We start from the raw sequence: 56,901 nt of genomic DNA on the forward strand, positions 1-56,901 counted from the left end.
AAGTAATGGGAATTGCGTCACGGCCGCAGTGAACAAATGATGACTTTCCGTGGATTGGCGGTCCATTCCAAACAAGAAAACCTACATATTTCTTCGAAGAGTTCAACGATTGGGCATTCTCACGATAAATTTGAAGGCGTGTTGTATTCAGATGGTGACATTCGTCGAGAAATAGCGTCCGGGGAGATTGGGCTTGAGCCCTTTGAACCGAATATGGTCCAGCCCGCATCAGTGGACGTTCGTATTGACCGGTTCTTCCGGCTCTTCGACAACCACAAATATGCGCACATCGATCCATCGGTGGAACAAGATGAGCTCACCCGATTGGTCGAGGTTGACCCGGACGAGCCTTTCATTCTGCACCCCGGCGAATTTGTGCTCGGCTCGACCTACGAAGTAGTGACCCTCGGACACTCCATCGCAGCGCGGTTGGAAGGCAAGAGCTCGCTCGGGCGTCTCGGATTGCTGACCCACTCCACAGCAGGCTTCATCGATCCTGGCTTCTCGGGCCACGTGACCTTGGAACTTTCCAACATGGCCACCTTGCCAATCAAGCTCTGGCCGGGATCGAAGATCGGCCAGCTGTGCTTCTTCAAGCTGACCTCAGCCACCGAGCACCCTTATGGTTCTGGCCCCTATGGAAACCGGTACCAGGGCCAGCGTGGCCCCACGGCCTCGCGCAGCCACCTGAACTTCCATCGCACGAACATCGAAAGCTGAACACAATAATGGATCGGCCCCGCGGGGCCGATCCATTGTGCTATCTGCCTCAAGGCAGCACTTGCCTAGGCATCTGGATTCCGCGGCGATCGAATCGGCAACAACAGAAGCAAGCCGAGAGCCAGCACCACGAGGATGCCCAGGATGCCAAAACGCTGGGCGCTCCCCGAAGCGACAAACGGGGTGGCCAAGGCAATGGACAACCCGAAAAGCCCGGGTGCCAAGAACGACACCGCTCGCCCGGTCGTAGCGTAGAGGCCGAAGAGCTCACCTTCGCGTCCGGCGGGGACCAGCCGGGAAAGGTAGGACCGCGAAGCGGACTGGGCGGGACCGACGAACAGGCACAACAGCAATCCGAAGATCCAGAAGCCGCTGGCCCCGGGAGAGAGGAAGACCCCGGCGCCGGCAACCAGCAGTCCCGCCAGCGAACCACAGATGACCTTTTTCGGTCCTAGCGTGTCGTCGAGCCGGCCGCCCAATACTGCGCCGAGGGCTGCGACCAGATTGCCGGCAATGGCGAAGATGATGACTTCCGAGGGGGCGAAGCCGAACGTTCCGGCAGCGATGACGCCGCCAAAGGTGAAGATCGCGGCGAGGCCATCGCGGAAGACTGCGGATGAGCAGAGGAAGAAGAGCAGGTTGCGGTCGCTGCTCCACAAGTTCCTGATGGTCGCAAACAGCACCTTGTAGGAATCCTTGAGCGGGATTTTGACTGCACTGGCCGGTGGGGATTCGGGGATGATGAAAAACAGCGGCAGGGCAAAGACCAGGCACCAGCCCGCCGAGAAGAGAGCGATCAATCGCAGATTCAGCGAGTTCTCGCTGGAAGCCCCCGGCCACTGGACGATCGGTTCAACGAATCCGAAGAGCACGAGTGCCAAGGCGAGAATTCCGCCAACGTAGCCCATGCCCCAGCCGAATCCTGACACCTTGCCGACGGTGGCCTTGGTGGAGATCTGGTTGAGCACGGCGTTGTAGTTCACCCCGGCAAACTCGCTGACCACCGACATCAACGCGATAAGAATGGCCCCGAACCACAAGAACGCCGGATTCGGGTAGACAAAGAAACAGGCGGCGCAAATTGCAACGAGGATCAGCGTATTGACCACAATCCATAGTTTGCGCCTGCCAGCAGCATCAGCGCGCAACCCGGTGACGGGCACCAAAAAGGCGATGGCCAGGCCGCCGACGGTCAGCGCCTGGGAGAGCACCAGGGAGGCATGGTCCTTGTCGCCAAAAAGATCGCTGGTCAGGTACACCGTGAATACAAAGGTGATCATGACAGCGTTGATGGCGGCCTGGCCCCAGTCCCAGCTTGCCCATGCCAAGGTGTACTTGTTGAGCCATTTTTCGCTCACTGGCCCCGACATCGGCTGATTGATTGACATGGTCGAATCGTACCCGTTGCATGAGAACCATTGGTGAGCCCCACACAGAAATTAGGCGTTCCTGCGTAAAAGCCCAAAATCAGCTGATCGCGGAAACAGCAGAAAATATGCAGCCAGCGGCGCATTCCACGGAATCAGGCAGCGGCCGGCTGATAAAATTACAGGTGCAGACTATTTTTTCGTGGTCATCGCACTCTGCCCATCCGCCAGACGACAGAGGAGACACGTGCTAGTAATTCTCGCTGCGTTGTTTGTGACCGCTTTTTTGTGCCCGATGCTCTTCCGGGCGCTGAAACGAAACGCCTTTTATGTGGTGGCGGTCGTCCCGGCAGCGGGATTCGCCTGGCTCTTGACTCAGCTTCCGGTGGTGCTCGCCGCCGATGATTCCTTGGCCAACGGTGCGCCGAACGCACCACCATCCATTGGCATTCAGTGGATTCCCGGACTGAATATCGGATTGAACTTCCGGCTGGATTCGCTAGCGGCCACGATCCTGCTGCTGATTCTCGGCGTCGGCGCGCTGGTGCTGTTCTACTGCGCCCGCTATTTCAAGAACGATGACCCGCAAATCGGTGGATTCGCCGCCAAGATGGTCGCCTTCGCCGGAGCAATGACCGGCCTGGTCACCGCGGACGACGTGATCATCATGTTCATCTTCTGGGAAATCACCAGTGTCCTGTCGTACCTGCTGATTGGTTTTAACCAGGCCCTGATCACGGCCCGCCGTTCGGCGATGAATGCGCTGATTGTGACGACCCTGGGCGGGCTGGTGATGCTCGCCGGCATCTTGATGATCGGTGCCAAGGCCGGAAGCTACCAGCTTTCCGAGATCATCGCTTCTTCAGATCAGCTGGTCGCCTTGGGCGGCTACACTGACGTGGCAGTGGCCCTGATCATTGTGGGCGCCATTTCCAAGTCGGCGCTGGTGCCCTTCCACTTCTGGCTGCCCGGCGCCATGGCCGCGCCAACCCCGGTCTCCGCCTATCTGCACGCTGCCGCGATGGTCAAGGCCGGCGTCTACCTCATCGCCCGGCTGGCACCGGGCTTCGCCGACACCAACCTGTGGGCGCCGATGACGGTGGGCATCGGCATTGCGACCATGCTGATCGGCGGCTTCCGTGCGCTCAAGCAGTACGACCTCAAACTGATCCTGGCCTTTGGCACCGTCTCGCAGCTCGGATTCATCATCGCGATATTCGGCTTCGGCACCCCGGAAGCCGCCTTCGCCGCGCTGGCCATGACATTGGCGCACGGGCTGTTCAAGGCGACGCTGTTCCTCAGCGTGGGCATCATCGACCACAACACCGGCACCCGCGATATTCGAAAGCTCAGCGGGCTGCGCCGTGCCATGCCAATCCTCACAGCCACCGCCGGGATCGCGGCGGCTTCGATGGCCGGAATCCCGCTGCTCTTCGGGTTCGTCGCCAAGGAAGCAGTCTACGAGTCAGCGTTGCACCTTGACACCCCGTGGGGCATGATCGCGCTGATCGGTCTGGTGCTGGGCGCCGGATTGACCATGGGCTATTCGCTGCGGTTCTTCTTCGGGGCTTTCGGGGTGAAGAAGCATTCGGTGCCTGCGCTGATCTGCAAGGCGCCCACCCTCATTTTCCTGGCACCGCTGCTGGTGCTTTCGGCGCTGACGCTCGTCCTTGGCGTCTACCCTCAGCTGGTGGAACCGCTGATGCTGCAGTGGTCTGAGGCCCAGGGCGGACCAGGCAAGATGCACCTGCTGCCGTTTGCCGGTTTTAATGCGGCCCTCGGGCTGAGCGCGCTGTCGGCGAGCTTGGGCCTGGCCTTCTACTGGATCCGCCGGCGAACCGATACCGGGGCACCGCTGCGCCGGATGACGGTCTCGGCCGAAGAAATCTACCGCATGTCGGTGAACGCCTTGGACATGGCGGCGATTTGGATCACCGGTCGCACCCAGCGTGGTTCGCTGTCCTTCTACCTGGGAGTGATCCTGGGCGTAGTGCTGGTGCTTCCGCTGGGCATCGCCCTGACCGTGTCTACGCCATGGCCACAGAACTGGATTGTTGCCGATCATCCTGCCCAGCTGCTGATCGGCGCGATTATTATCGCCGGCGCCGTGGTGGCAATCATCGCCCCGAAGCGCTTCATGGCGGTGCTGATGGTCTCGGTTACCGGCTATGGCATGGTGGCAATTTTTGCGCTGCAGGGGGCACCGGATCTGGCACTGACCCAGCTGCTGGTCGAAACCATCGTGCTGGTTTCCTTCGTGCTCGCCCTGCGCGCCCTGCCCAAGCGCTTGTGGGGCGGTGTGGTCCGGATCAAGTGGGGCCGCGCCCTGATGGCGATTGCCTTGGCAGTGATGGTCATTTACATTGCCATCGCCATGATGGGCGCCCGCCAAGAAGCCAGCATCTCGCTGGCCTGGCCGGAATTGGCCTACAACCAGGGCTACGGCAAGAACATTGTGAACGTTGCCCTGGTGGATATGCGCGTGTGGGACACCTTCGGTGAAATCACCGTGCTGGCGGCAGCTGCCACCGGCGTGGCGTCGCTGATCTTCGCAGGACGCAGCTTCGGCAACCGGGTGCGTGCCCACGAGGTGGCCCCGGGAAGCATCGATTCGGGCTCCGAAGCCATGGGCGGCAAGGACTCCAAGGAAGTGGAACTGCGCATTGCCAGGCGTTTCGCCTCCAGCGGCAACCAGGACTGGCTGATGGCAGGAAGCACCCTGGTCGCCGAACGGCGCTCCATCATTTTTGAAGTGGTCACCCGCCTGATGTTCCACTCGGTGCTGATCCTCTCGGTCTACACGTTGCTCACCGGGCACAATACGCCAGGTGGCGGTTTTGCCGGAGGGCTGATCGCAGGGCTGGCATTAACCATCCGCTACCTGGCCGGAGGACGCATCGAGCTCTCCGAGTCCATGCGGATCGCCCCGGGCATGCTGATCGGTGGCGGTATCGCGCTGGCCGGGCTGTCCGGAATTGTGCCGCTGCTGATGGGCGATGAAATTTTCACCACCTACGCCATGGAATTCTGGTTCTTCGGCGACCACAAGTTTGTCACCTCAACCATCTTCGATATCGGCGTCTACCTGGTGGTGCTGGGCCTGGTGCAGGATGTCTTGCGTTCGCTGGGCAGCGAGATCGATTCGCTCTCCGAAGGACGCAGCCCGGTGGATCGCCACGACTTTGTTGAAGCATCACGGACAGGAGTTGGACGATGAGTGTGAACATCACCTTCCTCGTGATTACCGGGGTGCTGCTGGCGGCCGGATTCTATCTGGTCCTTGAACGCACGCTGACCCGCGTGCTGCTGGGCATCATGCTGCTGGGCAACGGCATCAACCTGCTGATCCTCACCAGCGGCGGCCGGCGCGGAGTGGCACCGCTGTTCCAATCCGGATTGGCTGCCGAGGAGTATTCGGATCCGTTGCCGCAAGCCCTGATCCTCACGGCCATCGTGATCACCTTCGCAGTCACCGCCTTCCTGCTGGCCATGATCTACCGTTCCTGGACGTTGACCAGCGCCGATGAACTGGCCGATGACACCGAAGATATCAAGGTCTCGCAGAAGACCGCATACGACGAAGAGGAAGACTCGCCGGTGGCAGAGGATACGACCGAATTCGTTGACGAAGAGGGCCGCCCAGTGCGCGAGGGGGAAGAGTGAATTTTCTGGATCTAGCACCCCTGGCCGTGGTCTTGCCGATTATCGGTGCCGGGGCGGCGTTCTTGGCACGGCGGCAGGTGCGCACCCAGCGCCTGATCACCATCGGGATCCTCTGCTTGACCCTCGTGCTGGAAGCGGGCATGCTCGCCGCGGTATGGGGAGGCGAAAGCTACGCCATCCACATCGGCGGCTGGGAGTCGCCCTTTGGCATCGCGCTGATGGTCGATGGCTTCAGCTCCTTCATGCTGCTGATTTCCACCCTGGTCTCGCTGGCCGTGCTCTTCTTCGCCACCAGCCAGGGCCTGGCCGACGGCGATGAGCCCGGCCCGGTGTCGGTCTTCCATCCGGCCTACCTGATCCTGCTCGCCGGAGTGTCCAACGCCTTCCTGGCCGCCGACCTGTTCAACCTGTACGTCGGGTTCGAAATCCTGCTGACCGCCAGCTACGTGCTGCTGACCCTGGGTGGAACTGCCGAACGCATCCGCGCCGGTACCACCTACGTGGTGGTTTCGGTGGTGTCCTCGGTGATCTTCCTGATGGCCATCGCCATGACCTATGCGGCGACCGGCACGGTGAATATGGCCGACCTGGCCGTGAAGCTGCCCGAACTGGACCAGGGCCCGCAATTGATCTTGCATGTGCTGCTGCTGATTGCCTTCGGCATTAAAGCGGCAGTGTTCCCGCTGTCCCTGTGGCTTCCGGACTCCTACCCGACGGCACCGGCACCGGTGACCGCGGTGTTCGCCGGCTTGCTGACCAAGGTGGGCGTCTACGCAATCGTGCGCACCGAAACACTGATTTTCCCGGGTGGCGCTGTGAACGCCGGGCTGCTGGTGGTGGCGGCGCTGACCATGGTGATCGGTATTCTAGGTGCGCTGGCGCAGACGGACTTCAAGCGCATGCTCTCCTTCACCCTCACTAGCCACATCGGATACCTGATTTTCGGCGTGGCTGTCGGGGGACCGCTGGCCATTGCGGCGACCATCTACTACGTGGGCCACCACATCATCGTCCAGACCTCGCTGTTCATGGTCGCTGGCCTGATAGAACGCCGTGCCGGAAGCTCGAATGTCACCAAGCTGGGCTCGTTGGCCAAGCTTTCCCCGGCCCTGTCCCTGCTCTTCTTCATTCCGGCGATCAACCTCGGCGGCATTCCTCCGTTCTCCGGTTTCCTGGGCAAGTTCGGGCTGCTCCATGCCGCCGTGCAGGATGCCGACCCGCTGACCTGGGTGGTGGTGGGCGCCGGCCTGCTGACCAGCCTGCTGACGCTGCTGGCGATCATTCGTGTCTGGGCCCGCATCTTCTGGCGTCGCGCCGCCGATGCCGAGGTGCCGAACCAGGAACTGGTGGATGAAGCAGCCCAGGTGGCGGCCGAAACCGCCGCTGGTGGAGCGCAGAACCCCGGCCTGGGCCTGAAGCTGGCCCGGGAATTGGAAGCTGCGTCCCTGCCCTGGGGCATGCGCTATGCCACCGGGTCGCTGGTGGCAGCGGGTATTGCCCTGACTATTTTTGCCGGGCCGATTTTTGAATTCTGTGAACGGGTCGCCGCGGAGCTCATTGCCCGCGACGCATACATCAACGCGATCTTGCCATTCTGATTGGAGGGATGATGCCGACTAAAAACTTGAAACCCGGTGACCAGCGTATTGATGATGCGCTGGATACCGCAGGCGTGCGCCACCGGGCGACACTCAAGCAGGAATGGCCGCTGCTGGCCCTGCTGATTTTTGTGTGGTGCGCACTGTGGCAGGATTTCTCGCCGGCGAACCTGATCTTCGGTGTGATTATCGCGCTGGTCATCGTCACGCTCTTTCCGTTGCCTCCGGTGGTGCTTTCGGGACGCATGAACGTTTGGTACTGCCTGCAGCTATTCATCTGGTTTGTCGGCCAGGTGTTCGTGGCCAGCTTCGAAGTGGCCCGACTGGCCATCTTCCGGGGGAAGAAGACCCGCAGCGGCGTCATTGCGGTGCCCCTGCGCACCGACTCGGATCTGATCGTCACAACGGTTGGCCATGTGCTGACCCTGATCCCGGGATCCTTCGTCATTGACGTGGACCGCAGTTCCTCAACGCTGTACTTGCACTACATCAATATCGAATCAAGGCAGGATATGGACCGTGCCCGCGAAGCCGTGCGCGACATTGAACGCCGGATGATCATGGCCATCGGCAGCCGGGATGAGTTCGACGCGATCAAGCACGAATGCGGACCGAACCTGATGCGAATGAAGGGCAAAAAATGATGGAAATCGTGATGTGGATTTGCGGCATCATGCTGGGCTTGGCCACCGTTGCCTGTGTAATCCGCGTGGCCAAGGGCCCCTCGATTCTCGACCGCGTCCTGGCACTGGACGTGATGCTGCTGATCATCTCCGTGGCCCTGTGCCTGGAGATGGTCTACAACCGGCACTCCGACTACCTGCTCTTCGTCATTGCCGCTTGCACGTTGGGCTTCATCGGTTCGGTCACCGTCTCGCGCTACGTTTCTGACCAGAGGAATGCCTGATGGAGATGTTCGTGGATATTCTCGTGGCGGTACTGCTGATTGCCGGTTGCCTCATGTCGCTGATTGCCGGTATTGGCCTGCTGACCTTTCCCGACATGCTCACCCGCATGCATGCCGCAACCAAGCCCCAGGTCCTCGGGTTCTTGCTGATCTTCACCGGGCTGGCGATTCATCTGCGCAGCTGGGCTGTGGTTCCCGTGCTCTTCCTGGCATGGGGGATGCAGTTGTTGACCGCACCGGTTTCGGCCCATATGATCGGGCGCTCCGGCTACCGCACCAAGCACGCTGCCAAGGACTCGCTCTATGCCGATGAGCTCAAGCAGATTGTGGACAAGACCAGCAGTGCCCCGCCTACCGGAACCTTCGATGCAACCTCGGGTGCAACGGGAAAATCTGAAGACTAGGACAACAAAGCACGGGCATCCCGCCGACGGCGGGATGCCCGTGCTTCATGTGCTACTTGCTAAAGCGTGCGACTACCTTGTTGCTACCGCGGTCTGCCAGCACCTGGATGGTGGCTGCCACGATGGCCGAGAAGATCGCAAATCCTAGAGCCTGGCGCAGCGAAGCCTCGGCGGCTTCTTCACTGCCCTTGCGGGGTGCCTTGTTTCCGGTGAAACCCTTCCACAGCTGGTCAACCAGCTTGCTGCCGACAAAACCGGCGCCAATGGAAATGCCCGTGGTGGCAAGTTTCTGCACTGTATTCATTTTGCCCTCGCTTCAACGTCGTGACTTATCGTTCCTCTGCCCAGCATACCTGCGGTATGGTAGGTGGGCAGTAATTTTCCGACAGGGGAGCGTCAGACTTCGAAACTGGAGTCGCAAGACGCTGAGAGTGCGATAGATCGCAGACCCTCGAACCTGCTCCGGCTAGTACCGGCGAAGGAAGTCGAGCATCTCGGATGCGGACCGGGAGCATTGTGCCCTGGATCCGTACATCTCCCCTCCTTGATATAGGAGGACCACCAATGAATCAATCAGCAGCAAACCAGCGTTCTGGCTGGCGCGTCGTAGACATCGTCACCGCATCGGTTATCGCAGTCGCCTCGGGCGTCATCTTCTGGGCCTGGAGCGCAGGCTACGGGCTGTTCTCGCTGGCCTTTGCGGCCTTCCCGCCCGCGGCAGCGCTGCTCACCGGCGTTTGGCTCTTCCCCGCAGTGCTTGGCGCGCTGATTATCCGCAAGCCCGGCGCGGCCCTGTATTGCGAGCTGCTGGCAGCGGTGGTCGAAGCGCTGCTCGGTTCGCATTATGGCCTGACCGTGCTGCTGTCCGGCCTGGTCCAGGGCCTGGGTGCTGAAGTGGTCTTTGCCGCGTTCCGCTACCGCAAGTGGAACTTGGGCGTGGCATTGCTTGCCGGGCTCTTCTCTGGACTTTTCGCCGGTATTTCCGAGGCCTACATCATGGCCTACTACGTTGAATACACCCCGGCGCTGAAGCTGTTCCACGTGATCGCTACCGGTGTCTCCGGGCTGATTGTTGCAGGCCTGCTGTCCTGGCTGGCAACCCGCGGCCTGGCCAAGACCGGCGCGTTGAGCGCTTTGGCCAGCCGCCGGGCACACCTTGAATCCGGAAAACTGGCCGCAAAATGAGTTCGGTGGCTAACACCGGTGCCACGGCACAAACTCGGCGAGGCATCGAGATCATTGCTCGAGGTTTTTGCTGGCAGCACCCGGAACGCTCGCAACCTGCCATCTCGGCATTTGACGTGCAGATCAACTCCGGCGAAAAGGTGCTGCTGATCGGCCCGTCCGGGGCAGGAAAGTCAACCTTGCTCCATGCCCTGGCGGGACTGCTGGAAGTCGATGGGGCCGAGCAGATCGCCGGTCAATTGCTCATCGACGGGTCGGACGCCTTCGCCCGGGAACACCCGGTGGGGCTGATGCAGCAGGACCCGGAGACCCAGGTGGTGCAAAGCCGGGTCGCCGACGATGTGGCCTTTGGCGCCGAAAACCTGGCGGTGGATCCGGCCATCATCCGCCAGAGAATTCCCGAGGCCCTGGACGCGGTGGGGCTGGGCATGCTGCCCATGGACCACCGCACCCAGGAACTGTCCGGCGGGCAAAAGCAGCGCCTGGCCCTGGCCGGAATCCTGGCCATGCAGCCGGGGCTGATGCTGCTTGATGAACCCACCGCCAACGTCGACCCGGAAGGCATCGGGCCATTGCGCGATGCGGTGCTCAACGCCGCCCAGCTCAGTGGCGCCACGCTGATCGTGGTCGAGCACCGGCTGGATGCGTGGGCAGAACATATGGATCGAGTGATCGTCCTCGAACCAGGCGGAGGTGTCGCCCACGACCTGGACCCGCAACGGCTCATTGACGATGAAAGCCTGCGTGCAGAGCTTTCGGAAGCCGGGGTGTGGGTGCCAGGCTATTCGCCACAGGTCCAACCGGCCAGCCCCCGGCCCGGAGCGCTGCTTCTGGAAGCCGCCGAGCTGGTCAGCGCCCGCAGCGGGCAAGCGCCCCGGACCCAAGCGGTGGATCTGGCGGTGAGCGCCGGAACGGCGACGGTTATCCGCGGGGAGAATGGCGCCGGGAAATCCACCTTGGCACTGACCTTGGGCGGTTTGCTGGAACCAGCACAGGGAGCCCTGCAGGCTTCCGACGCGCTAGCCAACGGCCTGGGGAAAACACCGTTCAGCTGGCGGGCAGGAGCCCTGATCGGCCGGATAGGGTCGGTGTTCCAGGAACCCGAACACCAATTCGTCACCCAGAGCGTGCGCGAAGAATTGGCATTTGCGCCGCTGCGGGCCAAGGCAAGCGGCGGCCATGAGCTGAAGTATGAACCGCAGCAGGTTGATGCCCTGGTCGAGTCGCTGCTGCAGCGTTTGGGATTGCAGCATCTGGCCGAAGCCAATCCCTTCACCCTTTCGGGAGGGGAGAAGCGCCGGTTGTCGGTGGGCACGGTGTTGGCCGCGGCCCCGGATGTGCTGATCCTGGACGAGCCAACCTTCGGGCAGGACGCCAGGACGTGGCGGGAGCTTGCCGGGTTGCTCGTGGAGCAATTGGGGCAGGACACCGCGATTATCGCAGTGACTCACGATGAGCATTTGGCCAGCGTTCTAGGGGCCCAGGAGATTCACCTGGCCGCTGTCGCGAAGCAGGAGCCCGCGATAGCCAGGGGCCCGGTCCTGGACGCTCCGGTGGGCCACAGCTGGCTGGCGAAGATCAATCCCCTGGCCAAGCTGGGCGCGGTGGCAGCAGCCACCTTGCCCCTGATTACCACCTTGGATTGGGTTTCGGCGCTGGTGGTCGTGGCTGCGACCATCCTGGCCTTCCCCTTGGCGGGCTTGAGCCCGGCAAGATTCTTCAAGCGGGCCTGGCCCCTGCTGATCGCCGGGGTGGTGGCCGCTTGGGGCATTGCCCTGGTGGGGCAGGACAGCGGGGCCGTGTATGCGCAGCTGGGGATCTTCAGCATCACCGAGGGCTCGGTCCACGGCGGTATCGCCACCGGCTTGAGGGCCTTCGCCTTGGCGCTTCCATGCATTTTGCTGCTGGCAACCACCAATCCCAGCGACTTGGGCGGGGCACTGTCGCAGCAGTTGCGAGTTCCGCACCGTTTTGTGCTCGGAGCGCTGGCTGGCATGCGCCTACTGGGGCTGATGGTCGAAGAATTCGCCACTCTCGGGCTGGCTCGGCGGGCGCGCGGGGTGGGCAGCTTCGGCACCGTTGCCCAGCGCATCTCCGCGAAGCTGGGCCAGTGCCTGGCCCTGCTGGTCCAAGCCCTTCGCCGGGCCGGGCGGCTGGCGGTCACCATGGAAGCCAAGGGCTTCGGCATCGGGCAGCGCACCTGGATTCGCACAGCCACCTTCACCAGCAAGGATGCCGCGGTGCTGTTGGCGGGCATCGTGCTGGGCACCGTGGCTGTAGGCGCGGCCGTGCTGGCCGGCACCTACAACCTGGTCTGGGGCTAGCGGATCGCCTCGCTGAGGGCGCTGAGCTCTTCATGGAGCTCGGCGTCCAAGCGCAATGGCTTGGCGTCGATGGTGCGCACCGGGGTGAGCAGGCGGATGGAAGAAACCAGCCATACGCCGTCTGCCTGGTAGAGGTCCTCGGGACGCAATGGGCCGTAGCCCAGTTCCCAGCCATCCTGGGCTGCCGCATCAAAAATGGCGCTTTGCGTGGTTCCCGGCAAGATGCCGGTTTCCAGCATCGGGGTCAGCAGGCGCTTGGTCTCGCCATCGCGCTGGGCCACCAGCACGGTAGAGGTTGGCGCTTCGAGCACGATGCCGTCGGCCGAGGTGAAAATGACGTCGTGGGCTCCGTGCTTGCGGGCGTAGCGCAGGGCCGCCATGTTCACGGAGTAGGACAGGGTTTTGGCGCCCATCATCAGCCACGGTGCGCGTTCGGAGAGTTTCGAGTCGTAGCCGCGATCCAGCAGCAACACGTCGACACCGGTCTCGCGCTGTTCCTTGCCCAAGGCCGGGGCCGGGGTGACCGTGACCCAGCAGATGGCCGGATCCTCATCGTGCTCGCCGCGGGCTGCAACGAGCTTGACCACTGCTTCTTCGGCGCCGCCGGTGGCATCAAAGTCGGCGACTGCGGTATCCACCGCCGCGTACCAGCTGCGCGCATCGGGGATGACCAGATCGGCCACCTCGGCCGAGGTGGCTAGGCGGGCCAAGTGGGCCTCGATTTTTCGGACAGCCTGGTTGGTGTAGAGCATCGATTCGAAAACACCGTCACCGCGGGTGACTCCCTGCGCGGTGACCAGAAGCTGGGGTGCTGAAATATCGGCCAAGTAGCCTGCCGGATAGGCCGGATCCAAGAATACTAGTGAGCTCATACCTACAGATTATCGAACCCGTGCCACTTCCGTGGCCTTTCTTCTGAATGGTGTTCAGACAAGGCGAAGAATCTTAGATAAGCTGGGCGGAGGCATTTGAGCTGCCTGACGCAGATCAGAGCCGAAAATTGCGTCGATCATCGTGCATTGCCAAGGGGGTGCCTTAGTGTTGCCAAGCAATGAAGTGCTGGTGCAAATCGGTGGCGTGCTGTGGAGCATCCTGGTCGCTATCGAACTCGCGGTTCGCTACTTCATGATCGGCATCGTCCCCGGCAATCGACGCCCGACAACGGCCATGGCCTGGTTGCTGGCGATCTTCTTCCTCCCCGTGGTCGGGCTGCTGGCCTACTGGCTGTTTGCCAATCCGCGCCTTTCTCGCCGCCGCTTGGAAAAGCAACAACGCGCCCATGCGCAGATCATGGATGCCACCAGGCACATGCAGATGCCGGAGGAGTTCCATTCACAAGAAGAGTGGGTTGAATCCGCGGTGATGCTCAACCGCAACCTCGGCGCGATGCCGCTGGAAGGCGGCAACAGTGTCGAGGTGATTTCCGAGTATCGTTCCTCCATGGAGTCGATGCGCGAAGAAATCGACAAGGCCACCCGCTATGTCCACATCCAGTTCTACATCATGGGTGATGACGAAGAATATGTTGGACCGGTGCTCGACGCGCTGGAGCGGGCAGTCCAGCGCGGGGTGCACGTGCGCTTGCTCTTCGACCACCTGGGCACCTTGCGGGTCAAGGGCTATGGCGAGCTGAAAAAACGGCTCAAGAAGTCGGGCATCAATTGGCGTCCGATGCTGCCCATCGACCTGATTGGCCGGCGCTGGCGCCGCCCGGATTTGCGCAACCACCGCAAGATCTTGGTGATCGACGGGGAAGTCGGCTTCACCGGAAGCCAGAACTTGATTGAGCCCGGCTACAAGCGCAAGTCCTCGCACAAGGTCGGGCGTGAATGGGTTGAAATGATGCTTCGCGTTGAAGGCCCATTGGTGCGCAGCCTGGACGTGACCTTTGCCATCGACTGGTGGCAAGAGGATGACGACCAAGAAGTGCTGATGGACATGAACGAGGCACGGCATCCGCTGGCTTATGAAGAGCGCCCGGGCTCTACTCTGGCCCAGCTGCTTCCCAGCGGTCCGGGCTTTGGCACGGAGAATAACCTGCGCCTGTTCAACACGCTGATCTACTCGGCGTCCGAACGCCTGGAAATTACCAGCCCCTACTTTGTCCCCGACGATTCGCTGCTTTATGCGATCACCACGGCCGCGCAGCGCGGGGTGGAAGTGGAACTGTTCGTCTGTGAAGAAGGAGACCAGTTCCTGGTCCATCACGCGCAGCAGTCCTACTACCAGCAACTGCTGGAAGCAGGCGTGCGCATCCACTGCTATCCCGCTCCGATGGTCCTGCATACCAAGTGCTTCACCGTGGACGACGACGTCGCCGTGGTGGGCTCCTCGAATATGGACATGCGCTCATTCAGCTTGAACATGGAAATTTCGGTCATGCTCCTGGGCAAGGACATGGTCGATGCCGTGAATGCGGTGCAGAGCCACTATCGGGAGATTTCTTCGGAAATCACCTTGTCGCAGTGGCGCCGCCGTCCGCGCATGCAGCGCTGGATCGACAATGTGGCCCGCTTGACCGCTACCTTGCAGTAGCGGCCGGGAAGCTGGCTCCCAGTGCCTGGAGCACGCCACGGGACTTGGTGATGACTTCGTCCCATTCATCCTCTGGCACCGAATCCGCGGTGATGGCACCGCCGAGTCCCAGCGACAAGCGCCACGACTGGTCGGGGAGCCTGTCGCAGACCAGGGTGCGGATGACTACCGAGAAATCCGCGGCTCCATCGGCCCCGAGATAGCCCACGACGCCGGAATACAAGCCGCGCGCCCGATGCTCTTCGAGTTCGTCCAAGATGTTCATGGTCGATAGCTTGGGGGCGCCGGTCATCGATCCGGGCGGGAAGGCTTCGCGCAAAGCATCGGCTGCAAGTTCCGGGGACTGCAAGGCTGCATCAATGGTGGAGACCATTTGGTGCACCGTGGCATAGCTTTCCACCGAGCACAACCGGGTCACGCGCACCGACCCCGGCTCCGCATGGTGGGAGAGATCGTTGCGCAACAGGTCGACGATCATGATGTTCTCGGCACGATCCTTGGGATGCGTGGCCAAATCATGCTTGAGCGCCAGATCGGTTTCCTCGTCGATGCCTCGCGGCCGGGTTCCCTTGATCGGCTCGGCGCGCAGCCGGCCGTTCTTGGACAGCGCAAGGAAGCGCTCGGGGGAGATGCTGGCGACTTCCAGATCGGTGAGCCGAAGATAGTGCGCAAACGGCGCCGGGCTGGACTGGCGCATCCGGCAGTAGGCTTCGAAGGGGTTGAAGTCCTCTGCATGGGCTGTCAGCTCGGTGGTCAGGCAAACCTCGTAGGTGTTGCCCTCGTAGATTTCATGCTGGGCACGGCGTATCTTCTCCTGGTATCCGGAGGCCGTGTCGGCGCAGCTGAATTGCGGAACGGGGAGAGCTGCACTGGCGCGATGCGATGGCGGATTGCCTAGCAGGATGGTGATGGCGGCATCCGGTTTGCCGGTGCTGTGCAGGTGCATCCGCGAAAGCTGGTGGTCGATGACCACGATGGTATCCGGGGCGAAGAATTGCGCGTCGGGACGGCAGGAACCCTCAGCGATGTGCGCGTGGAGATTTGCGGCGCCCACTTCGCGCTTTAGCTCGTAGCCCAGGTAGCCGACCCACAACGGCAAGGGGTACTCGGTGTCCAGCGGAGCGGTTGGCGGCCACAGCCCCGCGAGCGAATCAAAAAAGCCGTGGCCCAGTTGCACGCGTGCACCTCGAAGGCGGAGCGTGGTTCCGCTGGCATCGGCGGTGAGCAGCGGGGGGTGCTGGGCGGTGGAGAATGCGAGCAGGGAATACCGGTTGCGTCCTAGCGGATCCTCCAGATGCTGGCTTGTGGATTCCAGCAGGGCTGCATGCGGCAGCCGCTCGGTGAGCGCTTCGAAGAGCGCGGCAGCGTCGGCTGGCGCTTGATAGCTTTGGCGCAGCGTGGGCACGCTGTTGGCCTGGGACCCGATCAGGCCCAATGGGTTGCTCCCTGCCGGCAGAAACCGCGAAGCCTCGACCAGGGCGGAGAGCGGATTGGCGAGTGTTGCGGTGTTGATGACCAAGTCAGCATGGTGCTCCGGCGAATTTGCGGCCAGATAGCCGTTTTCCTGATCAGCCCAGGTGCTCCAGAATGGCGTGTAGGTCTGGCCGTCGCGGGCGAGGGCGCGCTCGCGCCGAAGGTCCTCTGGCGCGTCAAGCCAGATGCCCACATCGATGAAGCTCGCCGCCTGGTCATTGAGCGCGCCGACACCTTCGATGATCACGATCCTGCCCGGGGAGAAGATTTGCTGTTCCCCCAGGCAGCCAGCGGCCCAATCCCAGGTGGGGTAGGCGACTTGTTCCCCGCGGGCCAGTGCAGGAAGAAACTGGTTGTACAGCTCGCAGGCATGGCCCAGTCCGTGCCAGCCGTGATAGAGGTCTTCCAGGCGCAGCACAGCCACCGGCGAAGTGGCTGAGAGGCGTTGCGCTAGGTCTGATGCGAAGGTGCTTTTGCCTGAACCGGAGCGTCCATCAATGGCAATGAAAGTTGGTCTAGCGGTTTCCACGAGAAGCGATATTACTCCGCACGTAATCTACGAGGGCGGGCAGGGAAGCAGAAATAAGTTTCCAGGTTTCACGGAAGTCGCCGGCATCGCCATACCAGGGGTCGTAAACGCCCTGGCGGTCATGCGGCGAGCTGGCGGCCTGCGGATCAAAGGAGCGGAACATGCGCAGCTGAGGTCGTTGCGACGGGTCGAGCTCCGCCAACTCTGGTACCAGTTCTTCGAAGTGGTCGGTGTCCATGGCCAGGACGAGGTCCATATCGGCCAATTCATCGGCGTCGATTTGGGCAGCGACATGTTCTGAGGCGTCCAGTCCATGGCTGTGCAGGATGCTGGCGGCGCGCTCGTCGATGGGGTTGCCGACTTCACCGTCGGTGATGGCCCGCGAGAGTACTTGAACTTCGTTGACGTCGGCATTAACCAAGGCGTCTTTGAGCATGTACTCGGCCATAGGCGAACGGCAGATATTTCCCGTGCACACGATCATTATCCGGAACATGGCATCAGTCTATGGGCACAAGCGCTCTGATGCGATAGCTACGCGCCCGAAAGTCGGGCATAAATCGGTAACGTTTCAGGGTTGATGCCGCTAGTGCAGGAACAGCAGCAGAAGAGCGACAAGGATGAACAGGACCCCGAAGAGGATGTTCAGCATCTTTGCGCCGCGGTAGGTGGCGGTGAAGCGCTGGAAAGTGCGTGCGGTTCCGGCAAAGAAGAAGTACATCACCAGGATGTCCACGGCGATGACCGTTCCGATGTACAACGCGTATTGACCCAGCAGCGGCTGATCCGCGTTGATGAATTGCGGGGTGAATGCCAAGAAGAACACGATGGCCTTGGGATTGAGCAAGTTGACCAGGATCCCGCGGTTGAGCATCGCGCGTCGGGTCAGCTGCCGCCCCGAGGTGGTTCCATCGGAGGCCACTTCCGGTTTGGACAGCAGCATTCGGATTCCCAGATACACCAGGTAGGCCGCTCCGGCATATCGGATGATGGCAAAGAGCGCTGGGCTATTGGCTACCAGGATTCCAACGCCGGCGGCGACAATCACTACATGGATGAGCAATGCGATTTGCTGTCCGAGGATGCCCCAGATGGAGGCACGCCAGCCTTGGCGCATCGAATTGTTCATGGTGTTGATGGCGCCAGCACCGGGAGTGAAGCTGATGATGATGCAGGCGCTGAGCAGGGAAAACCACAGTGAAAGAGTCACCGGTTAATGCTAGTGCCCGCTGGCGGGTTCGAGGGATTCGCGGGACTTTGCGTTACGGCTTCTTGACGGGCAGCGTCGACCCCGGCGATGGCATCGTTCATGAAGCGGGTAACGATCTGGAGTTCTTGATCGTTGTAGGTGCCGATGACTTCCATCATTTTCATGCCCAGCGGCATGAACATTTGGCGTCCCTTGAGCCGGGCCTTGTCGGTTGGAGAGATCCGGATGACTCGTCGATCCTGGTCGGAGCGCAGCCGTTCAATCATGCCCAGGCGTGCGAGACGGTCCAGCATCGCAGTGGTGGCGGGGGAACTTAATTGCAGTTCATGGCTCAGGTCCTTGGGGGACGGCAGTGCTCCGCGTTGCTGGTACTTCATGATGATGGACAGGGCGTTCATGTCCGTTCGGTGGGTGCCGAATTGCGCTCCCGTGGATTCAACATAGCGGTCGGTTGCCTGGCTGAATTCCTGTAGGAGCACCACCAGCTGCTGGTAGTCGCTTGCAGTCATAGCCGCAATCCTAAACCGTTTTGGCCGGTGTCCAGAAAAAATAGTTCGATGGTGGAACTATCTAGGGTAATGTTGGATTCACATCGAGGATCGATGCGCAGAGCGCGACTATGAATGAGGAAACGCGAAAGTGCCACAACAAACCCAGCTAGCAAACGGCTCGTCAACTACCAGAAAAAGAAAAAGCATAGGTATAAGAGCTGGAATCTACGCCGTCTTGATTCTGCTGTGGCTCGGCGTGGCTGGACTTGGCGGACCCACTTTCGGGAAGCTTTCCGAAGTCCAGACCAACGACCAGACCTCTTTCCTTCCGGCCAGCGCAGAAGCCACCCGGGCCCTTGAATGGCAGAACAAATTCCAAACTTCTGAAGCGATCCCCGCCGTCGTGGTCCTAACCGGCACGGGGGAACTCGAGGCTTCTGCCGTCACTGCGCTCGCCGAAAATCTTGCCGGCTTCACGTACCTCGAAGGGGATGTGGCTGGCCCGTTTATTTCCAAGGACGGGCAAGCTGCTGAACTGCTCGTACCAATCTCCGGCGAGACCAAAGCCAAAGAAGGCGTGGAGGAACTGCGCTCCCTGATCGCCGCGGAAAAGCCCGAAGGCACCACTGCCTACGTGACGGGACCGGCAGGGTTCAGCGCGGACTTGGCTGAGGCCTTCGGCGGCATCGACGGTGTGCTGCTGGGCGTGGCACTGGCAGCGGTGCTGGTTATCCTGCTGCTGGTCTATCGCTCGTTGTTGCTGCCCATCACGGTGCTGATGACCTCGATGGTTGCCCTCTGCGCGGCGATTCTGAGCGTCTATTTCATGGCCTCGGAAGGCTGGATCCGGTTGGATGGCCAGGCCCAAGGCATCCTTTCCATTTTGGTGATAGGCGCGGCCACGGATTACTCGTTGCTCTTTGTCGCACGGCACAAGGAAGCCTTGGTCGCCGGCGCTGACAAGTGGCAAGCAGTATCCACGGCGTTCAGGAGCTCGCTGGAGCCGATTATCGCTTCGGGTGGCACCGTTACCGTGGGCCTGCTTTGCCTGCTCTTCTCGGATTTGAACTCCAACAAGGCTCTGGGGCCCATCGGCGCTTCGGGCATCATCTTCTCGATTATTGCTGCACTGAGCTTCTTGCCAGCAGTACTGGGGCTCTTGGGCAGGGCCGCCTACTGGCCATTTGCTCCCAAGCCTCAAAGCGCTCCCCAAGACCCGGGGATCCCGGCGGGCCTGTGGGGCAGGATTGCTGGCTTTGTCGCCCGGCATCCACGGCCGATCTGGATGATCACTGTTGTCGTCTTGGCCGCGGGAGTTCTGGGTGTCACCGGGCTCAAGGCCCACGGAGTGCCTCAAAGCGAACTGGTGGTTGGCGGTTCCGAAGCCCGGGATGGCCAGATAGCGCTGGGCGAGCATTTCCCGGGAGGAACCGGCTCCCCGGCAACGGTGATTGTTGACCAAGCAGATGCCCAGGCAACCCTGGACAAGGCTCTTGATGTGACGGGCGTTGACTCAGCGTACCTGCAGGCCGAAAATGGCGGCCCTGCGGTTGCCGAGCGCGGAATTGAGCCGTACGAGGTCCAGGGGCGGAACCTCATTTCTGTGACCCTCGCCGATGCCGCCGACTCCGATGAGGCCAAGCAAACTATCGTTGCGCTGCGCGATGCAGTGCACCAGGTCAATTCGCAAGCGCTGGTTGGCGGCACCACCGCTACGCAGCTCGATACCAATGCAACGGCGCAGGCGGACCTCTACAAGATCATCCCCACAACTCTGGGCGCTATCTTCGTGATTCTGATGCTGCTCTTGCGCTCGGTGCTCGCACCATTGCTCTTGATGATCACCACGGTGCTCTCCTATGGAACGGCCATGGGCGTTAGCGCATTGGTCTTCAATAATGTCTTCAACTATGTTGGCGCGGATCCTTCGGTGCCGTTGTTCGGCTTTGTATTCCTGGTAGCGCTGGGCGTGGATTACAACATTTTCCTCATGACAAGAGTGCGCGAGGAGTCCTTGAAAATCGGCACCTATGAAGGCATGCGCCGCGGGCTGCAGGTCACCGGCGGCGTGATTACTTCTGCAGGTGTTGTTCTTGCGGCAACCTTCGCCGCACTAGGGGTTGTACCCATCATGTTCCTGGGACAGCTGGGGTTCATTGTTGCCTTCGGCGTGCTTCTGGACACTTTTATTGTCCGCAGCCTGCTCGTGCCAGCACTAGTGGAGGAGATTGGGCCAAAGGTCTGGTGGCCCTCCAAATTGGCACGCAAAACTGGCGCCAGCAAGTAGCGGGAACGTGGTGAAAGTCTCCGGCATATCAAGGGCAAAGCGGGGATGGTCACAGGCCAATCGGGTTCAAGCACTGTAGAGTGGATACTTGTGCACCTCCGGATTTGACCGGATGCATGCGTCGACAGTTTAGATTTCCCCTCCAGCTGATTCCCCGGAATGATTCCGTGCGGATTCACCGGTGGTTGCAGGCCAGAACGATGGCCCTGCGCGGTGCGGACTTCCTCCTGGCTCGGCGAGACCCAGCGCCACGGCTCGTGGCGTGCGAATCAGAGAGAAAGCTTGAATATGTACGTAACTTTTAGCGCCCTGGGCGTGCCTGGAAACCTTGCCAAAGTCCTTTCCGAGAGCGGAATCGAAACCCCCTTCCCGATCCAGGAAGCCACTTTGCCATCCACTTTGGCTGGCGGCGATGTCCTTGGCCGCGGACAGACCGGTTCCGGCAAGACCTTGGCTTTCTCGTTGCCACTGGTCGCTCGCTTGGCACAGCGTCCCCAGCGCCGCAAGGCCCGCTTCCCCCGCGCATTGATCATGGCGCCAACCCGTGAATTGGCAACCCAGATCGCCAAGACTGTCGATCCCCTGGCGAAGGCTAGCGGCCTGCGCACCACCGTCATCTACGGCGGCGTGGCCCAGAGCCGCCAGGAAAAGGCCATGAATGACGGTGTTGACATTGTCATTGCCTGCCCTGGCCGACTTGACGATCTGATCAAGCAGAAGATCGTTGACCTGTCCCAGCTGGAGATCTCGGTGCTGGACGAGGCCGACCACATGGCTGATATGGGCTTCCTGCCGGTAGTTCGCCGCATCATGGACCGCATGCCAACCGGCATCCAGCACATGCTGTTCTCCGCCACTTTGGATAACGGAGTGGACAAGGTGGTCAAGCGCTACCTGAGCAACCCGACCATTCACTCGGTGGATGCGCCGGAAGCCGCTGTGAACACCATGGAGCACCACGTATTCGTGGTTCCCAGCGATGACAAGAAGGAACTCATTCGGGTTCTGGCCCAGGGCACAGCCCGCCGCATCATGTTCATGCGCACCAAGCACCACGCCAAGAAGATGGCCGTCACCCTGTCCAAGGCTGGCGTTCCCGCAGTAGACCTGCACGGCAATCTCTCGCAGAATGCCCGTGACCGCAACCTGGCTGCTTTTGCATCCGGCGAAGCAAAGGTTCTTGTCGCCACCGACGTTGCCGCCCGTGGCGTGCACGTTGATGGCGTGGAGCTGGTCGTTCACATCGATCCACCAGCAGAGCACAAGGCATACACCCACCGCTCGGGCCGTACCGCGCGTGCAGGTTCGGATGGAACCGTGGTCACCATCTGCACCCCTGATCAGCAGGGCGACGTTGCTACCTTGCTGAGGCAGGCCGGACTGAAAGTGCCTTTCCAAAAGGTCAACCTGGAATCGCCAGTAGTGGCCAAGGTTGTTGGCGAAGTTGCCGAGCACGTTCCTTACGTTGCTCCAGTGCAGCAGAAGCGCAACCCGGCGAAGAACAAGCCTGCTGGCGAATCTTCCAACGCTCGTGGTGGCCGTGGTGGCGGACGCAACGCACGCGGTGGCAAGCCTGCTGGTGAAAGCCAGAGCCGCGGTGGCGAGCGCCGCCGTCCGGAGCGCGACGGCGCCATGGGCCAGGGCGAGCGTCCAGCCCGCACATCGCGTGGTGCCAACGCCGACCGCCCGGCCCGCGGAGCCCGTGGCGCCAACACCGAGCGTCCATCCGTCAGCGGCCGCGGTACACGCACTGCAGGCCAGGGCGGCCAGTCCGCCCGTCCGGCCACCGGCAGCGGCCGCGGACCGCGCCGGGCGAGCAGCCCTGCAACGCGCAGCGGCCGCTAAAGCCTCGATCTAGCAAATCAGCCCGGGGACCAGTTCAGCATTGTGAACTGGTCCCCGGGCTGTTTTATTTTCCGGCCGGATCCGCGGCTACAGGACGATGAAGGCCAGCCAGGCCAGGACCGGGGCGGCGACGATCATGCACATGCCCCACGCCATCATGCCCTTGAAGGTCTTGTCTTGCAGCTTTTCCTCGGTGTTGGCAACGACCAGGGCGCCGCCGGTGGAGAATGGGCTGGAATCCACGGCCGAAGCCGCGACGCACAGGGCGATGACAAAGCCGAGCACATCCACCAAGCCGGTAGTCAGCAGCGGTGCGGCCAGCGGCACCAGCACGACGAACATGGCGTTGGTCGAAGCAAAGGCGGAGACCAGGCCAGCAACCAGCAGCATCAGCAGAGCGGCGAGCAGCGGCGTGCCGATTCCCGCCACCGAGTTGGCCAGGTCGTCGATGATTCCGGCGTTCTCCAGCACCGAGATGTAGGTGACGATGCCGCCGATCAGCAGGATGACACCCCAGCCGACCTGTCCCATGGCCTCCTTGGCATGCTGCGGGAAGAGGGCCGAGAGCAGCACGGCGGCACCCAGGGCGAGGAATCCTACATCGAGCTTGAAACCCAGTGCGCCGACGAGGATGCCCAGCATGAGCACCACGGTCGTGATCTTCTGGGCATCCCACGGGGCTGCCTGCACGGCATTGCCGGAAGCGGAGCGCTCGCTATCGGCTTCCTGCCCGCGGCGCAGCAGCGCTGGGCCGCCCAGGATCAGGAAGGCGACGAGGTTGATGATCACGTTGGCGACGAAAGTCCACAGGAAGATGGGTCCGGGGTCAACGGTAATGCCGATCTTGTCCAGCACTCCCTTGACGATGGAGTAGTAGACGGCGATGGGGGAGAAGCCGCCGGCGTTGGTGCCGTTGATGATGCTCAACCCGACCAGCAGCGGGCTGATGCGGTAGCGCTGGGCGAAGGCCAAGCCGACGGGCACCAGGATGGCATTGGTTGCCGCAGACAGTGCGCCGGAACCGGTGATGATGGCTGCCAGCAGGAAGAAGACCCATGGGACCAGGGCGACCCGGCCTCGAACCGCACCCACGGCGCGGCCGACAATCTGGTCGATGGTGCCGTTGGCCCGGGCCATGCCGAACAGGTAGGTCACGCCGAGCAGCGTGATCAGCAAGCTCCCTGGGAAGCCGGCGGCGATATCCTTGGCCGACTGTCCAAAGACCGCCGTCCCGAGGATGAAGGCGACAACCAGGGCAACAGCGCCCATGTTGATTTTGCGCCACATGGCGAGGGCAAACGTGATGACTAGGCCTGAGACGGCCACTATTTCATTCATGGGACTAGTTGATCTCCACTTCGTATTGGAAGGATGAGGCCAAGCCGTAGGATTCGCGGTATTCGGCAGCCTCGCCGCTGTGGGTTCGCGCGATGCGATTGATTTTCACCAGCGGTTCGGCCGCGGCGCAGCCCAGCTGCCGACCCTGTTCGGGCGTTGCCACGCAGATGGACAGCGATTCGCTGGCCGATCCGATCACCAGGCCCATGCGCTGTTCGTATTCCGGGTACAGCAGGCTGCCCAGCTGGTCGAGTTCCACCTCGGCGATGGGCTGGGCGTCCGGCAACGGGAGCCAGATGTCTTCGAGCTGGAAGGCGGCCCCGTCGCGCAAGCGCAAGCGCTTGAGGTACAGCACCGGGGCGCCGACCTCCAGGCGCAATTTTTCGGCGACAACAGCGCTGGCTGGCTGTTCCTGCCGGTCGACGATCCGGCTTTCCGGGGTCTGCCCGCCGGTTGGCTGGCGGAAGAACCGGAACAATGACTGGTTGAAGCTGGCCCTGCGGACAAAGGTGCCCTTGCCTTGCAGCCGCTCGATGATTCCGTCGGCGGCAAGCTCGGCCAGCACCTTGCGCATGGTTCCCATGGAGATGTCATATTCGGCGGTCAGCTGGGCCTCGGAGGGCAAGGGAACCCCGGAGCTCCATTCATTGGCTTTGATGCGGCGCATCAGATCGTCCTTGACCCGAGCGTGCAGGGGCAGCCGGTGGTCCGTGCCGTTCAGCTCCGCACCGCTTGTTTCTTGTGTCATGCTTCACACCTTATTCCATAAACCTATATAGGTCTAGTCCTATATAGGTCTAGTCCTATATAGGTTTAAATATTTCCGGTAGCATGGCTGCATGCCTGGATTGCCTGTAACTGCTGTTGATACCCACGCCCATATTTTTGAACCGGGGCTTCCCGTAGCCGCTGACGCCCGTTATGTTCCGGACTATGCCGCGACGCTCGGCGACTATCTGGAAGTGCTCGATGCCCATGGCATGAGCCACGGCGTGCTGGTGCAGCCAAGTTTCCTGGGCACCGACAACAGCTATTTGCTCAAAGCGCTGGCTCGGCACCCGGAGAGGTTGCGGGGCGTCATCGTGGTGGATGATGACAATCTGGAGCGCGAGTTGTCGGAAGAGCGCGTGCGGCAACTGCATGCCGCCGGCGTGTGCGGGGTACGCCTGAACCTGCTCGGCAAGCCGCTGCCGCAGATATCGGAAGCACGCTGGCAGCTGGCCGGCCGGATTATGCAGCGCCACGGATGGCATTTGGAAATCCAGGCCAGTGCGCAGCAGTGGGTAACCCTGGGGCCGGCGCTGGTTCAGTGGCCGGCACTGCTGGTGATCGATCATCTGGGATTGCCGGATGCCGCTGTGCCTGAAGGTCGAGCCGCGGTGCTGCAGCTCGCCGCTCGCGACAACGCCTGGGTGAAGGTGTCCGGGTGCTACCGCAGCACGCTGGAGGGGGCCTCGTCCATGGTGGCGGAGCTGCTGGCTGCCGGGGCGGGGGAGCGCATGGTCTTCGGTAGCGATTGGCCTTTCACCCGCCATGAGGACAATGATTTTGGGCAGCTCGTGGCATGGGCTCGCGAGGCTGTCGGCGCTGACCATTTCCAGCAGCTGTTCTCGGACAATGCGTCTCGGCTCTTTGCGCTCTCCTGACAGAGTTGTCGCCGTAAAGCGCCGCACGGGGTTCCTTGCGGTTCCATCTTGCGGCCTCGCCTTCAGGCTTGGGGTGGCTTGCTTCCTGTGCGCTGCGCGGAATAGATGAGCGTAGCGGCACAGTGTTGTCGTATTGGAAGCGCTTACCTCAAAAAAGACCGATAAAAATTGTAAAATTTTCACTTCATCGCGTTCAAAAATGTAAATATTGGAAACGCTTGCACTCGAAGGTTTCCGTTAAGTAGCGTGGTTTGGATCACTGGCATGCTGCTTCTTGCGGCCTGTCGTTCGCCCTTCGAATCCAATGGAGCATTTCGTGAACAGCAAAAGCGCTGCCTTAGCTGCGTGCAAAGAATATCCGCCACACCGAGGGCCGCAGCACCTATGGCGCCGCCGATTGACCGCTCTGACGGCCACGCCCCTGCTGGTCCTGGTGTCCATGGTTCCACTAGTCGTGTCCCCAGCCTCTGCCGAGGAAGCCACCGTGACATTGGCAGGTAGTTTCCAAGACGAGTTGGGTTGCGCTGCAGACTGGGATCCAAGTTGCGTGGCCACCTTGATGGACGATTCTGACGGGGACGGAATCTATGAGTTTACGACAGGCCAAATTCCAGATGGGACCTACGATTTCAAGGCAACGCACAACTTCAACTGGGACGAAAACTATGGTGTAGACGGAGCTGCTGGAGGTGCGAACTACACTCTCTCGGTAAAGTCGGGGGACCAGGTGAGCTTCAAATACGATTCTGAAACTCACATTGTCCAGATCGGCGGAACCAGTGAATCAGTCGCCGGCGTAGGACAGGCCAAGGCTCAATGGATCTCAACCGATACGATTGCCATCCCCCGGGATCTGGGTAGTGGGCAGAGGTTTGCCCTCTATGCTTCTAAGGACGCCAGCCTGAGATTGGACGGGGAAGTGATCTCGGGAGCCAAACCCATAGAACTAGCTACGGTTATAGGCGGGCTCACTGACGCTCAGCGGAAGAAATTCCCGCATCTGGCCAACTACCGTGCCGTACGTGTAGACATGGCACGCGAAGAAACTGCCACCGCCTTGCGCTCCCAGTTGGCGCTGGCACGTTTTGAGACGCAGGGAGAGGACTTTAAGCTGACAGCCTTCACCGGCGTGCAGACTGCTGGAGCGATTGATGAGCTCTACGCTCAGGGGCTTGAGAATGTCGAATTAGGCGTCAGCTTCACAGGAAAGAAGCCCACATTCCGCCTCTGGGCTCCGAGTGCGCATCGGGCGACTCTTCTCATTACTGATAAAAACGAGAAGACTTCGCGGCATGATGCCACCTTCGACAAAAACAGCGGAGCATGGACCGTCAAGGGCAAGCCTCAATTCACTGAAGCCAAATACCTCTGGGAAGTTCAGGTCTTTGTTCCAGAGACCGGCAAGATTGAAACGAATATTGTCACCGACCCGTATTCGGTCGCGTTGACCACGAACTCCACCCAGTCGGTGGCCGTGAACCTGGAAGATCCCAAGCATCAGCCCAAGCAGTGGCGCAAAGCCAAAGCTGCCGGCGTGGAAAAAGACGTGGATCGAAGCATTTATGAGCTGCAGATCCGCGACTTCTCGGTCTCCGACTTTTCGGTGCCGGAAGAGCAGCGAGGTCGCTACGGAGCCTTCGGAACCAACGGTGCTGGTAGCAAGCAGCTCAAGCAGCTAGCCGAAGCCGGGCTGACTACAGTTCACCTGTTGCCAAGTTTCGATATTGCGAGCATCGAAGAAGATGAAAACCAGCGCATCGAAACCAGCTGCGATTTGGAATCGCTGCCCGCCGCCTCACCCAAGCAGCAAGAATGCGTGAGCGCGCACGCGGCCGACGATGGATTCAACTGGGGCTATGATCCATTCCATTTCATGGCGCCTGAGGGATCTTATGCGAGCAATCCCGATGGCGCCGAGCGCGTAGAGGAATTCCGCGGCATGGTTGGGTCTCTGCATGAGATGGGGCTGGAAGTCGTGTTGGATCAGGTCTTCAATCACACGGCGGCTTCGGGGCAGGCGGATCAAAGCGTGCTGGACAAGATCGTGCCCGGCTACTTCCACCGGCTGGATGCCACCGGCCAGGTCGAAACGTCTACCTGCTGCCAGAATCTGGCAACCGAGCACGCCGCTGCGCAGAAGCTGATGATCGATTCACTGGTGGTCTGGGCGAAGGACTACAAGGTTGATGGTTTCCGCTTTGATCTCATGGGACACCACTCGCGGGAAACCATGGAAGCAGCACGCAGTGCGCTGGATGAGCTGGAGCCAGGGCGCGATGGCGTGGATGGCGAGTCCATCTACCTGTATGGCGAGGGATGGAATTTCGGGGAAGTCGCCGACAATGCCCGTTTCTATCAGGCGACCCAGGGACAGCTGAACGGCACCGGAATTGGTACCTTCAATGATCGATTGCGCGATGCGATCCACGGTGGCAGTCCGGTCGATTCGTCTTCGACTTTCCAGCAGGGCTTTGGAACCGGTTTGGGAACCGACCCCAACGGGCATGCGGTCAACGGCACTGCGGAAGAAGCGCTAAAGGATCTGGGCCACGAAACCGACCTCGTGCGGTTGGGTCTAGTTGGCAACCTTGCCGGGTATGAGTTTCTGACGTCTGAGGGCCAGATGCAGCGCGGTGATGAACTGGACTACCGCGGAGCGGCAGCCGGCTATGCCTCGCAGCCCGGGGAAGTGATCAACTATGTTGATGCCCATGACAATGAGACGCTCTACGATCTGACCGTGCTCAAGCTGCCTCGTGGCACATCCATGGAGGACCGGGTGCGCATGAATACTTTGTCGCAGGCGGCAGTGATGTACTCGCAAGCAGTTCCGTTCTGGCAGGCCGGAACCGAGCTGCTGCGCTCCAAATCACTGGACCGCAATAGCTATAACTCGGGGGACTGGTTCAATCGCATTGACTTCTCCGGGCAGGAGAATACCTTCGGTTCCGGCCTGCCGCCGGAGGCCGATAATAAAGAGAAATGGGACCTGATGGCTCCATTGCTGGAAGATCCAGAGCTTAAGCCGGATGCGCAAGCGATGTCTCGGGCTGAAGGTGCGGCACTTGATCTGCTGCGCACCCGTCGAGAAGTCGGCTTGCTGCGATTGGGCTCTGCTGAGCTGATCGAGCAGAAGGTGAGTTTCCCGCTCAGTGGTCCGAAAGCGGAACCAGGAATCATCGTGATGCGTATCAATGACAGGGCGGGCGAGGACGCCGATAGCGAGCATGACGGAGCCCTAGTGGTCTTCAATGCTTCGCCGCAGGATCACACGCAAGTCGTCGAGGAATTGGCAGGACATGAATACGACTTGGCTGAAGCGCTCGAACAGGGAAGCGATAAGCGCGTGAAATCCACATCGTTTGACAGCTCGTCGGGCAAGCTGATGATTCCTGCAAGGACCGCTGCGGTGCTGGTGGAAGCTGAAGGGGGCGCCCGGTAGCTCCGGGCACTGCGAAAATCGCGGGTCGGTAAACCTGATGACAGGTTTGCCGGCCCGCTGGTTTAAGCCTTGGGCTCAGCGCTTGTTGTGGGTGCGGCCAAAGGTGAAGTAACTGAGCGGACCGATAAAGCTGATGAAGTTCACCGCAGCCCAGACTGGCTTATTTCCGCGGACCTGGGAGCTGTCGCGCCGACTCAGATCGATCTGCGCGGCGATCAGCAAGGTGATTTGCGCGGTGGCAGCTGTGATCAGCGAAACTTTGCTGGCAAGGGATAGCTCGGAGAACTTTTTCTTCTTTGCTGCTGCCATGATGTGCTCCTTGATCTGGGAGTTTTCGGCAACTGCCACCGCTGGTGGCGGGGTGCCGAAAATTTTCTGGTTTACGGGAATCATTTTCGCACTTCGCCCGTTGAATAAGACAGAACGCAAAGTTGAGTGAGGTTGGCTCAAGTTGATTTGACAGTCGAAAACGGCTGAGTAAACTTGAGTCCAGAACGCTCAATGAGGGTAAGGGCCCTCGGCGTTAGTACTTTCAACCAAGGCAAAGGAGAGCCATTATGTCGCGTGCCGTAGGTATCGACCTAGGAACCACCAACTCCGTAGTTTCCGTGCTCGAAGGTGGTGAGCCAACCGTTATCGCAAACGCGGAAGGCAACCGTACTACCCCGTCGATCGTTGCTTTCTCGAAGAGCGGCGAAGTTCTGGTTGGCGACATCGCCAAGCGCCAGGCCGTGAACAACATCGACCGCACCATCGCTTCGGTCAAGCGCCACATGGGCACCGACTGGACCATCGACGTTGACGACAAGAAGTACACCGCGCAGGAAATCTCCGCACGTACCTTGATGAAGCTGAAGAACGACGCCGAGGCCTACCTGGGCGAAAAGGTCACCGACGCAGTGATCACCGTTCCTGCCTACTTCAACGACGCTGAGCGCCAGGCCACCAAGGAAGCCGGCGAGATCGCTGGCATGAACGTGCTGCGCATCGTCAACGAGCCAACCGCTGCCGCACTGGCCTACGGCCTGGAAAAGGGCAACGAAGACGAGCTCATCCTGGTCTTCGACCTCGGTGGCGGTACCTTCGACGTCTCCCTGCTCGAAGTTGGCAAGGACGACGACGGCTTCTCCACCATCCAGGTTCGCTCCACCGCTGGCGACAACCGCCTGGGCGGCGACGACTGGGATCAGCGCATCGTGGATTGGCTGCTGGCCCAGGCCAAGGCCAAGGGCGCAGACCTTTCCAAGGACAAGATCGCCCTGCAGCGCCTGAAGGAAGCTGCTGAGCAGGCCAAGAAGGAACTGTCTTCGGCTACCAGCACCAACATCTCCCTGCAGTACCTGTCGGTCACCCCAGAAGGCCCAGTGCACCTGGACGAGCACCTCTCGCGTGCCAAGTTCCAGGACCTGACCAAGGACCTGCTGGAGCGCACCCGCAAGCCATTCAACGACGTTATCGCTGAAGCAGGCGTCAAGGTTTCGGACATCGCCCACGTGATCCTCGTTGGCGGTTCCACCCGCATGCCAGCCGTTGCTGACCTGGTCAAGGACCTGGCCGGCAAGGAAGCGAACAAGGGCGTGAACCCTGATGAGGTTGTCGCCGTTGGCGCAGCCCTGCAGGCAGGCGTGCTGAAGGGCGAGCGCAAGGACGTTCTGCTCATCGACGTCACCCCACTGTCCCTGGGCATCGAGACCAAGGGTGGTGTGATGACCAAGCTGATCGAGCGCAACACCGCGATCCCGACCAAGCGTTCGGAAACCTTCACCACCGCTGAGGACAACCAGCCTTCGGTTTCCATCCAGGTCTTCCAGGGCGAGCGCGAGTTCACCCGCGACAACAAGGCGCTGGGCACCTTCGAGCTGACCGGCATCGCACCGGCTCCTCGCGGCATCCCGCAGGTTGAGGTCACCTTCGACATCGACGCCAACGGCATCGTGCACGTATCCGCCAAGGACAAGGGCACCGGCACCGAGCAGTCGATGACCATCACCGGTGGTTCCTCGCTGTCCAAGGAAGACATCGAGCGCATGGTCCAGGAAGCTGAAGCACACGCCGAAGAGGACAAGGCACGCCGCGAAGCTGCTGAGACCCGCAACGCCGCTGAGCAGGCCGCCTACTCGGTGGACAAGCTGATCAAGGACAACGAAGACAAGCTGCCAGAAGAGGTCAAGACCGAGGTCCAGGCCGACGTTGACGCCCTGAAGGCTGCCCTTGAGAAGCAGGACAACGACGACGAGGTCAAGGCCGCGTTCGAGAAGCTGCAGGCATCGCAGACCAAGCTGGGCGAGGCAATCTACGCCAACGCACAGGCCGAGGGTGCTGCCGCTCCTGAGGGCGAGCAGGCTCCAAACGCTGATGAAGACATCGTCGACGCCGAGGTCATCGACGAAGACGAAGCCGACAAGAAGTAGGGAGCCAGGGAACATGTCCGAGGCAAAAGACCAGAACGAGAACTTCGACGCCGAGTCGGAGAACCAGCCAGAGGCTGCCAGCGAGCAGCCAACCGCTGACGCCCTGGGCCAGGCCGAGGCGATCCTGAACGAAGCTGCCGCTGGTGTCGACGAGTCCTCAGAGCAGCAGGAAGAAGCTGGCGCCGGCGAAGCCGAGCTGCGCAACGACCTTCTGCGCCTGCAGGCCGAATACGTCAACTACCGCAAGCGCGTTGAGCGTGACCGGGCTGTGGCGCGGGAAAACGCCGTCCAGTCGGTTCTGACCACTTTGCTCCCAGTGCTCGATGATATCGATGCAGCCCGGGCGCACGGGGATCTGACCGACGGGCCGTTCGCTTCGATCGCCAACAAGCTGGATACCATCCTGGTCCAGCATGGCCTGGAGCGAATCAACGAGGCCGGCGTGGAATTCGATCCGAACATCCACGAAGCACTGCTTCGCCAGGCTGTTCCGGAAGTTCCTGCCGACCACGTGGGGCAGGTGCTGCGCAGCGGCTACCGCAAGGGAGCCACCATCCTGCGCGCAGCCCAGGTGCTGGTAGCTACCGGCGAATAGCCACGAATAACACATTTGAAACTGCCCACTGCCGAGAAATCGTCAGTGGGCAGTTTCGAATTGGCATTGAAAGGACGGTGCCCTGATGGCAAGTCAGGACTGGATCGAAAAAGACTTCTACGCCATTTTGGGCGTCGCCAAGGACGCCAGCGAGGCGGACATCAAAAAGGCATACCGCAAGCTTGCACGCAAGTACCACCCGGATACCAACCAAGGCGATGCAGCAGCGGAACAAAAATTCAAGGACATTTCCGAAGCCCACTCGGTGCTCGCGGATAAGGAACAGCGCGAGCAATACGACGCGATCCGGGCCATGGGCGGGGGAGCGCGATTCTCAGCCGGAGGACCTGGCGGGGCTCCGGGAGGCCAAGCCGGCTTCGAGGACATCTTCTCCAATCTCTTTGGCGGCGGCGGCTCGTCGCGAAGCCGCGGCGGACAGCCGGACTTCTCCGACCTGTTCGGCGGTGGCGGAGGATTTGGCGGTGGCGGTTTCGGCCAGAGCGCACCGCCACGCAAGGGAGCGGACCGCACCGCGAATACCACGATCTCCTTCTCAGGATCCATCAAGGGAACCACCATCGGGCTGCGCGAGCAGAATGGCGAAGTCATCGACGTGCGCATCCCTGCAGGCATCAAGGACGGGCAGTCCGTGCGCGTGCGCGGCAAGGGCCAGCCAGGGGCGGCCGGCAACGGCGACCTGCTGGTCAAGGTCAAGGTCACCGAGCATCCCTTCTTCAAGCGCGAAGAGAACAATATCCGCATCCATGTTCCGGTCACCTTTGACGAAGCAGTGCTGGGCGCCAAGATCCACGTCCCGACATTGGATGGTGAAACGGTCGCGATGAAGGTCCCGGCCGGCTCGAATTCCGGTCGCACCCTGCGCCTGAAAGGGCGTGGCGTGAAGACCTCGAAGGCCACCGGAGATCTGTTGATCATCCTGGATGTGGTGATTCCGCAGAATCTTTCGGATGCCGCGAAAAAGGCGGTGGAGGACTTTGCCGCTGCCACCGAAGGCGAAGATCCACGTGTCGACTTGGCTGCCAAGGCCAAGCTCTAGGAGAGACTGCGTCTTGCCTTCCCGGTCGTGCCCTCGAAGTGGCCCGGCCGGGGAGGCTAGACTCTATGAACAGAGGCTGCAGAGCCATTTAGCCATGTAGAAAGGTGGTCGAAGCAACGTGAACGGGGAGTACCTGCGACCTGTCTTCGTCATTTCCGTCGCCGCTCAACTGGCAGATATGCACCCGCAGACGCTACGCCAATATGACCGGATTGGCCTCGTGTCGCCGAGCCGCCAGTCGGGCAAGCAACGCCGCTATTCGCAGCGCGATGTTTCACTGCTCCGCCAAGTCCAGGCGTTGAGCAAGGACGGCGTGTCCCTTGAAGGCATCAAGCGAATCCTGGACCTGCAGGACCAGGTCGCGTACCTGCAAACCGAAGTGAACGACCTGCGCAATGAACTCAGCGCGGTACGCCAAGGCCAAACCCGCATCTTTGCAGCAGGAACCTCCGGCGGAGACGTGGTGTCCTTGGCCCGCGGCATGCGTCCGGAACGCCGTGAACCGACTGTCACGCTATTTACCGCCCGCCGGGCCATCGGCCGCTAGATTGGCAGCCAATCTGCCAATCCCGGACGACTCCGAATTCTGGCATGACCCGGAATTCCCGGAATTAGAGTCGCGGCGTTCGTGCCAAGAAATTTCCTGCTACCGGCCACATGCCCATCAACGTTTTTCAATGGGGATCATCGACGAAGGCGAAACCAAATTCACCGGGCATGACGGGCAGCAGGCAACGCTGGTCCCTGGCGACGTGATCGTCATTCCGCGCGATCACCTCCATGCCTGTAATCCGAAAAATGGCTACTGGCGATACCAGATGATTCATGCAGACCAATCGTGGATTTCCCGGCTTGCGCCAATCCCAGCTCAGGATCTGTTCTGGGGCATACGGATATTCAGGGTGCCGGAGCTCTACGAGTTGATGAACGACTTTAACCAGCAGCTCTTCGCCGGCATGGAAAGGCGATCCGTTGAGCAGTCGCTGGGGTCCATGCTTTCCGTCGTGCAGGGTCTGGCTCCAGTCTTCGAGGCGCTCCCGCCGGGGATAGGGCCCGGCGATGCGCGATTGCTTCCGGTCCTGCAGCGATTGGGCAACGATGCTGTGGCCCCGCAGTTGGGCGAGCTGGCACTGCTCGCCGGCTTGAGCAAGTACCAGCTGATCAGGCTCATGCACAGCAGTACCGGCTTCACCCCGATCGCGTGGCGGCATAACCAGCTGGTGAACCGCTCGCGCGAACTCTTGCGCTCGGGAGCCTCGATAGCGCAGACCGCGGCAGAGCTGGGCTTCTCAGACCAGAGCCACTTCCACAGGGTCTTTCGCTCGCACGTTGCAGCGGCCCCCGGAAAGTACCGAGCGCCGCTGCAATATCGTTCAAGACCTTAGCATCAGGCATGCGAAATGATCATCCCATGCTCATTTCACCTGAAGAATTTGAATTGGCCGCAGATAATCTGCGTGCATTGGCGTTGGACGAACGGCTCAAGGCGCAAGTCATGGCCACGCCGGCTTTGGCCAGGATTGCGCAACGGATCTCGCAACGATACCTGGCCGGGGACTCCATCGACTCTGCCTTCGCCCAGGTTGCCCAGATCACGTCGCGAGGGCATCGCAGCAGCATTGAATGCGTGGGCGAATCGATTCGGGATCGCCACGTCGCTGAGGCGGAAACCGGAATATTCCTGCGCATCGCCGAACGCTTGAAGCGCTCGAAAACCGATACGACCTTGAGCTTCGATCTCTCGCATCTCGGTTCCGCCATTGATCCCGAGCTGGGATTGCGCAATGCGTTGCGCGTCGCCCGAGCCGCGCGCGAAGCGGGAACCTACCTGATGATTTCGGCCGAAGGATCGGATCGCACCGACCTGGTGCTTGAGCTCTGGGAGAAGCTGATCTGCGATTTTCCGGAAACGGGTATCACCTTGCAGGCTCGCCTATCACGAACATCGCAGGATCTCGTGCGCGTTCTGGAGCTTCAGGCAGGCCCTGTCCGGCTGGTCAAGGGAGCCTTCCAGGAGCCGCTGGAAACGGCCATGGCGCGCAACGATCCAGGCCTGGCCGACAGGTACGCGCAGCTGGCCGGAGCGCTGATCTCCTCAGGCAGGCAGACAAATATTGCCACCCACGACGCGCGGCTGATCCGGAGGCTTAAAGAGGAGCACGGAGCGGCGTTGCTATCGCCGCAGGTGGAATTCGAGATGCTCCAGGGCCTCGGGACGCAGCAGCTGGACGCGTTGCGCGAGGAGGGGTTCACCACCCGGGAATACGCGGTTTTCGGGCCAGAATACTGGCTGTACGTGCTGAATCGGCTGGCTGAGCAGCCACAGCGAATTATGCTGGCAGTGGCAGATCTACAGCGAACGCACAATGCCGCCCAGGGATCCGGGATGAGCGCGAACTAGCAGCGGCCATGGCGTGCGAGCCGCGCCAGCAAATTGGTGCGCACGGCCGGCCACTCGTGCGGAAGAATCGAGAAAATCACGGTGTCGCGCAGCGTGCCGGTTGCCGGATCATACTTGTGATTGCGCAGCACGCCATCCTGCTTGGCGCCTAGGCGGGCAATGGCTGCCCGAGAAGCGTCATTGTGCCAGTGCGTGCAGAACGCCACCGAATAGCAATCCAGCTCGTCAAAAGCCCGCTGCAGCAGCATGAACTTTGCTGCAGGGTTGATTCCTGTGCCGTGGACTGATGGGGACAGGTAGGTTGAGCCGATTTCGACGCGTTTGTTCGGTTCATCAATGTTCAAATACGTTGTGGCGCCCACGGCCTTGCCCGTGGACAAATCGATGATCGCAAAGGGCGCCATCGCTCCAGCTTCCTGCAGGGCCAAGCGCTTGTTGATATCGCCGGCCATTTCCTGCGCCGATGGAATAGACGTGTACCAGATTCCATCAAGCTGGCCTGCGGTGACCACCTCGGACAAGTCTTCTGCGTGGCCAAGGGAGAGCTGTTCTAAACGCACTCCGGCATATTCCATCGTGGGCGCCTGCGCGTAGCTATTGATCTCGGATGAAGTAAGGGCCATGGAATCCATCCTATGGATTCCATGGCCCTTCAACGGCTTTCGTCGCCGATATTAACCGACGCGGGTGTAAGCCAAATCAAAAACCAGGCGACCGGCTTTCAGCGCCTTGCCTTCGAAGCTGGTGAGAATGCGACGCTCAAAGCGTGGCGCCCAGCCGCCTTGCCCGTCGGTGAATTCAGGCTCCGGATCAAAGCCTTCCATGCCGCCACGGCGCACCTTGGTCAGGTTGCTGTCTTCACCGGCCAGGTTGCCCGGGTGCTGGTTCTCAAAATCCGCATGTGCTTCAAGAACTTCGCGCATCTGTTCGGCGTAGTTGGACCAGTCGGTCGCCAAGCGCAGGGTTCCACCTGGCTTGAGCACGCGTGAGGCCTTGTCGAGGAACGACTTCTTGATCAGGCGGCGCTTGTGGTGGCGAGGCTTGTGCCACGGATCGGAGAAGAAGATCCAGATTTCATCTGCGCTGTTCTCCTCGAGCATCACGTCCAGGACTTCTGGCGCATTGGCCTGGATGGCGCGGACGTTGCTGATGCCGAAGGACTCTACCTTCAGCATCAGCTGTGCCAGCCCTGGGCGGTAAACCTCGACGGCCAGGTAATTGCGCTCGGGATCATCCTTGGCTGCGTTGGCGATGCACTCGCCCAGACCCGTGCCGATCTCGACCACCAATGGGGCGGTGCGGCCAAAAGCTTCGGCAGGATCTAGCTTGAAGTCGTCGGCCACCGAAGTGTCGGCAATTTTGCGCGGTGGCTCGATGACGTACTGCTCGGCATTGCGTTCCCACGCGCTGGCGCGCCGGCCCTGCAGGCGGTTGCCGCGGCGTACGAACGACACTGGCTCTGCGCGGAAAAGATTCGGGTCTCTGGGGGCAGTGCCGTGGGCTGGGCGCTGCTGATCGCTCGATTCGCTCATGATGATTAATCCTAGCTGAGCCAAGGGCTCCACTGCTCGCCAGGGACTAGGGGATTGGACACCCTAGGGGATGATCCGGGGGATCACCTATGGCGTGAAGCCGGGCGGGGCTGAAGAATGAAATCATGACTGATTTAGTGCGAGGTATTCTCAACGTTATCTGGTTGGTGTTCGGCGGGCTCTGGCTGGCCTTGGGGTACGTTTTGGCCGGCATCATCTGTTGTTTGCTGATCGTGACCATTCCCTTTGGCATCGCTTCCTTCCGCATTGCCGGATATGCGCTGTGGCCATTTGGCCGCACCGTAGTTGACCGGGGGCCAGTCGGGGCATTCTCCACTTTGGGCAATGTCATCTGGGTGGTCTTCGCAGGCATCTGGATTGCCATTGGGCACGTGGTGACCGCTATTCCGATGTTCGTATCGATCATCGGCATCCCGCTGGGAATCGCCAACTTGAAGATGATCCCGATTTCCCTGATGCCGCTGGGCAAAGTTATCGTCCCTTCGGACTACTACATTGCCGGCATGAAGCGCTAGCTGCCCAGATGCGGCAACGGCCGCCGTCCCTTGATCGGGATGGCGGCCGTTGCCAATTACTGCCGAGCGGACGGCTAGCTCTTGAGGTACTCATCGTGCTGTCGATGGGCTTCTTTGACCTCTTCGCGGATCTTATCCACGTCCTTGGCCTTGTCGCGGTATTTCTTTTCCATGGTCTTCACGTAGGCTTCTTCTTCCACTAGCGCACGATAGATGCGCTCGCGCTCGTTTGCATCAGCGGTGTAGGTCAAATCCGTGTAGCTGTTTGCGTGGCGCCGCAGGTTGCCAATGGCAGTTTGCGCTTTGCCGGCCTTGCTGAACAAGGAAGCCAAGACCGTCACCACCAGCACACCGATGATTACGCTCAGGGACAGACCCGTGCTGATTTCGATCACGTGGACTGGCTCTCCGCCGTTGACAAATGGCAGATTGTTTTCGTGCAGCGCGTGCAGGATCAGCTTGACGCCGATGAACGCGAGGATGGCTGCCAAACCGTAGGAAAGGTAGATCAAGCGGTCAAGCAGCCCATCAAGCAGGAAGTACAGCTGGCGCAGGCCCATCAGCGAGAAGGCGGTTGCGGTGAAGACGATGTACACGTTCTGGGTCAGCCCGAAGATGGCGGGAATCGAATCCAGTGCAAAGAGGATATCTGTTCCGCCGATGGCCACCATGACCAGCAGCATTGGGGTCAGGACCTTCTTGCCATCAATCTTGGTGAACAGCTTGTCGCCGTCGTAGCTGTCGGTGGTGTGGAAGAGCTTCTTGGCGATGCGGATGATGAAGTTGTTCGCTTCGTCCGATTCATCATCCTTCTTCAGCAGGTTGCCCGCGGTGAGCAGCAGGATCAAGCCAAAGAGATAGAACACCCAGGCAAACTGGTTGATCAACGCGGCACCGACAAAGATGAAGGCCGTTCGGGCGATGAGGGAGAAGACGATGCCGAAGAGCAGGACCTTCTGCTGGTCTTCGCGCGGAACCCGGAAACTTGCGATGATGATCAGGAAGACAAAGAGGTTGTCAACGGACAACGCTTTCTCCGTGATGTACCCCGCGAAGTACTCGGCGCCCATATCGATGCCGCCGAAAACCAGCACGACCACACCGAAAATCAAGGCGAGGCCGACATAAATGCTCGACCAGATTGCAGCTTCCCGAAGGCTGGGCACGTGCGCCTTGCGAATATGGAAAAAGTAGTCGAAGGCGAGAAGCGCCAGGATGACGGCCACTGTAATGGCCCAGATTAAAGGAGAAACTTCCATAGGGTTTCCTACTTTCGTAAGGCGCGCAAGCACGCTGTCGAGTAAGTCTCTTCGCCTGCCCGGAGGCTGGCCGCAAAACCCGGTGGATCTACGAAGATCTACGTATTGACGGGTCAAGCGCTTAGGAATACTCCCTTACGTGCTTCCAGCCTAACCTGATCTGGTGTTCTGAGGAAAGTTCTTGTCTTCTAAATGTCGTTGTGAACTGTAATGTACTTCGTTGCCTTGCGCTTGGATAGGTGCTGAGGGCAATTCGAAGATTCGGATGCGCACTAAAGCGTTTTTCGCATTTTGACGCTGGTGGTCTCGTAGCCCAATGATTCATAGAGTCCGCGGGCGGCAGTGTTGAACCCGAATACATTCAGCCCTAGAGTTTCTGCGCCTTGGGATCGGGCATAACCTTCAGCCAGGATCATGGCCTGGCGGCCAAAGCCGTTGCCGCGGTGCTCCGCGTCGACGACGATGTCCCATACCCACCACGAGGCAGGATCCCCTGAGGCGTCGCATCCGACCCATATGTATCCAACATTGCCAAGTGCGGAGCTCTCCAGGGTGAATACCGCATTTGTTGCGCTGGGCAGTCCATCTGGGAAGGCGCGCGCCATGGTGCCGTACGCGTCTGCCTGCGCTTTGCTTTCCGTGACCCCGGCGGCGAGAAGGTCTGCGATGTATTCTGCAGCGCTCCTCTTCATCCATGACGAAAATTGTTCTGCAGCAAGTGGAAGAAGTGTAAGCGGCATATTCGGAGTCTAGCTGGCTGTCCGGGTTACTGCTTTCGCGAAGCCAGGATTTGTTCTCGCAGAATATCTGCGTGGCCACAGTGTTGTGCCAATTCGCGCAGCATATGCAACAGCACCCATCGGACGGGTAGTGGTCCGCGGCGGTTGCCGGGGAAAATGTCGTCACCCGATTTGCCGCTGAGCGCCTGGCGGGATTCTTCCAGGGCCCGGGTGTAGTCGCGCTGCACCGTTTCGATAGTGTCTGAGGTTTTCAGCGCGAATGACTCGTCCGGTGTGGCGGCGATTCCCAGTTCTGACCGGCTCTTACCGGTGGCGGCCTCGCCGAACCACACGCGTTCAACAAAGGTTGCGTGCTTGACCAGCCCAAGCAATGTGGTTTTGGACCTGACCAAGCTGGCCCGGGCTTCGCCTTCGGTGAGTCCGTCGAGGCACGTCATGAGCATGAGGCGGTGCTGATCAATGAATACCTGCACCATGTCGTCGTAGTCGAGCTGGTAGATGTCATGCGAATCCGGGTTTGGCATGCCTCATCCTAACCGGAGGAGTTGCCCGTGGCGCGGATTTTCGAGTTGCAGGCAAAGCGATAAAAATTTTTCGAGAATCTAGTTCTAGGCGGAATAAGACGGCAGCGAGTAGAGTTGAGTTAAGTACACTCAAGTTTATGGGTTCACCCAACAAGGGAAAGGATGCGCGTGGACACCAAACTCACCACCAAGAGCCAAGAGGCTCTCTCAGCTTCCGGCATGAACGCTTCAACGGCAGGAAATCCGCAGATTGAACCTGCGCACCTGCTCAAGGCATTGCTGGACCAGCGCGACTCGGTCGCCGTTGCCTTGCTGAAAACGGCCGGGCTTGATGTCGACGCGCTCTCCGTTAAGGCCAGTGCCACAATCAGTGCGTTGCCTACAAGCTCAGGAAGTTCTGTAGCCCAGGCCCAGTTCTCCCGCCAACTACTGCAGGTAGTCGGCAACGCCCAGGAAACCGCCACCGAAATGGGCGATACCTATGTTTCCACCGAACACCTGCTGATCGCCCTCGCCGCCGACCAGTCGAAGGCCGGCGAAGCGATGCGAGAGTTCGGGGCAACGCGCGAGCTGCTGGTTGGAACCTTGCCGACCATTCGCGGTGACCGCAAGGTAGATAATCCCAACCCCGAGGCCACCTTCCAGTCCCTGGAAAAGTTTGGCACCGACATGACAGCGCTGGCGCGCTCGGGCAAGCTGGATCCAGTCATTGGAAGGGACCGCGAAATCCGGCGCCTGGTGCAGGTATTGTCGCGCCGCACCAAGAACAATCCGGTGCTCATCGGTGAGCCGGGCGTGGGCAAGACAGCTGTAGTCGAAGGACTGGCCCAGCGGATGGTCGCTGGGGATGTGCCAGAGTCCTTGCGCGGCAAGACGCTGATCTCCTTGGATTTGGGCGCGATGGTCGCGGGTGCAAAATACCGTGGCGAATTCGAAGAACGCCTGAAGTCAGTGCTGGAAGAGATCAAATCTTCCGATGGCCAGATCGTGACCTTCATCGACGAGATCCACACCGTGGTTGGTGCTGGAGCCTCGGAAGGCGCCATGGACGCAGGCAACATGCTCAAGCCGATGCTGGCCCGCGGCGAGCTGCGCCTGATCGGTGCAACCACCTTGGACGAGTACCGCGAGAACATCGAGAAGGATCCGGCTCTGGAACGCCGCTTTGCCCAGGTGTACGTCGGGGAGCCAAGCGTGGATGACACCATCGCTATCCTTCGAGGCCTCAAGGAACGCTACGAAGCCCATCACAAGGTGTCCATCGCCGACTCTGCGCTGGTCGCTGCGGCATCGCTGTCCAACCGCTACATCTCGGGACGGCAGCTACCGGATAAGGCCATCGACCTTGTTGATGAAGCCGCCAGCCGGTTGCGCATGGAGATTGACTCCGCTCCGGAGGAAATCGACGAGCTGCGCCGCGAGGTTGACCGGTTGACCATGGAAGAGCTCGCTTTGTCGGATGAGACAGATCCAGCTTCGGTGGAGCGCCTCGAAGCCCTGCGCAAGGACATGGCGGACAAGAAGGAAAAGCTCGATGCGATGAACTCGCAATGGGAATCCGAGAAAGCCGGTCTGAACCGCGTCGGTGATCTCAAGGTCAAGCTGGATGAACTGCGCGGGCAGGCGGACAAGGCGCAGCGCGAAGGCGATTTGGAAAAGGCATCCCGACTGCTTTACGGGGAGATCCCTGCGCTGCAAAAGGAACTCGACGCAGCAGCCCTGGCTGAAGCAGACCGTTCTGCGCAGCCGAGCATGGTCGCCGAGGAAGTCACCGCGGATGACATCGCCGAGGTGATTTCGGCCTGGACCGGCATCCCTGCCGGGCGCATGCTGCAGGGCGAGAGCCAAAAGCTGTTGGACATGGAAGAGATCATCGGCCAGCGCCTGATGGGGCAGAAGCAGGCAGTATCTGCCGTATCGGATGCGGTCCGCCGCACCAGGGCCGGCATTGCCGACCCGAACCGGCCCACCGGATCCTTCCTGTTCCTTGGCCCAACCGGCGTGGGAAAAACCGAGCTGGCCAAGTCCCTGGCGGACTTCCTGTTTGATGACCCGCGTGCCATGGTGCGCATCGACATGTCGGAATACTCCGAGAAGCACGCTGTTTCCCGGCTGGTCGGTGCTCCTCCGGGATATGTCGGCTACGAGGAAGGCGGACAGCTCACCGAGGCGGTGCGCCGTCGCCCATACTCGGTGATCTTGCTCGACGAGGTCGAAAAGGCCCATCCAGAAGTCTTCGACATCCTGTTGCAGGTGCTCGATGACGGCCGGTTGACCGACGGCCAGGGGCGCACGGTGGACTTCAGGAATACCATCTTGATCCTCACCTCAAACTTGGGTTCGCAGTTCCTGGTGGATCCCGCATTGGAGGACGAAGCCAAGAAGAGCGCCGTGATGAACGTCGTCAACGCGTCATTCAAGCCGGAATTCCTGAACCGGCTGGATGAGGTGATCCTCTTTGATCCGCTGAGCATCGAGGAACTGGGCAATATCGTCAAGCTTCAGATCGATTTGCTCTCGGAGCGCCTGGCCGAACGCCGTTTGACCTTGGAGGTGGACCAGGGGGCGAGCGAATGGCTGGCCCTGACGGGCTACGATCCCGCCTATGGAGCTCGTCCGCTGCGTCGACTTGTCCAGCGCGAGATCGGGGACCGGCTGGCCAAGGAGATCCTTGCCGGCACCGTGCAAGACGGGGACACCGTTCAGGTGTCGCTGGATGAGCCCGGTGACCAGCTGAAGGTGCAGAAAAAGAGCTAGCTCAATATGGCCGAGGGCGTGAACAGGATCCTGTTCACGCCCTCGGCTTGCACTGCTTGAATTCAGCTAGCTCTCGGTGGTCTCTTCAGCCTTTTGGCTCTCATCGTCGGAGTTCCCATTGTCGGGTTCCGAAGAATCTTCATCGGTTGCGTTGTCCGTTGCCTCTGGTGGCAACAGCGAGGTGCGCACGTTCCCTTCAGCCAAGCTCAAGAAGCAGGACACGGCGCGGTCGCCCTGTTCCCAGGTGCTCTGGGAGGGACGGGAGAAGTGATAGGTCCAAGTGGAGTCGAGGCCAGCGCTCGGATCCAGCGAGACCGACTTGCACAGGTCCTCTGACTGGGTGAGCAATTCGCTGGCGCCAGGGTAATCGGTTCCGGAGACCTCAAAAGAACCGATCATCTGGGCATTATGCGCTGAATCGCAGGTGACCACGGTTTGGGCATCCAGCGGTGAGTCAAACCCGCGCAAGCAATCACCCAGCTGCAACTGTGCTGGGGGCATTTCGGTAGCAATGACCCCATCAAGCCCCGGATTTTCATTGCGTTCCACGTTGTTCGCAACGGGCGAAGCGGGGGGATCTATGATGCGCAACACCAAGAAAACCAGAGCAGCGGCCAGCGCCAAAACGGCAATAATCAGGAGGGCCCACTGGCCACCATGCCGTTTGGGCTTTTCCGGTTCGGGCTGCAATGGCGGTAAAGCCGCCTGCGGCTCGGGCAGATTTTCTTCCACCACCTGCTGAGCTCCTTCATGGTCGGGGGCGTTCAGTTATTCGTCAGCTCAATACATAGTCGTTGGACTAATCGACAGTCTAGCTGTATCGACGGGTGTTGCGTTCAGCGCTCGCCGGTGAATCATGTTAACCTTTAATTACGAAAGAACTGATCACATATTCGGGGGCCTTCATCTAATTAGATGGACCACCTCCCGACTCTACTGAAAAGAGGGGGTCACGCCATGGGGCGCGGCCGTCAAAAGGCTAAAGCACAGCGTCAGGCGCGAGATATCAAGTACTACTCGCCGTCCACTGACCTTTCGGCACTTGAACGCGAGTTGGGCGTTCAGTCCGATCATCATGCTCAGAACACCGAGCGTAATGATTCATCGTATGACGAAGAATATTCGGATTACGACGAGCTGACTAAGAAGTACTCGCGAGACGACGACGAGGATTAAGTTCCTTTTCTGAGACCGGGAGTTCTTGGCTCGGAGTGCCACAGCTAGAGCACGCAGTGGTACAGCTCTTCAGTACATTTTGCGACATGCCGCAGCGACTAAGCTAGATTAGCTTTAAGTCGTTGCGGCCTTTGTCGTGTCCAACAAGCATGAGGTGGAACGTGAGCACCAAAGAAGAGCTAGCCATCCAGATGGCGCATCACTCGGCGATCCGCTCGATGCAGCGCATAGTGGAGCAACAAGCGCCAGCGTCACCAGAGGATGAAGCCCGCGCCGGGGTGCAGCAGATGCTGAACTCAGGCAGCGTCCTGGTGGTCACCGGCGCCGGTGTCTCCACCGATTCGGGCATCCCGGATTACCGCGGGCCGAACGGCTCGCTGCAGCGCCACCGTCCGATGACGTACCAGGAGTTCCGCTACCGCCCGGAAGCGCGCCAGCGCTATTGGGCCCGAGGCTATGTCGGCTGGCGCCATATGGACAAGGCCGAGCCGAACCAGATCCACCGGCGGCTGGTTCAGTGGGAACAAGAAGGAAAAATTACCGGCATCATCACGCAAAACGTGGATGGCCTGCACCAGCAGGCTGGATCAAAGCGGGTCATCCCGGTGCATGGGGATTTGTCTACCGTTCGATGCCTGAACTGCGGCTTCAGCGAGGACCGCCGAGACTTCGACGTCCGTCTTGAGGCAGCGAACGAAGGATACCTCGAAGCGGTGGAGATCGACCCCTCCGCAGTGAATCCCGATGGCGACGTGGAGCTGCCTCAATACCTGATCGACCAGTTTGCCATGGTCCGCTGCCTGAACTGCGATTCCTATGCCTTGAAGCCAGATGTGGTGTACTTCGGGGAGAGCGTTCCGCCTGAGCGCAAGGAACTCATGGCGGCGCTGGAAGCAGAATCCAGCGCGCTGTTGGTCCTCGGCTCATCACTGGCCGTGATGAGCGGCTACAAGGTGCTGCTGAACTTCGTCAAAAGGGAACTGCCAGTAGCCCTGATTACTAACGGGCACGTGCGTGGGGAACAGAAGGCTACCTGGCGCTGGCGAGTTCCGCTGGAAACCGCGCTGTCCCAGCTGACCTAGAAGCTCGGGGCCCAAGGTTTCAGGGCCGGCAGCCGTATCAGCGCGGACAGGCCACCGGCGGGCCGGGGAGCAAGCCGGAAGGATCCTCCATGGGCCTGGACCACGGCGGCAACAATAGGCAGCCCCAGGCCGCTACCCGAGGATTTGATGCTTCCGATGCGTTCCAGGCGGTGAAAAGGCTCCAGGATCAGCTGGGCCTGTTCCGAGGTGAGCACTTCGCCATCATTTTCAACGGTAATCTCGACCATGCTCCCATCAGATCTGGAACAGAGCCAAGCCTTCGAATTCGAGTAGGCCAGCGCATTGCGAACCAAGTTGGCTACTGCATGTTCCAACAGGTCGGCATCGGCTTCCACCGCGGGAAGATCGCCGAGCTGAATGTCGAATTCGAGGCCGCGGGTGATCGCCTCGGGAAGGTATTGCTCCACCAAATCCTCAAGCAGCAGCGAGAGGTCTATGGGCATCTTGGCCAGGCCATTGGACTGGGCGCGCGAGAGCGTGAGCAATGAATCCACGGAACGCTCGGCCTTGGCAGTGATGTGCTGCAGGCGTTGGATGAACTGCGGCCCGGGGAGCTGCTGGCTAGGACCCACCTCCAAGGTGGTGCGCAGCGCGGCCAAAGGGGTGCGCAGTTCATGGGATGCATTCGCCGCGAATCGCTGCTGCTGAGTGATCTGGTTTTCGAGCCGGTCAAGCATGGAATCCATGGCGTCGGCCACGTCGGAGAATTCAGTGCGTGGACCATGAAGATGGACACGACGGTTCAGATCCCCTGAGCTGACCGAATTCGCGGTCCGCTGCATGCGTGCCAGCGGGCGCAGCAGATGTCCTGCCAAGAACCAGGAGCCGATGCCGCTGCCCGCTACGAGGAAACCCAGCGCCCAGAGTGCCCGCGGAATAAAAGCCCTGGCCAGGTCCTTGCGGCTCGGAGCGAATTCGCCGAACTTCGCGTTCAGCACCCCATCGGGGATATAGCGAAGCAGGAAGAGGTAGACCAGGGCGAAGAGCACTGCACCTGTGCCAACGACGAGCAGGCACATGGTGACGCTCAGCTTGAGCCTGGCGCTGAGGCCACGGGGCCGATCGACATTGTTCATGCAGAAAATTCCGGGTCAACAAGCCGGTAGCCGACACCGGTCACTGTTTCAATGGGTGTTGGCTCTCCGAGCCTCTTGCGTAGCGAGGACATGGTTACGCGGACTACCGCGGTGAATGGGTCTGCGTTCACATCCCAGGCCTTTTCCAGCAGTTCTTCGGAGCTGACTACGCCGCCATCTGCTTCCATCAGAATCTGCAAGATGGCAAATTGCTTCTTTGAGAGGTCGATTCCAACGCCGTTGCGCTGCACAGTGCGCTTAAAGGGATTCAACGTGATGCCGCGCAGCTCCATGACTGGAGGGGCGCTCACCGCCGGACGCCGGGAGAGCGCATGAAGCCGCAGGATGACTTCCTTGAGCGCAAACGGCTTGGTCAGGTAGTCATCGGCGCCAACCTCGAAACCCGAGATCTTGTCATCGAGCCGAGTCGCCGCGGTGAGCATGAGCACCCGGGTGCCCAAGCGCTTCTCGTGCAGCCATGCAACAACCTCATCGCCCGACGGGCCCGGAATATCGCGATCGACCACCGCCACGTCATAGTCGTTGAGCGACAGCAGCTCGATGGCACGGTGGCCGTCCATGGCCACATCCGCCGCAATGCCTGCCTGCTGCAGCCCCTGTTGAACTGCCTCGGCAATATACGGTTCGTCTTCGATGAGCAATACTCTCATGGTCTTATCCTAGGACGGTTCCGAGTACTCGGCAGCAGCTAGGAAGCGGCGCTGGGGCGCATCGCCGGGCACTGGCCCTGGGAGTCTGCCGCCAGCTCATAGTGCCAGAGCTCGTTGGCGTATCTCTGGCACAGCCCGAACCGCTGGCCCTTGCGCGAGAGCCAGTCCGCGGCATCTGTCGGGCCGACATCAACGGCATTGCCGGTGACATGCGAGGAGTCGTCCGGGGATGCCACCCACTTTGAGGCTTCGGCTTCACTGCCATATTTGGCTATCGCCTGATCCAGCAATTCCTGCTGGTAGCCGCGTGAACGCCAACCGGAGGTGACCCAGAAATCCTTGATGCCCTGCTCCTTGGCAGCAGCGGCCGCTTCCTGAAGTGCCTCGCGAAGCTGGGGATCCAGGTTGCTGATTGCGCGATGGCTGTCATCGAAGGGGCTCACCTGGCTCTCGCGCAGCTCGTCGTCCTCCGAGTCCGTGAAGATCGTCTTCACTGCCTTGGCCCCGAGATCGGCGGTAGCACTCGTGCTGGTGGTCAATGCAGCACAGGAGCCCAGGAACAAGGCCGCGATCGCGATGAGCACCGTGGAAATCATGACTCGTGTTTTTCTCATGAGCCAAGAACATCAAATCAGGTGTTAAGCCAGTGTAAAGAGCGTTGCGAAGAACTTCTCCGCTATCCGGCGGCAGCGAATCTTATGGGGGAGGCGATGAAAGCCAAGGCCAGCACCGTCATTGCAATTCCAATCCACGCACAGATGCGCCGCAGCGGTTCCAGCCGGCCAGCAGCGGCGAAGCCCAGCAGGCACCCTGCTACATTGGTGGCCAGGTCCGAGGTGTCGGAGCTTCCCACCGCCAGCCTGTACTGCAGGATTTCAAGCAGCAAGGACAGGCCGAGCGCGGCTGTGGCCGCCTGCACCCAACGCAGCCGGGGCCACAAAAGCCGGAGGTTCAAGCCGATGGGGATGAACAGCAGCAGATTGACGAGGCTTTCCTTCAAGCCGCTGGCAGCAAAGCGCGCGTCGGCAATGAAAGGCAGCAGCTTGATTGAACGCAGTTCGCCGCTGCCCAGATGCGGGAGGGCCAGTTTGAAGAGGATGATCCACGCGAGGAAAAACAGGTACAGCCCGGCGAAGATGAAGCTCCGGCGGCGAAGCTGGGAGGCTTCTGCTGGTTCGGCCATGGCGGAATTCCTCTGTGGATAAGCGAACACCGGCGGACCAGAAAACTGGTCCGCCGGTGGATTCGAAGCTCTGGGTGCTACTTGGCGTAGGCCCCGGTCAGCAGCACGGCGCCACCGTCAACACCCTTGGCGCCCTGGACGAAGTCCAGGCCAGCCTCGGCAGCCGATGGATCCAGGTTCTCAACCTGGCCCATAACCCATGCGCCCATGCCAGCAGCGTTCAGCAGCTGCACAGCGCGGTCGGCCACGGCCTGGTCAACGATCGCCACCATGCCAACGCCCAGGTTCAAGGTGCGCTCCAGGTCAGGCTGCGGCACGTTGCCCAGGGAAGCAATGGTGGAGAACACTGCCGGCAGTGCCCAGGTCGAACGGTCCACGCGGGCCATCAGGCCCTGTGGCAGCACGCGGGCCAGGTTGGCGGCCAGGCCGCCACCGGTGACGTGGCTGAAGCCGTGTACGCCGAAGTTCTCGCCGTCGTTCAACTCGCCAATCAAATCCAGGCAAGCGCTGGTGTAGATGCGGGTTGGCACCAGCAGCTCCTCGCCCAGGGTCTTGCCGAACTCGGCCACCTCGCGGTCCAGCTCCCACTTGGCGTGGGCGATGACCCGGCGCACCAGCGAGTAGCCGTTGGAGTGGATGCCCGAGGAAGCCATGCCGATGACCACGTCGCCGGCACGCACGCGTTCCGGGCCCAGCAGCTGGTCAGCCTCGATGACACCGGTGGCGGCACCGGCCACATCGTACTCGTCCTCGGCCAGCAGGCCAGGGTGCTCAGCGGTTTCGCCGCCGACCAGCGCGGTGCCGGCGAGCTTGCAGCCCTCGGCGATGCCGCGCACGATGTCGGCAATGCGCTCCGGAACCACCTTGCCGGTGGCAATGTAGTCGGTCATGAACAGCGGCTTGGCGCCCACCACGACGATGTCGTCAACGACCATGCCGACCAGGTCCTGGCCGATGGTGTCGTGGATGTCCAGCTTCTGGGCAATCGCCACCTTGGTGCCCACGCCGTCGGTGGAGGTCGCCAGGTAGGGCTTCTTGTAGCCGGTCAGGAAGGAGACATCAAAAAGCCCGGCGAAACCGCCAACCCCTCCGACGACGCCGGAAGTGTGCGTGGCCTTGATCGCACCCTTCATCAACTCAACGGCGCGGTCACCGGCCTCGACGTCAACGCCGGCACCGGCATAGGTGATGGAAGTTGGCTGATCATTGCCGCTCATGGCAGAGGGTTCCTTTTCTGTCGTGAGCACCGGTTCTCCGGTGCCGCTTGCAACGAGGTATATGGGGGAGGACGGTCGGGTCTAGCTGGCGTTTTCGAATTCGGAATCCGGGCCGGGCTCGCAACCTGGCTGGTTGCTGCGCTCCAGCAGGTTCTTTCCGCGGCGCTCCTCATGCGGCAGCGCGATCGGGTAGTCGCCGGTGAAGCACGCGGTGCACAGGCGCTCGCGTGGCTGCCGGGTGGCTTCGATCATGCCGTCTTCGGAAATGTAGGCCAGCGAGTCGGCGCCGATGGAGGTGGCGATCTCGTCCACAGCAGCGCCATTGGCGATCAATTCGGCGCGCGAGGCGAAGTCGATGCCGTAGAAGCAAGGCCACTTCACCGGAGGCGAGGAGATCTTGACATGGACCTCGGAAGCACCGGCTTCGCGCAGCATGCGCACCACGGCGCGCTGGGTGTTGCCGCGCACGATCGAGTCATCGACCACTACGACGCGCTTGCCGCGCAGCACGGTTTCCAGGGCGTTGAGCTTGAGCTTGATGCCCAGCTGGCGCAAGGTCTGGGAAGGCTGGATGAAGGTGCGGCCCACGTAGGCGTTCTTCACGAATCCGTGGGTGAAGGGAATGCCTGATTCCTCGGCGTAGCCGATGGCTGCCGGGGTGCCGGATTCCGGAACAGGAATGACGATATCGGCTTCCGCATGGTTTTCACGGGCCAGCTGGCGGCCCATTTCCACGCGGGACTCGTACACCGAGCGGCCGGCAATGGCAGCATCCGGGCGAGCCAGGTACACGTACTCGAAAACGCAGCCCTTGGGGGTGGCCTCGGCGAAGCGGGTGGAGCGCACGCCGTTTTCATCGATGGCGATCATTTCGCCTGGCTCGATTTCGCGGATGAACGATGCGCCCACGGTAGCCAGGGCAGGCTGCTCGGAAGCGACGACCCAGCCGCGGTTCAAGCGGCCCAGAACCAATGGGCGAACGCCGTGCGGATCACGCGCAGCGTACAGGGTGTCTTCGTTCATGAACACGAAGCAGAAGGCGCCTTCGATTTTTGGCAGCAGTTCCAGCGCGGTTTCTTCCAGCGACTGGCCCTCGATGCCGCCGAGCAGGGCGGTGACCAGGGCGGTGTCGGTGGTGTTGCCCTGGGCGATTTCGCCGCGGACCTTGCCGCCGTCGGCCTGCTGCTTGGCAGCGACCATGTCGGCCAGGTCGGCGGAGTTGGTCAGGTTGCCGTTGTGCGCCAGGGCCACGGTGCCGGTCTGGGTTGGGCCCAGGGTCGGCTGCGCATTGGCCCAGTGGCTGGCGCCGGTGGTGGAGTAGCGGCAGTGGCCGACGGCCAGCTGGCCGCTCATGGAGTTCAGCGTATTCTCGTCGAAGACCTGGGAAACCAGGCCCATGTCCTTGTAGACGTTGATGCGGGCGCCATCGCTGGTCGCAATGCCCGCCGATTCCTGCCCGCGGTGCTGGAGGGCGTACAGACCGTAATAGGTCAGTTTCGCAACCTCTTCGCCAGGAGCCCAGACGCCGAAAACGCCGCATTCATCCTGCGGCCCCTTCTCGCCTGGAAGCAGGTCGTGATTTAAGAATCCATCGCCACGCGCCATGTCAGTTATTCTCTCATGTTCTGGTTTGGTCGACACCGACCGTTTGTGTGGTGGGTGGCGGCCAGGTGCGCGGCCGCCCGCTTTTCAGTGGAAGGGAAAAGCTGCCTAGCCTGGTTGTCCGCTGGAGTCAGTGTCCTCGGCCAGAGGAACTGCCAGATGCTTGGTGGATTTACGCGAGGTGAAGCGATCTATGATCACGAACACCAGCCCGCCGATACCCACACCTAGTCCAGCACCGAACATTGCAAAGAATCCGGAAGCTGATGCACGGGTGTACTCCTGCGATGGCTCGCCGAGCAAGCCAATGACCAGGCCAATCAGCGCACCAAGTACGACGAAGGTCAAAATGAATGGCCAGAATTTGGGCGCCGAGTGAATTTGCACTTCGACACTTTGATCTGCAGATGTCGGGGTAGCGGGGTGTTGCTCCATACCCTTAAGGGTACTCAATAAGTGGTAGGTGCGCGGACAAGTCTGCCCTAAGTCCGGAGGCGTGCAATTGCCCAGTTTGCAATGCATCGGCCCATGAGGTTAGGCCGGTAGCCAGTGAAAGCCAGAGTTCAGCAGGCATTTCGACCACATTCGGCGGGGTTCCGCGGGTATGCCGGGGTCCGGCTATGCACTGAGTCACACCAAAGGGCGGGATGCGCACCTCTACGGAATTGCCCTCGGCACGAGAGGCTAATTCCTCCAGCAGGTAGCGAACTGCCATGGCCAGCACCGGACGGGCTATTTTTCCTTGTCCCTGCCCGGCACCAGCCCACTCGCGCACCGCTGCGCGCCCAGCAATTTCGTCAACGCGTCGCTTGATTGCCATGGGGTGATGCATCTCTTTCTCTCGATGACGTAAAACCGTCACATTTGCCTGGACTTGATGTGGGGTGCGGAACTCTGTAAATCAGAAATCGGCCCCAGCCAACTGTAGTCCAGCAGCCCGTGCGCCGGCAGTGCCTCCAACCGGTTGCAGCTGCTGGCGCAAATCGCGATAAGCCGCTTCCTCGATGGCCGAGAATTCGTGCAGCAGCGATAGGGCCAAAAGGTCGGTGCCCCGCGAAGAGCCATCGAGCATTTTGATGGCCACAGTCAGCGAATTGGGTGCCGCCATGGCCAGCACGCCTTCGGCACCCAGCTTGGCTATGGCCCCGGTCTGTTCGATGACTTCGGAATTGGGATGGCCCTTGCCCCGAACGGCCCACGGGTGATTGCGCATCGCGGCGACAACGCGCTGGGCTTCTTTCTGCTCGGAAACAACGAGCTGCTGGAAGCCGTGGGCCAGGCTCTTCAACGACATCTGGACGGCCGGTGCCCCGCAGCCATCAATCCCGGTGAATGGCAGCGGGCCGCAAAATTCTTCAAGGACCGAGCGCGCCATCCGCTGCACGGGGTGATCCGGATCAAGATAGCCAGCAGTGCCAGAACCTGAGGCCTTCGCCGCGAGCAGGAACCCGGCATGCTTTCCGGAGCAGTTGAATGCCACTGCGGACTTTGGCAGGTGCTCAAGGGTCATCTGCGTCCTGGTTGCCGAATCCACGGGCCAGGATTGCGGGCATTGCAGATCCGATTCATTCAGCCCCGCCGATGCGAGCATTCGCCGGGCAACGTCCTGATGGGCGAAGGTGCCGATATGGCTGGCACAGGCCAGGGCCAGCTGCTCGTCGTCGAGCTCGGCGCCACAGCGCAATGAAGCGATGGCTTGGAATGGCTTCACCGCGGACCTGGGGAAGATCAGCGCCTCGGGGTTGCCCAGGGCCATGAGAGTTGTGCCGTCTGGCCCCAGCACCACTGCGGCGCCATAGTGGCGGGATTCAGTGACGCCGTTGCGGCTCACCTGTACCAGCTGCGCGCAATCGGAAATATCCATTGGTCGGTCCATTCCCCTAGTTTATTCGCGTGGGAGGGCCGTGCCGCGTGGCGGGCTGCGAGCCAGTAGCCGATGCGGGTAAAAGCACAGGCTCAGCGGATGTCATAGACAGCATCCACCGCCGGTTTCTCCGGTAAACTCGGGCGAGTGAAGGTACTGGTTATTGGCCCAGGCGGCCGTGAGCATGCAATTGTCCGAGCACTGAGTGCAGACCCCTACGTCAAAGAAGTCCATTGCGCCCCCGGCAACGCCGGCATCGCGCAGGATGTCACCACCCACAACATCGACGCGCAGGATCCTGCCGCGGTTCTCGCCCTGGCTCGCGAACTGGCCAGCGACCTGGTGGTTGTCGGCCCGGAAGCGCCACTGGCTGCCGGTGTATCCGATGCATTGATCGAGGCTGGCATCCCCGTCTTCGGTCCTACCAAAGCTGCAGCGCAGCTTGAGGCATCGAAGGCTTTTGCCAAGAACGTCATGGCTGCCGCTGAAGTGCCCACCGCCATGGCCCACGTGGCCACTAACCGCGAGGAAGCAGCCAGCGCGCTGGATGACTTCGGCGCACCGTATGTGGTCAAAGACGATGGCCTGGCCGCTGGCAAGGGCGTTGTGGTCACCTCGGACCGCGATGAAGCACTGGAGCACGCCGAAGCCTGCTTCGCAGCCGGCGGCACCGTGGTCATCGAGGAATTCCTCGATGGACCGGAAGTTTCGCTCTTTGTCATTTGCGACGGCAAGCATGCCGTTCCGCTCTCTCCTGCACAGGACTTCAAGCGCATCTTCGACAATGACGAAGGCCCGAATACCGGCGGCATGGGTGCCTACTCGCCGCTTGAGTGGCTTCCAGAGAACTTTGTTGACGAGGTCATGGACCGCGTCGCCTACCCAACCCTGCGCGAAATGGAAAAGCGCGGCACGCCATTCACCGGCGTGCTGTATTGCGGCCTGGCCGTCACCAAGCGCGGCATCCGCGTTATCGAATTCAATGCCCGCTTTGGCGATCCGGAAACCCAGGCCGTGCTGGCCCGGTTGAAGACCCCGCTGGGCGGTGTCTTGCTGGCCGCTGCCAAGGGCCAGCTGGATGACGCAGAGCAGCTGAACTGGTCGCCGCTCACCGCCGTGGATGTTGTTATCGCCGCCGAGAACTACCCGGATACCCCGGTCAAGGGCGCAGTGATTTCCGGTTTGGATGCAGCCAACGCGCTGGAGAATGTGCACGTGATGCACGCTGGCACGTCTGCTGACGCCGAGGGCAACATCATCGTTTCCGGGGGACGTGTCCTGGCAGTAGTCGGCCTGGGCGATGACCTCGCAGCCGCTCGTGCCACCGCCTACGCCGGTGTCGCCCAGATCAGCTGGGACGGTGCCCAGTCGCGCACCGACATCGCGCTGAAGGCCGAACGCGGCGAAATCGTCGTTGCAAAGCAAAGCAAGTAGAGGACCAGATAGCTATGGCAGGATTCCAGACCGAAGTTCTCGACCTTGAGGGTTGGGACCATTTCTACTCGGGCAAAGTGCGCGACCTCTACGTGCCAGCTGGTGCGAGCTTCGAAGAAACCGACCGCGTACTGGTCGTCGCTTCGGACCGCATCAGCGCCTACGATTTTGTGCTCACCAGCGAAATCCCGGACAAGGGCAAGGTGCTGACGCAGCTGAGCCTATGGTGGTTTGAACAGCTGGGCGACTTCGCCAACCATGTGATCTCCACCGATGTGCCAGAGGCTGTAGCCGGCCGCGCCATGGTCTGCAAGAAGCTGGAAATGTACCCCATCGAGTGCATCGCCCGCGGATACCTCACCGGTTCGGGCCTGGCCGAGTACAAGGTCTCCAAGACCGTGTGCAGCCTGCCATTGCCTGATGGCCTGGTGGATGGCTCCCGGCTGGAGCCTGCATTGTTCACCCCATCGGCCAAGGCCGAGGTCGGGGAGCACGATGAGAACATCACCTACGAGCAGACCGCCGAGCGTGTTGGCAACGATGTGGCCGAAGCATTGCGCGAGAAGACTGTTGCGCTCTACGAGCAGGCCGAGAAGATTGCCCGCGCGCGCGGCATCATCCTGGCGGACACCAAGGTAGAGTTCGGCGCGGATCCCGCGACCGGCGAGATCACCTTGGGCGATGAGGTGCTGACCCCGGACTCCTCGCGTTTCTGGGACGCCGCGGCCTACCAGCCAGGCCAGGCCCAGCCGAGCTTCGACAAGCAGTTTGTGCGCGACTGGCTGACCAGCAGCGCATCGGGCTGGGATAAGAACTCCGGCGAGCAGCCTCCTCAGCTGCCGGCTGAGATTGTCGAGAAGACCCGTGCCCGGTACATCGAAGCCTACGAGCGCCTGACCGGCCAGAGCTTCACCGCCTAGCACCGGCAGCCGGCGCAAAAAGCAGCCCCTGTCGACTCGGAAGATTTCCGAGTCGACAGGGGCTGCTTCAGTCTGGACTTGATCAGACCAGCGAGTCCTTCCACGCCTTGTGCAAGGCGGCGAAACGGCCCTCATCGGCAATCAGCTGCTGCGGGGTGCCGTCTTCGGAAATCTGCCCATCGTGGACCACCAGGACACGGTCGGCGATCTGAACCGTAGAGAGCCGGTGGGCGATGATCAGAGCCGTGCGGTTGCCCAGCAAAGTCTGCAGGCCGCGCTGAACTGCCCGCTCCGACGGGATATCCAGCGAACTGGTCGCCTCATCCAGGATCAATACCGCCGGATCCGCCAAGAATGCGCGGGCAAAGGAGATCAGCTGGCGCTGCCCTGCGGAGACTCGGCCGCCACGCTTATTTACGTCGGTGTCGTAGCCTTCAGGCAGGTCCAAGATGAACTCGTGGGCGCCTACGGCTCGTGCAGCCGACTGGATGTCCTCAAGGGATGCTCCAGGCCTGCCCAGGGCAATGTTCTCGGCAACCGAGCCCGAGAACAGGAACGCTTCCTGGGTCACCATCACCACATGCCGCCGCAATTCCCTGTTGGACAGCTCGTTGATCGGCACCGAGTCCAGTTTCAGCGTGCCTGAGCGCAGATCATAGAAACGGGCGATGAGCTTGGCGAGGGTCGACTTGCCTGCGCCGGTTTGCCCGACGACGGCGACTGTTTGGCCTGCTGGAATGCGCAGATCGAATTTGTCCATGATGATCGGGCCGTCGCCATAGCCGAAGACCGCGTCCTTGAATTCGAGCTCGCCGGCCACTTTGCCGATGCTCTTTGGCTGTTCCGGCTCGCGCACGGTCGGCTCTTCTTCGAGAAGTCCCGAGACCTTTTCCAAGGCCGCTGTGGCGGACTGCAAGGAAGAGTAGAACATGGCAATGTGCTCAACCGGCTGGAAGAGCCGCTTGGATGCCAAGAGGATGGCCACCATGGCACCGACTTCCATGGAGCCGTTGATGATGCGGAAGCCGCCGTAGGCCAGGAGTGCCGCGACCGTCAGGTTGCCAATCAAAACCAGTCCCGGCTGCAAGATGCCGAAGAGGTTGAAGGAGCGGACCGAGTTGTCCCGGTATTTCTCCGCGATCTGCTGGTAGTTCTGGTCGTTGGCGCGTTCCCGGCGGAAAGCCTTCACCGCGCGAATGCCGGTCATGGTTTCCACGAAGGTGGAAATGACCTTCGCGGAAACAACACGGGATTCCCGGTACAAGACTTCAGAGCGGCGCTGGTACCAGTAGAACAGGATGGCTACCGGCACGGCCGCGATGCACACCACGAACCCGCTTTGCCAGTCCAGCAGGAAAATGGAAATCAGCGTGAAAATGATGAATACGCAGGAGGACGCCAGCTCGGAGACTCCCTGGTCCAGCAGCTCGCGCAAGGTCTCCAGATCCGAGGTCTGGCGGGAAATGATGCGGCCGGACGTGTAGTTCTCGTGGAATTCGAGGCTGAGCCGCTGGGTATGCCGGAAGACCTGCTGACGAAGATCCAGCAGCATGGCCTGCGAAATTCTTGCCGCGGAGTTGATGTACCAGGCCAGCAGGACCCCGCTGAGGATTGCGCAGACGATGTATCCGGCGCCGGTGAGCCCCAGGGCGCCCCAATTGCCCTCGCGGACCTGGGGCAAGGTCCAGTCGATGGCAAAGGCGATGATCACCGGCAACATCACGCGGGCGGCATTGGAAACCAGGACCAGCGCGACCGTGAGAATGAAGAGCTTTTTCTGCGGCATGGCGAGGGTGGCCAGCAATCGGAAGGAGCGCTGGCGCACCACCTTGCGCTCAGCGGCCGAGAGCTTGATGGAGTCCTCGTTGGTGACGCCCAA

At 60.9% G+C, this 56,901-nt stretch carries 52 protein-coding genes and 1 riboswitch (1 of these 53 only partly in view); of the genes, 26 read left to right on the top strand and 26 right to left on the bottom strand.

Translation table 11 applies throughout. From position 1 onward, the window contains the following. Window positions 1-138 precede the first annotated feature (138 nt). Window positions 139-720, top strand: a complete 582-nt coding sequence (gene dcd, locus H6F58_RS14115; protein ID WP_060702404.1) for a dCTP deaminase — start codon at window positions 139-141, stop codon at window positions 718-720. A gap of 65 nt (window positions 721-785) precedes the next feature. Here dcd and H6F58_RS14120 read toward each other — a convergent pair whose 3' ends face one another. After that, entirely contained in the window at window positions 786-2,108 is a 1,323-nt protein-coding gene (locus H6F58_RS14120) for an MFS transporter (protein ID WP_146275952.1), read from the bottom strand. Between the two features lie 226 nt (window positions 2,109-2,334). Here H6F58_RS14120 and H6F58_RS14125 point away from each other — a divergent pair, with 226 nt between their 5' ends. From H6F58_RS14125 to mnhG, 6 genes are read left to right on the top strand one after another with little or no spacing between them, the layout of a single operon-like run. Further along, window positions 2,335-5,304 carry a Na+/H+ antiporter subunit A gene (locus tag H6F58_RS14125; protein WP_195182005.1) on the top strand — a complete coding sequence of 990 codons (2,970 nt, stop codon included), beginning with the start codon at window positions 2,335-2,337 and terminating at the stop codon, window positions 5,302-5,304. Continuing rightward, window positions 5,301-5,750 carry a Na(+)/H(+) antiporter subunit C gene (locus tag H6F58_RS14130; RefSeq protein WP_022874324.1) on the top strand — a complete coding sequence of 150 codons (450 nt, stop codon included), beginning with the start codon at window positions 5,301-5,303 and terminating at the stop codon, window positions 5,748-5,750. The genes H6F58_RS14125 and H6F58_RS14130 overlap by 4 nt, the downstream gene beginning before the upstream one ends. Further along, window positions 5,747-7,348 carry a Na+/H+ antiporter subunit D gene (locus tag H6F58_RS14135; protein WP_195182006.1) on the top strand — a complete coding sequence of 534 codons (1,602 nt, stop codon included), beginning with the start codon at window positions 5,747-5,749 and terminating at the stop codon, window positions 7,346-7,348. The genes H6F58_RS14130 and H6F58_RS14135 overlap by 4 nt, the downstream gene beginning before the upstream one ends. Window positions 7,349-7,359: 11 nt before the next feature. After that, window positions 7,360-7,992: a Na+/H+ antiporter subunit E gene (locus tag H6F58_RS14140; RefSeq protein ID WP_308219401.1), complete on the top strand. Its 633-nt coding sequence runs from the start codon at window positions 7,360-7,362 to the stop codon at window positions 7,990-7,992. Continuing rightward, on the top strand, window positions 7,989-8,255 hold the full coding sequence (locus H6F58_RS14145; protein ID WP_060702400.1) for a monovalent cation/H+ antiporter complex subunit F: 267 nt from the start codon (window positions 7,989-7,991) through the stop codon (window positions 8,253-8,255). Before H6F58_RS14140 ends, H6F58_RS14145 begins: the two co-directional genes overlap by 4 nt. Then, window positions 8,255-8,659 (top strand): monovalent cation/H(+) antiporter subunit G, encoded by a 405-nt coding sequence (mnhG, locus tag H6F58_RS14150; RefSeq protein ID WP_146275944.1) that lies wholly within the window; start codon window positions 8,255-8,257, stop codon window positions 8,657-8,659. The genes H6F58_RS14145 and mnhG overlap by 1 nt, the downstream gene beginning before the upstream one ends. A 52-nt stretch (window positions 8,660-8,711) precedes the next feature. Here mnhG and H6F58_RS14155 read toward each other — a convergent pair whose 3' ends face one another. Next, the gene (locus H6F58_RS14155; RefSeq protein ID WP_060702398.1) at window positions 8,712-8,963 is read right to left on the bottom strand and encodes a DUF4235 domain-containing protein; all 252 of its coding nucleotides are present in this window, start codon (window positions 8,961-8,963) and stop codon (window positions 8,712-8,714) included. 73 nt (window positions 8,964-9,036) lie between these two features. After that, window positions 9,037-9,160, top strand: a riboswitch (TPP riboswitch). Between the two features lie 63 nt (window positions 9,161-9,223). Between H6F58_RS14155 and H6F58_RS14160 the strand changes: the two genes are divergently transcribed. Both H6F58_RS14160 and H6F58_RS14165 read left to right on the top strand, forming a co-directional pair. Then, window positions 9,224-9,844, top strand: a complete 621-nt coding sequence (locus H6F58_RS14160; RefSeq protein WP_060702397.1) for an ECF transporter S component — start codon at window positions 9,224-9,226, stop codon at window positions 9,842-9,844. Then, entirely contained in the window at window positions 9,841-12,168 is a 2,328-nt protein-coding gene (locus H6F58_RS14165) for an ATP-binding cassette domain-containing protein (RefSeq protein WP_195182007.1), read from the top strand. Before H6F58_RS14160 ends, H6F58_RS14165 begins: the two co-directional genes overlap by 4 nt. Here the strand turns inward: H6F58_RS14165 and H6F58_RS14170 are convergent. Further along, complete coding sequence (locus tag H6F58_RS14170) at window positions 12,165-13,040, bottom strand: aminodeoxychorismate lyase (protein WP_146275940.1); 876 nt, start codon at window positions 13,038-13,040, stop codon at window positions 12,165-12,167. The two genes, H6F58_RS14165 and H6F58_RS14170, sit on opposite strands and share 4 nt — an antisense overlap. Before the next feature lie 166 nt (window positions 13,041-13,206). Between H6F58_RS14170 and cls the strand changes: the two genes are divergently transcribed. Further along, window positions 13,207-14,703 (top strand): cardiolipin synthase, encoded by a 1,497-nt coding sequence (gene cls / locus H6F58_RS14175; RefSeq protein ID WP_348536399.1) that lies wholly within the window; start codon window positions 13,207-13,209, stop codon window positions 14,701-14,703. Here cls and H6F58_RS14180 read toward each other — a convergent pair. The 4 genes from H6F58_RS14180 to H6F58_RS14195 form a co-directional block, all read right to left on the bottom strand. Continuing rightward, complete coding sequence (locus H6F58_RS14180) at window positions 14,690-16,705, bottom strand: chorismate-binding protein (protein WP_195182008.1); 2,016 nt, start codon at window positions 16,703-16,705, stop codon at window positions 14,690-14,692. The two genes, cls and H6F58_RS14180, sit on opposite strands and share 14 nt — an antisense overlap. After that, the gene (locus H6F58_RS14185) at window positions 16,692-17,201 is read right to left on the bottom strand and encodes a low molecular weight protein-tyrosine-phosphatase (RefSeq protein ID WP_060702393.1); all 510 of its coding nucleotides are present in this window, start codon (window positions 17,199-17,201) and stop codon (window positions 16,692-16,694) included. Before H6F58_RS14185 ends, H6F58_RS14180 begins: the two co-directional genes overlap by 14 nt. A 90-nt stretch (window positions 17,202-17,291) precedes the next feature. Further along, window positions 17,292-17,915, bottom strand: a complete 624-nt coding sequence (locus H6F58_RS14190) for a LysE family transporter (RefSeq protein ID WP_060702392.1) — start codon at window positions 17,913-17,915, stop codon at window positions 17,292-17,294. Beyond that, on the bottom strand, window positions 17,912-18,424 hold the full coding sequence (locus H6F58_RS14195; RefSeq protein ID WP_022874311.1) for a MarR family transcriptional regulator: 513 nt from the start codon (window positions 18,422-18,424) through the stop codon (window positions 17,912-17,914). Before H6F58_RS14195 ends, H6F58_RS14190 begins: the two co-directional genes overlap by 4 nt. A gap of 217 nt (window positions 18,425-18,641) precedes the next feature. Between H6F58_RS14195 and H6F58_RS14200 the strand changes: the two genes are divergently transcribed. Together H6F58_RS14200 and H6F58_RS14205 are read left to right on the top strand one after the other, a co-directional pair. Next, window positions 18,642-20,693, top strand: a complete 2,052-nt coding sequence (locus H6F58_RS14200; RefSeq protein ID WP_206693708.1) for an MMPL family transporter — start codon at window positions 18,642-18,644, stop codon at window positions 20,691-20,693. A 288-nt stretch (window positions 20,694-20,981) separates the two neighbouring features. Continuing rightward, window positions 20,982-22,538 (top strand): DEAD/DEAH box helicase, encoded by a 1,557-nt coding sequence (locus tag H6F58_RS14205; RefSeq protein WP_195182010.1) that lies wholly within the window; start codon window positions 20,982-20,984, stop codon window positions 22,536-22,538. Between the two features lie 87 nt (window positions 22,539-22,625). Here the strand turns inward: H6F58_RS14205 and H6F58_RS14210 are convergent, their stop codons facing one another. Next, the gene (locus H6F58_RS14210; RefSeq protein ID WP_195182011.1) at window positions 22,626-23,876 is read right to left on the bottom strand and encodes an SLC13 family permease; all 1,251 of its coding nucleotides are present in this window, start codon (window positions 23,874-23,876) and stop codon (window positions 22,626-22,628) included. A 4-nt stretch (window positions 23,877-23,880) separates the two neighbouring features. Beyond that, the gene (locus tag H6F58_RS14215; protein WP_195182012.1) at window positions 23,881-24,624 is read right to left on the bottom strand and encodes a GntR family transcriptional regulator; all 744 of its coding nucleotides are present in this window, start codon (window positions 24,622-24,624) and stop codon (window positions 23,881-23,883) included. Between the two features lie 91 nt (window positions 24,625-24,715). Between H6F58_RS14215 and H6F58_RS14220 the strand changes: the two genes are divergently transcribed. Both H6F58_RS14220 and pulA read left to right on the top strand, forming a co-directional pair. Further along, window positions 24,716-25,522, top strand: a complete 807-nt coding sequence (locus tag H6F58_RS14220; RefSeq protein ID WP_195182013.1) for an amidohydrolase family protein — start codon at window positions 24,716-24,718, stop codon at window positions 25,520-25,522. A 397-nt stretch (window positions 25,523-25,919) separates the two neighbouring features. Then, window positions 25,920-28,964 (top strand): pullulanase-type alpha-1,6-glucosidase, encoded by a 3,045-nt coding sequence (gene pulA, locus H6F58_RS14225; RefSeq protein ID WP_195182014.1) that lies wholly within the window; start codon window positions 25,920-25,922, stop codon window positions 28,962-28,964. Between the two features lie 75 nt (window positions 28,965-29,039). Here pulA and H6F58_RS14230 read toward each other — a convergent pair whose 3' ends face one another. After that, window positions 29,040-29,357 (bottom strand): PLD nuclease N-terminal domain-containing protein, encoded by a 318-nt coding sequence (locus tag H6F58_RS14230; protein WP_244652608.1) that lies wholly within the window; start codon window positions 29,355-29,357, stop codon window positions 29,040-29,042. Between the two features lie 164 nt (window positions 29,358-29,521). On the opposite strand from H6F58_RS14230, the gene dnaK reads away from it, so the two are divergent. The 6 genes from dnaK to H6F58_RS14260 all read left to right on the top strand — a co-directional run bounded on the left by dnaK (window position 29,522) and on the right by H6F58_RS14260 (window position 35,428). Beyond that, the gene (dnaK, locus tag H6F58_RS14235) at window positions 29,522-31,375 is read left to right on the top strand and encodes a molecular chaperone DnaK (protein ID WP_060702387.1); all 1,854 of its coding nucleotides are present in this window, start codon (window positions 29,522-29,524) and stop codon (window positions 31,373-31,375) included. Window positions 31,376-31,388: 13 nt separating this feature from the next. Beyond that, window positions 31,389-31,970: a nucleotide exchange factor GrpE gene (locus H6F58_RS14240; RefSeq protein ID WP_060702386.1), complete on the top strand. Its 582-nt coding sequence runs from the start codon at window positions 31,389-31,391 to the stop codon at window positions 31,968-31,970. 85 nt (window positions 31,971-32,055) lie between these two features. After that, window positions 32,056-33,027, top strand: a complete 972-nt coding sequence (locus H6F58_RS14245) for a DnaJ C-terminal domain-containing protein (RefSeq protein ID WP_060702385.1) — start codon at window positions 32,056-32,058, stop codon at window positions 33,025-33,027. Between the two features lie 118 nt (window positions 33,028-33,145). Then, on the top strand, window positions 33,146-33,574 hold the full coding sequence (locus H6F58_RS14250) for a MerR family transcriptional regulator (RefSeq protein ID WP_075972499.1): 429 nt from the start codon (window positions 33,146-33,148) through the stop codon (window positions 33,572-33,574). A gap of 1 nt (window position 33,575) precedes the next feature. Next, entirely contained in the window at window positions 33,576-34,412 is an 837-nt protein-coding gene (locus tag H6F58_RS14255) for a helix-turn-helix transcriptional regulator (RefSeq protein WP_075972498.1), read from the top strand. Between the two features lie 26 nt (window positions 34,413-34,438). Further along, complete coding sequence (locus H6F58_RS14260) at window positions 34,439-35,428, top strand: proline dehydrogenase family protein (RefSeq protein ID WP_195182015.1); 990 nt, start codon at window positions 34,439-34,441, stop codon at window positions 35,426-35,428. Here H6F58_RS14260 and H6F58_RS14265 read toward each other — a convergent pair. Beyond that, complete coding sequence (locus H6F58_RS14265; RefSeq protein ID WP_195182016.1) at window positions 35,425-36,051, bottom strand: GNAT family protein; 627 nt, start codon at window positions 36,049-36,051, stop codon at window positions 35,425-35,427. The genes H6F58_RS14260 and H6F58_RS14265 overlap by 4 nt on opposite strands. A 51-nt stretch (window positions 36,052-36,102) precedes the next feature. Further along, window positions 36,103-36,960 (bottom strand): tRNA (guanosine(46)-N7)-methyltransferase TrmB, encoded by an 858-nt coding sequence (trmB, locus tag H6F58_RS14270; RefSeq protein WP_195182017.1) that lies wholly within the window; start codon window positions 36,958-36,960, stop codon window positions 36,103-36,105. 125 nt (window positions 36,961-37,085) lie between these two features. Here trmB and H6F58_RS14275 point away from each other — a divergent pair, with 125 nt between their 5' ends. Next, window positions 37,086-37,496: a YccF domain-containing protein gene (locus tag H6F58_RS14275; RefSeq protein ID WP_060702382.1), complete on the top strand. Its 411-nt coding sequence runs from the start codon at window positions 37,086-37,088 to the stop codon at window positions 37,494-37,496. A 74-nt stretch (window positions 37,497-37,570) separates the two neighbouring features. On the opposite strand, the gene H6F58_RS14280 is transcribed toward H6F58_RS14275, so the two are convergent. The 3 genes from H6F58_RS14280 to H6F58_RS14290 form a co-directional block, all read right to left on the bottom strand. Next, a complete protein-coding gene (locus H6F58_RS14280) occupies window positions 37,571-38,755 on the bottom strand; it encodes a TerC/Alx family metal homeostasis membrane protein (protein ID WP_146275919.1) in 1,185 nt (394 codons plus the stop codon). A gap of 272 nt (window positions 38,756-39,027) precedes the next feature. After that, window positions 39,028-39,495 (bottom strand): GNAT family N-acetyltransferase, encoded by a 468-nt coding sequence (locus tag H6F58_RS14285; RefSeq protein WP_146275917.1) that lies wholly within the window; start codon window positions 39,493-39,495, stop codon window positions 39,028-39,030. Window positions 39,496-39,521: 26 nt separating this feature from the next. Continuing rightward, window positions 39,522-40,019 (bottom strand): DinB family protein, encoded by a 498-nt coding sequence (locus tag H6F58_RS14290; RefSeq protein ID WP_146275915.1) that lies wholly within the window; start codon window positions 40,017-40,019, stop codon window positions 39,522-39,524. A 168-nt stretch (window positions 40,020-40,187) separates the two neighbouring features. Between H6F58_RS14290 and clpB the strand changes: the two genes are divergently transcribed. Next, the gene (clpB, locus tag H6F58_RS14295) at window positions 40,188-42,776 is read left to right on the top strand and encodes an ATP-dependent chaperone ClpB (RefSeq protein WP_195182018.1); all 2,589 of its coding nucleotides are present in this window, start codon (window positions 40,188-40,190) and stop codon (window positions 42,774-42,776) included. A gap of 66 nt (window positions 42,777-42,842) precedes the next feature. Here the strand turns inward: clpB and H6F58_RS14300 are convergent, their stop codons facing one another. Continuing rightward, window positions 42,843-43,511, bottom strand: a complete 669-nt coding sequence (locus H6F58_RS14300) for a septum formation family protein (protein WP_146275911.1) — start codon at window positions 43,509-43,511, stop codon at window positions 42,843-42,845. A gap of 222 nt (window positions 43,512-43,733) precedes the next feature. On the opposite strand from H6F58_RS14300, the gene H6F58_RS14305 reads away from it, so the two are divergent. Beyond that, window positions 43,734-43,952 carry a DUF3073 domain-containing protein gene (locus tag H6F58_RS14305; protein WP_060703458.1) on the top strand — a complete coding sequence of 73 codons (219 nt, stop codon included), beginning with the start codon at window positions 43,734-43,736 and terminating at the stop codon, window positions 43,950-43,952. 161 nt (window positions 43,953-44,113) lie between these two features. Next, the gene (locus tag H6F58_RS14310) at window positions 44,114-45,034 is read left to right on the top strand and encodes a Sir2 family NAD-dependent protein deacetylase (RefSeq protein ID WP_315897928.1); all 921 of its coding nucleotides are present in this window, start codon (window positions 44,114-44,116) and stop codon (window positions 45,032-45,034) included. On the opposite strand, the gene H6F58_RS14315 is transcribed toward H6F58_RS14310, so the two are convergent. From H6F58_RS14315 to H6F58_RS14355, 9 genes are all read right to left on the bottom strand, one after another. Continuing rightward, complete coding sequence (locus H6F58_RS14315; protein ID WP_195182019.1) at window positions 45,031-46,131, bottom strand: HAMP domain-containing sensor histidine kinase; 1,101 nt, start codon at window positions 46,129-46,131, stop codon at window positions 45,031-45,033. The two genes, H6F58_RS14310 and H6F58_RS14315, sit on opposite strands and share 4 nt — an antisense overlap. Next, a complete protein-coding gene (locus H6F58_RS14320; protein WP_146275907.1) occupies window positions 46,128-46,802 on the bottom strand; it encodes a response regulator transcription factor in 675 nt (224 codons plus the stop codon). Before H6F58_RS14320 ends, H6F58_RS14315 begins: the two co-directional genes overlap by 4 nt. Before the next feature lie 38 nt (window positions 46,803-46,840). Next, complete coding sequence (locus H6F58_RS14325) at window positions 46,841-47,416, bottom strand: M15 family metallopeptidase (protein WP_206693710.1); 576 nt, start codon at window positions 47,414-47,416, stop codon at window positions 46,841-46,843. 62 nt (window positions 47,417-47,478) lie between these two features. Further along, window positions 47,479-47,985 carry a VanZ family protein gene (locus tag H6F58_RS14330; protein ID WP_195182020.1) on the bottom strand — a complete coding sequence of 169 codons (507 nt, stop codon included), beginning with the start codon at window positions 47,983-47,985 and terminating at the stop codon, window positions 47,479-47,481. 77 nt (window positions 47,986-48,062) lie between these two features. Further along, window positions 48,063-49,202 (bottom strand): phosphoribosylformylglycinamidine cyclo-ligase, encoded by a 1,140-nt coding sequence (gene purM / locus H6F58_RS14335; RefSeq protein ID WP_060702373.1) that lies wholly within the window; start codon window positions 49,200-49,202, stop codon window positions 48,063-48,065. Window positions 49,203-49,283: 81 nt separating this feature from the next. Further along, window positions 49,284-50,807, bottom strand: a complete 1,524-nt coding sequence (gene purF, locus H6F58_RS14340; RefSeq protein ID WP_060702372.1) for an amidophosphoribosyltransferase — start codon at window positions 50,805-50,807, stop codon at window positions 49,284-49,286. Window positions 50,808-50,912: 105 nt separating this feature from the next. Next, on the bottom strand, window positions 50,913-51,239 hold the full coding sequence (locus H6F58_RS14345) for a hypothetical protein (protein WP_075972496.1): 327 nt from the start codon (window positions 51,237-51,239) through the stop codon (window positions 50,913-50,915). 4 nt (window positions 51,240-51,243) lie between these two features. Further along, window positions 51,244-51,624 carry a sterol carrier family protein gene (locus tag H6F58_RS14350; RefSeq protein WP_060702370.1) on the bottom strand — a complete coding sequence of 127 codons (381 nt, stop codon included), beginning with the start codon at window positions 51,622-51,624 and terminating at the stop codon, window positions 51,244-51,246. Between the two features lie 81 nt (window positions 51,625-51,705). Next, on the bottom strand, window positions 51,706-52,680 hold the full coding sequence (locus H6F58_RS14355) for an asparaginase (protein ID WP_075972495.1): 975 nt from the start codon (window positions 52,678-52,680) through the stop codon (window positions 51,706-51,708). Window positions 52,681-52,815: 135 nt separating this feature from the next. Between H6F58_RS14355 and purD the strand changes: the two genes are divergently transcribed. Then, window positions 52,816-54,102: a phosphoribosylamine--glycine ligase gene (gene purD, locus H6F58_RS14360; protein WP_060702368.1), complete on the top strand. Its 1,287-nt coding sequence runs from the start codon at window positions 52,816-52,818 to the stop codon at window positions 54,100-54,102. 14 nt (window positions 54,103-54,116) lie between these two features. Continuing rightward, entirely contained in the window at window positions 54,117-55,022 is a 906-nt protein-coding gene (locus tag H6F58_RS14365) for a phosphoribosylaminoimidazolesuccinocarboxamide synthase (protein WP_146275901.1), read from the top strand. 82 nt (window positions 55,023-55,104) lie between these two features. Here the strand turns inward: H6F58_RS14365 and H6F58_RS14370 are convergent, their stop codons facing one another. Then, window positions 55,105-56,901 carry the 3' portion of an ABC transporter ATP-binding protein gene (locus H6F58_RS14370; RefSeq protein WP_195182021.1) on the bottom strand. It continues 12 nt past the right edge of the window, so the window shows 1,797 of its 1,809 coding nt (coding positions 13-1,809); its start codon lies off the right edge, out of view — the gene reads right to left on this strand; the stop codon is at window positions 55,105-55,107.

The sequence above is a fragment of the Glutamicibacter sp. FBE19 genome, from assembly GCF_015524875.1.
GTDB lineage: Bacteria > Actinomycetota > Actinomycetes > Actinomycetales > Micrococcaceae > Glutamicibacter > Glutamicibacter halophytocola.

Excerpts from the sequence above, each read along its gene's own strand:
- H6F58_RS14210 (WP_195182011.1), bottom strand. The coding sequence starts at position 23,876 with ATGAATGAAATAGTGGCCGTCTCAGGCCTAGTCATCACGTTTGCCCTC.
- H6F58_RS14305 (WP_060703458.1), top strand. The coding sequence starts at position 43,734 with ATGGGGCGCGGCCGTCAAAAGGCTAAAGCACAGCGTCAGGCGCGAGAT.
- H6F58_RS14290 (WP_146275915.1), bottom strand. The coding sequence starts at position 40,019 with ATGCCAAACCCGGATTCGCATGACATCTACCAGCTCGACTACGACGAC.
- H6F58_RS14130 (WP_022874324.1), top strand. The coding sequence starts at position 5,301 with ATGAGTGTGAACATCACCTTCCTCGTGATTACCGGGGTGCTGCTGGCG.
- H6F58_RS14315 (WP_195182019.1), bottom strand. The coding sequence starts at position 46,131 with ATGAACAATGTCGATCGGCCCCGTGGCCTCAGCGCCAGGCTCAAGCTG.
- purF (WP_060702372.1), bottom strand. The coding sequence starts at position 50,807 with ATGGCGCGTGGCGATGGATTCTTAAATCACGACCTGCTTCCAGGCGAG.
- H6F58_RS14215 (WP_195182012.1), bottom strand. The coding sequence starts at position 24,624 with ATGACACAAGAAACAAGCGGTGCGGAGCTGAACGGCACGGACCACCGG.
- H6F58_RS14240 (WP_060702386.1), top strand. The coding sequence starts at position 31,389 with ATGTCCGAGGCAAAAGACCAGAACGAGAACTTCGACGCCGAGTCGGAG.
- H6F58_RS14170 (WP_146275940.1), bottom strand. The coding sequence starts at position 13,040 with ATGAGCTCACTAGTATTCTTGGATCCGGCCTATCCGGCAGGCTACTTG.
- H6F58_RS14365 (WP_146275901.1), top strand. The coding sequence starts at position 54,117 with ATGGCAGGATTCCAGACCGAAGTTCTCGACCTTGAGGGTTGGGACCAT.
- H6F58_RS14280 (WP_146275919.1), bottom strand. The coding sequence starts at position 38,755 with ATGGAAGTTTCTCCTTTAATCTGGGCCATTACAGTGGCCGTCATCCTG.
- H6F58_RS14245 (WP_060702385.1), top strand. The coding sequence starts at position 32,056 with ATGGCAAGTCAGGACTGGATCGAAAAAGACTTCTACGCCATTTTGGGC.
- H6F58_RS14140 (WP_308219401.1), top strand. The coding sequence starts at position 7,360 with ATGCCGACTAAAAACTTGAAACCCGGTGACCAGCGTATTGATGATGCG.
- H6F58_RS14120 (WP_146275952.1), bottom strand. The coding sequence starts at position 2,108 with ATGTCAATCAATCAGCCGATGTCGGGGCCAGTGAGCGAAAAATGGCTC.
- H6F58_RS14350 (WP_060702370.1), bottom strand. The coding sequence starts at position 51,624 with ATGGCAATCAAGCGACGCGTTGACGAAATTGCTGGGCGCGCAGCGGTG.
- H6F58_RS14205 (WP_195182010.1), top strand. The coding sequence starts at position 20,982 with ATGTACGTAACTTTTAGCGCCCTGGGCGTGCCTGGAAACCTTGCCAAA.
- H6F58_RS14165 (WP_195182007.1), top strand. The coding sequence starts at position 9,841 with ATGAGTTCGGTGGCTAACACCGGTGCCACGGCACAAACTCGGCGAGGC.
- purM (WP_060702373.1), bottom strand. The coding sequence starts at position 49,202 with ATGAGCGGCAATGATCAGCCAACTTCCATCACCTATGCCGGTGCCGGC.
- H6F58_RS14230 (WP_244652608.1), bottom strand. The coding sequence starts at position 29,357 with ATGATTCCCGTAAACCAGAAAATTTTCGGCACCCCGCCACCAGCGGTG.
- trmB (WP_195182017.1), bottom strand. The coding sequence starts at position 36,960 with ATGAGCGAATCGAGCGATCAGCAGCGCCCAGCCCACGGCACTGCCCCC.
- H6F58_RS14320 (WP_146275907.1), bottom strand. The coding sequence starts at position 46,802 with ATGAGAGTATTGCTCATCGAAGACGAACCGTATATTGCCGAGGCAGTT.
- H6F58_RS14185 (WP_060702393.1), bottom strand. The coding sequence starts at position 17,201 with ATGTTCCGGATAATGATCGTGTGCACGGGAAATATCTGCCGTTCGCCT.
- H6F58_RS14195 (WP_022874311.1), bottom strand. The coding sequence starts at position 18,424 with ATGACTGCAAGCGACTACCAGCAGCTGGTGGTGCTCCTACAGGAATTC.
- H6F58_RS14275 (WP_060702382.1), top strand. The coding sequence starts at position 37,086 with ATGACTGATTTAGTGCGAGGTATTCTCAACGTTATCTGGTTGGTGTTC.
- H6F58_RS14155 (WP_060702398.1), bottom strand. The coding sequence starts at position 8,963 with ATGAATACAGTGCAGAAACTTGCCACCACGGGCATTTCCATTGGCGCC.
- H6F58_RS14285 (WP_146275917.1), bottom strand. The coding sequence starts at position 39,495 with ATGCCGCTTACACTTCTTCCACTTGCTGCAGAACAATTTTCGTCATGG.
- H6F58_RS14330 (WP_195182020.1), bottom strand. The coding sequence starts at position 47,985 with ATGGCCGAACCAGCAGAAGCCTCCCAGCTTCGCCGCCGGAGCTTCATC.
- H6F58_RS14345 (WP_075972496.1), bottom strand. The coding sequence starts at position 51,239 with ATGGAGCAACACCCCGCTACCCCGACATCTGCAGATCAAAGTGTCGAA.
- H6F58_RS14220 (WP_195182013.1), top strand. The coding sequence starts at position 24,716 with ATGCCTGGATTGCCTGTAACTGCTGTTGATACCCACGCCCATATTTTT.
- H6F58_RS14145 (WP_060702400.1), top strand. The coding sequence starts at position 7,989 with ATGATGGAAATCGTGATGTGGATTTGCGGCATCATGCTGGGCTTGGCC.
- mnhG (WP_146275944.1), top strand. The coding sequence starts at position 8,255 with ATGGAGATGTTCGTGGATATTCTCGTGGCGGTACTGCTGATTGCCGGT.
- H6F58_RS14355 (WP_075972495.1), bottom strand. The coding sequence starts at position 52,680 with ATGGACCGACCAATGGATATTTCCGATTGCGCGCAGCTGGTACAGGTG.
- H6F58_RS14325 (WP_206693710.1), bottom strand. The coding sequence starts at position 47,416 with ATGAGAAAAACACGAGTCATGATTTCCACGGTGCTCATCGCGATCGCG.
- H6F58_RS14265 (WP_195182016.1), bottom strand. The coding sequence starts at position 36,051 with ATGGCCCTTACTTCATCCGAGATCAATAGCTACGCGCAGGCGCCCACG.
- H6F58_RS14260 (WP_195182015.1), top strand. The coding sequence starts at position 34,439 with ATGCTCATTTCACCTGAAGAATTTGAATTGGCCGCAGATAATCTGCGT.
- H6F58_RS14160 (WP_060702397.1), top strand. The coding sequence starts at position 9,224 with ATGAATCAATCAGCAGCAAACCAGCGTTCTGGCTGGCGCGTCGTAGAC.
- dnaK (WP_060702387.1), top strand. The coding sequence starts at position 29,522 with ATGTCGCGTGCCGTAGGTATCGACCTAGGAACCACCAACTCCGTAGTT.